Below are 57,671 nucleotides of genomic sequence, written 5' to 3'. Positions count from 1 at the left end.
TCAAGGATATTGTTGACGAAGCTAAACTGACAGCGACCAAAGAGGCTAAAAAGATCGTTATCCAGACTATACAACGTACTGCTACGGAAAGCGCCATCGAGAATACCGTATCCATATTCAATATAGAGAACGACGAGATCAAGGGCCGTATCATCGGTCGTGAAGGACGTAATATCCGCGCATTGGAAGCGGCAACCGGCATAGAAATCATCGTGGATGACACTCCTGAAGCGATCATACTTTCAGGCTTCGACCCTGTACGCCGCGAGATAGCCCGCCTGGCTATGCATCGTTTGGTGACAGACGGCCGCATCCACCCTGCCCGAATCGAGGAAGTAGTTGCCAAAACCAAAAAGCAGATAGAAGAAGAGATAGTTGAAATTGGCGAACGCACGGTTATTGATTTAGGTATCCACGGGTTACATCCGGAATTGATCAGGATGGTGGGCCGTATGCGTTACCGCTCATCTTACGGGCAAAACCTATTGCAGCACTCGCGCGAAGTAGCCAATTTCTGCGCTACCATGGCCGCTGAACTGGGCTTGAATGTGAAGATGGCTAAACGTGCCGGTTTACTGCACGATATTGGCAAAGTACCGGATGACAACCCCGAACTGCCGCACGCAATATTGGGCATGCAATTGGCCGAGAAATATAAAGAACATCCCGAAGTCTGCAACGCTATAGGCGCCCACCATGATGAGATCGAAATGACCTCGATGTTGTCGCCGATCATTCAGGCTTGCGACGCCATATCCGGTGCACGCCCCGGTGCACGCCGCGAGGTGGTAGAAAGCTATATCAAACGTTTGAAAGAGCTGGAGAGCCTTGCGCTGTCTTATCCTGGCGTCGAAAAAACATTCGCTATACAGGCCGGACGCGAACTGCGCGTTGTAGTGGAAAGCGAAAAAATAACAGACGCCCAGTCGGAAGTGTTGGCAGCTGATATATCAAATCGCATTCAAACGGAAATGACCTATCCGGGCCAGATCAAAGTTACCGTGATCAGGGAAACCCGGTCCGTGGCGTTTGCGAAATAAGGGTTCAATAAGGCCAATGTCATTTCGATTTGCAAAGTAGCGGGTCGAAATGGCATTTTTAATTTATATCAATTGGCAAACCGGAAGTTAAAAAAGGCTAATGCTACAGCGAAGGCAAATGTGCTTCAGCGCCCTATCGATGCCTTGTTCGATCAATACGCCGAAAATCATCAAAACCCAGCGAATAAACTCATCCACTGGATTTGCGTACCTGTTATCATATTTAGTTTATTCGGCCTTTTTTGGGCCATACCATTTCCGTATCTTAAATTTCTCGGCGTCTATAATGGCTATGTAAACTGGGCCTCGTTTCTGATGGCGGGGATGATCTTTTATTACTACAGGCTGTCGCCCAAGTTATCCTATATCATGCTTCTGGTCCTGTTTGTATTCAGTTACTTCGTAACCCTGTTAGCCGACTGGCAAAGTTCGGGTGGCGGCCCGGCTTTGTGGCTGGTAAGCACCATCCTTTTTGTGCTGGCATGGGTTGGGCAATTCATTGGGCATAAAATAGAAGGTAAAAGGCCTTCATTCCTGACGGATCTTAAATTTTTGCTTATCGGGCCTATATGGCTTTTGGCTATTGTACTCAGGAATTTTTCCATCAAATATTGATCGGGAAAGATCAAATGTTGTTAAGCACAATGATCTCGATAGCATCCGTCACATTTTTACATTTGTTGGCGGATGCTTTCAGTGAATACAGGATATCCCTGTGTTTGATAAGAGCAATAGGATCTTTCTCGCGGGCAAACAGGTCGGCCAGCGCATGGTAATATACAAGGTCCGCCTGATGTTCGTATTCCTTTACCCGCCGGCAAGAGGCCAGCATCGCGTCAGAATCATCGATCTTGGCGAGTGAGCAGATCAGGCTCTGCAGTTCGATGCAGGACCTTTTGATATAATCAATTATAGGGTGCATAGCCGGCAAAAATTTTTCGATATTGTACAGGTGCATCCTGCCGGCCGCTTCGTGCACATTGTCCGCAACGTCGTCAATTGCCGAGGCAAGAATATGGATATCCTTGCGGTTCATAGGCGTAAAGAATACCTTATCCAAACCAAGATACACCTTATGGGTAATATCGTCACCCGTTTCCTCCAGTACGTTGATCTGCCGGTAAAGCGGTTCGCGTTCTTCCACAGACGCGGTATCAACTACAGCGCTTAGCAGCTCTGCCATTTCCACTATATTTTTACCCGCCTGGTTGAACAGGCCATAAAATAGCTGGCGGTGTGAAAGGAAGTCGCTGAAAAGATTACGCATGGCCCCTGGAGTACGGGGCTAAAAGTACTGCCGCAATATTAAGCGGGTGTTAATAGCAATGGACACTATGTTAAATAATTGTTACTAATTGATTATTGTTAACGCAGATTTTGCAAAATTACTGTTACACATTTCTACAGACACAATTTAACACCATTTTTGCGCGTAAATGAGTCATTGAACAACAACAATGCAGAAGATTAAAACTTTCAGATTGATCATCTCCATTGCTGCCCTGGTTTTTGTGGCCAAGCCTTTTGCAGGCTTCGGTACACTTGGCAGGGAGTTCAAACCAATCGTATCGCATAACATACTGGTAAAAAGTTTCACCAAACGCAAGCCGGAAAGCCTGGAAGATGCCGATGAAAGACTACAGGCGATCCACATGGTGCTGACCAACCCGTTAATGCTTTTATTACCGGCGATTTCTTTTTTTCTATCCCTGTTGTTGCCATCTGTCGCTTGGGATAGGAGCCGGTTGACAGAACAGGCCGCCCGTTGCATGTTATTGCCGGCGCAGCCTGCTTATCTTCTTGCCGGTAAGCTTACTATTTGACTCAACCATGCAGCCAATATCAGGCTGCTCTGCGGATATCTCCCGCGAAGTTTTTTCTTCAGGATAACTAAATCACTTAAATAATAAAATGCTTAAACATATTAAAGGCCTGTCCTTGATGGTGTTATTCTCCGTTTTATCGGTAACACTCCAGGCACAGCAACCAGTAACCTTAAAACGATTGTTAGCCAGTGTCGATCATAACGCCCCGGCTTTATTAACCGATTCAACCGCTATACGCATCCGCCAGGCACAAGCAGCTGAAGTGCAGAATAAGTGGCTGCCAAATCTAAGGCTGAATTACCAGGCCGATATCGGAACCAATAATAATGTCGCCGGACCGTACTTTGGCTTTGGCATAGTTCCTTCCGACTCAAGAGGAGTGCGTACAAGCAGCAATACAACAGCAGTATCTGCAAACGTTGGAGTTGCTGCGCTCGATTGGGAAATATATAATTTCGGAGCCTACAGCGCTGCAAACCGTGTAGCACGTTCCAACATCAATGTAGAACAGAACAACTTTGCGCAGTCCAAATACCAGGTAGAAGCTTATGCTATTTATAATTACCTGCAACTGATAAGCCTGCAGGATTATCTACAGATACAGTCCCGGAATATCCGCCGTAACCAGGAGATATTGCAGTCTATAAGTTCGCTAACCAAAGCCGGTGTACGGCCCGGTGTAGATACCAGCATTGCCAACGCGGAGCTATCAAAAGCCAGGCTGAATTATATTGAGTTGAATGATCAGTTGCAGCGGACGCAACTACAATTGTCTGCTGTCAGCGGCATGCCTTACCAGTCAATAATAGCGGATACTTTAGCTGAAAGCCGTTTGATCAATGCGCCTTTCAGCAATTTTGATACGGATACCGCCGGGCACCCGATCATTAACTATTATCAATCCCTTTACCAGAATAGTAAGGAACAGGAAAACCTGGCCAAAAAGCAGTATAACCCTAAGATAATGCTTGAAGGTGCCGCCTGGGGACGCGGGTCGAGTCTCGATGCGAACGATCACTTTAACAGCCTCTCTTCAGGTTGGGGTTTTCAGCGCGATAATTACCTGGTTGGGGTTGGATTAACATATAATCTTTTTGATATACGCCGTCGTCAGTTAAAGCTAAACATCCAAAAAACCGAGACGGACTTTTACCGGAATAAACTGGAAGAGCAAAAGGCACAGCTTGCCGCCAACGCCAACCAGGCCAATGCCGCAATGCAGACCGCAAAACTCAGGCTACAGGAAATACCCAATCAGCTTAAAGCGGCAAATGACGGTTACCGGCAAAAATTATCACTATACAAAAGCGGGCTGACAGACATCATAGAACTGAATGCTGCTCTGAACATTCTTTACCGTGCCGAAACGGATTACGTGCAGGCAAAATATGCCTATACAAGCGCTTTGTTTAACGAGGCCATCACAGATAACAAAGTCGGCTCCATTTTAAACCTTTTAAAATAACAGAAATTATGTCAATGGTCACATCCGCACTGAAAAGGCCCATCACTGCTATAGTGATAACAGCCAGCCTTTTAATATTTGCAGTGCTTAGTGCAATCAATATCCCGACAGATATTTTCCCAAGGCTCAATCTGCCTACCATTTATGTCATTGAATCATATGGCGGTATGTCGCCGCAGCAAATGGAAGGCTTTTTTAGTACACGCATGCAGGATCAGTTTTTGTATGTAAATGGAGTTAAAACTATTACAAGTAAAAATATACAGGGGCTCACGATGCTGAAGCTCAGTTTTTATGAAAATACCGATATGGCGGAAGCTTCAGCCGAGGTGGCGTTACAGGTAAACCGCGCGATGAAGTTTTTTCCACCAGGTGCGCTCCCGCCGCAGGTAGTTCGTTTTGATGCATCTTCGCTCCCGGTTGGGCAATTGGTTTTATCCGCAAAAAACCGAAGCCTTAAACAAATATACGACCTGGCGGCTACCCGAGTACGACCTATGTTTGCAACGGTGCCGGGCTTGTCGGCCCCGCCGCCTTTTGGAGCTAATTCGCGCTCAATAACCATCAATGTCGACCCTAATAAACTCCGCAGTTACGGGTTAACGCCTGACGAAGTTGTTGGTTCACTTGCTAAATTTAATGTGATGTCGCCCTCGGGGAATTTAAGGCTTGATAACATCATGTTTGTTACTACGCTGAACTCGTTGGTGAAAGATGCGGATAATTTTGGCAACATTCCTATTAAGACAAGCGATGGAGTGCCTGTATTAATAAAAGACGTGGCAAGGGTAGCCGATGCTTCGGACGTTACTGTTGACTATGCTTTGATTAATGGCAAGCGTTCAATTTATATCCCTGTTGTGAAAACAGCTGACGCATCTACCTGGAGTGTTGTACAAACATTGAAAAAGAGGATACCCGAAATGCAAAGTTTGCTGCCCGATGATGTGCATATCTCGTATGAATTTGACCAGTCGGTGTTTGTGATCAACGCAGTAAAGAGTTTGCTTACCGAAGGCGGGCTGGGGGCGCTATTAACGGGATTGATGGTATTGCTTTTCCTGCGCGACCTGCGCAGCAGCCTCATCGTTGTTATCACCATTCCTGTTTCCATATTGATCGGCGTCCTGTTGCTAAGCCTTTTTGGCCAAACTATAAATATCATGACTCTTAGCGGCCTGGCGCTGGCTATTGGTATTCTCGTCGACCAGGCGACAGTTACTATCGAAAATATTCACCAGCACCTGGAGATGGGCAAGCCTAAGCGGCTGGCCATTTATGATGCCTGCGAAGAGATCGCGTTCCCTCTTCTATTAATATTGCTTTGTATCCTGGCAGTATTTGCGCCGTCGTTTATGATGAATGGCGTGCCGAAAGCTATGTTTCTTCCATTGTCTCTTTCTATAGGGCTTACCATGATTGTTTCTTACGTACTCGCCCAAACACTCGTGCCGATATTAAGTAACTGGATGATAAAAGCCGAACGTTATCAACATTATCATCATGGTAAGATACATGCCCATGCCGGTGAAGCTTTGGACCGGTCGCAGGAGGATCAGGTGAACTATCACCTGGAACATGAGAAAAGTGAACCGGAAAAGAACGATCTGTTTGAACGGGTAAAACTGGGTTTGATACGAATCCTGGAACGTTTGATGCCACGTAAACGGCTTATCGTACCAATTTATTTGATATTGACAGTTGCGTTGGCCGGTTTATGCTTTGTGAAGATAGGTAAGGATCTGATGCCAAAAGTAAATAACGGGCAATTCCAGATACGCATTAAAGAGCCGGATGGCACCCGTCTTGAACGTACCGAGGATGCGCTGAAGCAGGTGTTGCAGATTATTAATAAAACTGTTAAGGGCCACGTGGAGATCAGTTCGGCCTATGTGGGCCTTGTGCCCAGCAGTTATGGCACTAGTAATTTATATGTTTTTAACGCCGGCACTAACGAGGCGGTGCTCCAGGTTGGGCTTGACGAAGGATATAAAATGAATATGGATGAATTGAAAGATGCCTTGCGGAAAAACATTGCCTATGCCATGCCTGACCTGCGAATCACTTTCGAACCTATTGATATGACTGAAAAGATCATGAGCCAGGGAGCGTCTACACCTATAGAGATTAGGGTAGCAGGTAAGGATATGGACCAAATAGAGGCCTACGCCGACAGTATTGTGGCCAGGATGAAAAAGGTTAATTATCTGCGTGATGTCCAGATAGCTCAGCCACTAAAAATGCCTGTTGTATCCATTACGCTTGACCGGTTAAAGATGGCACAATTTGGTTTGAATGTCACTGACGTGGCGCGTTCTGTTACAGCGAGCACTTCTTCCAGCAGATTTACTGAGAAAAATCAATGGCTGGACGAAAAAGCAGCCTATACATACCAGGTGCAGGTGGAAATACCAGAGTACGTAATGAACACTATGGACGAGCTTAAAGAAATACCGTTGCTGAAAGGCAAAAGCTCACCAACCCTTGCGGATATCGCCGATTTTAAAGTGAATTATGCGCCCGGTGAATACGACCGCACCGGTCCCCGGCGATTTGTAACTGTCAGCGCCAATATATTTAAAAAAGACCTTGGCACTGCAACAGACGCGGTTCAGGCTATTATCAAATCAATGGGTGCACCTCCGAAGGGGATGGTGACCGATGTAAAAGGAACATCTAATTTGCTTATCGATACCCTAAGCAGCCTGCAAAATGGTTTGATGTTTGCCATCCTGGTAATATTCCTGCTGTTAGCAGCTAACTACCAATCGTTCAAACTATCGCTTACCGTGTTGTCAACCATTCCTGCCGTAATCCTGGGGTCGATGGTTGCCTTACTGGTTACGGGTTCAACACTCAACCTGCAATCGTACATGGGCATGATCATGAGCACAGGCGTATCTGTGGCCAACGCTATTCTTATCGTAACCAACGGCGAAAAATTGCGGCTCGAATTCCGTAATTCGACAAGGGCAGCTCTGACCAGCGCGGCTATCCGTTTAAGGCCAATATTAATGACCAGTATGGCGATGATAGCCGGTATGATCCCTATGGCGTCGGGTATGGGTGAAGCGGGTGAACAAAGCGCCCCGCTGGGCCGGGCGGTAATAGGAGGGCTGTTTGCCTCTACGTTGGCCGCACTCATTATCCTGCCATTGGTGTTTGCCTGGGTACAGGAAAAAACATCTTATGAATCGCCTGAACTAATGCCCGAAAACTTATCAGAAATTGAAACCTCAAATGCATAATATTAAAATGAAATACAAAATAATCACGATGGCAGCGGTTACCATGGCATTCGCAGCCTGTTCAAAGAATCAAAAGCCGATAGACCTCACTAACGAAAAGAAGCCGGAGGCCGACAAGTATCAAACAAGTATGGTATCGGAAAAGGCTCTTTCCAGTTCCGCCCGCTTGCCGGGGCAATTGAAACCCTTTAATGAGGTTAATATTTTTCCAAAAGTGAATGGGTTTGTAAAAACGCTATATGTTGACAGGGGTTCGGTAGTTAAAAAAGGACAATTGCTGGTTACACTGGAAGCACCCGAAATGGAATCGCAATTACAAGTCGCCAATTCCCGGTATTTGCAGGCGCAGGAAAATGCAGTTGCCAGCAAGGAGAAATACGAACGTCTGAAACAAGCCGCTGCAGTTCCGGGATCTGTGTCGCCGCTGGATATTGATAACGCCTTATCGCGGATGAAGGCAGACGATGCTATGGCAAATGCCGAACGCTCGAACGTGGCCGCAGTGCGTACTATGGGTGGTTACCTGAATATATATGCGCCGTTCGACGGAATGATCATAGAACGTAATGTATCGCCCGGCGCACTGGTTTCGCCCGGTAAACCGACCGACCAAGCCATGCTGGTTTTGCAGGATATTAATAAGCTGCGGCTTGTTGTATATATCCCCGAAGACTACGTAGACAAAGTCGACCTGGATGAACCGGTGAACTTTACCTTTAACGCAATGCCCGGGCAACAACACACGGCGAAGATAAGCCGCTCGGCCAACGCCTTAAGCACCATGCACCAGGAAGCGGTTGAAATAGATGTTCCCAACAAAAACGACATGCTTAAACCGGGTATGTATGCCGAAGTGCAAATACCTATGCGATCGGGCGCCAAATCCATACTGGTGCCAAATACCGCTATCGTCCGGTCCACCGAACGCCAGTACGTTATCACTGTCCATAATGGGAAGACAGCTTATGCCGACATCAAGGAAGGATTAACCACGCGCGACTCGACCGAGGTGTTTGGCGACCTTAAACCAGGGAGCTTTATTATTACCAATGCCAACGACGAAATTAAGCCAGGTGTCGCGATAGCCAGCCGCTAACTTTCCAATGTTAAGTAATTGTTACTTAACAGGGTTTACTAACAATTGTTATAAACTTTTGACTAATAGTATTTTATGTAACAATTAACTATAGGTTTAAAGCATTTTCCGTTTCATGTTGAGTCGGTTTTGTTGAATTTAATGTTGTCGTAATATTACTAAATGTTAATTCTCTCTTAACATTGAGGTAATACGCCGTACGCACTTTTGACCCGAAATTTAATTTAACCTCACCCAACATGAAACGAATCTTTACAAAAATTGCCGGGTCCGCGCTATTTATGTCCCTAATAATAGCAGGTTTTAATGGCAAAGCACAAACAACTTTGGCGTCAGCCGATACCAAATCGAAAGAAGCAAAACAGGAGACCGCAACAGAGGCTCCGGAAGTAAAAGCAACTCCTAAACCTGCTGAAGACACCTCATGGAAACCTGTACGCAGGTTATGGGGATACGCTTTTGGCGATTACTACTACAAAGGCCATTCTGATCCGTTAAACCGCGGTGGTTCCAATCAATACACCAATGTACCTGCAGACAGGAATGCATTCCAGTTCCGTCGTATTTACTTAGGGTATGACTATGATATCACCAAAAAATTCTCGGCTGAAGTATTGTTGGCAGCAGAAGATAACGCCGCAAACTTTGGTAATGCGCCGGCATCCGGCTCTGGCGACCAATTGGTGGATGGCAAATACTCTTTCTACATTAAATTGTTAGATCTTCGTATTAAAAACATCTGGAAAGGTACCGACCTGGTGATCGGTCAACAGGCAACACCTGCGTTCCCGCTGTTGTCAGAAAAAATATGGAGCTACCGTTCTATTGAAAGGACCGTTGCTGATATTCGCCGCACCCCATCTTATGACCTGGGCGCTGGTCTGCAAGGTGTTTTTGACCCCGCTACCAAAAATTTCGGTTACAATGTCCTGATCGCTAATGGTACCAGCGCAAAACCTGAGAATGATCAGTTCAAATGGTTTTATGGTGATATCTGGGGGAAATTCTTCGATCAGAAATTAACGATCGACATCTATGCCGATTATGAAAAATTAGGATTTAATACAGCTACCGGTCCTGAATATTCACGCAGCATGATCAAAGGGTACATTGCGTACACTACTTCAAAACTTACTGTAGGCGTTGAAGCCTTCACCAATTTCCTGAAAAATGGTGCTACTGCTACTGATGCAGGCGGTAACAAAACTGTTGTTGATCAGAGAGCAAATGCCATTTCATTATATGCACGCGGCCCTATCGTGAAAGACAAAGTAGGTTTCTTTGTTCGCTATGATAATTATAACCCTGATACCAAATATGATAATGTTGCCTATGTGACTTATGCAGGTCGTGTTGGGAACTATGATCCGAACACCAAAGAAAATTTCTTTACTGCAGGTTTGGATTTTACCCCTTACAAAAACGTACACTTTATGCCAAACATTTGGTATGATGGATACAAAAACCAGCAGGCTAACGTAACCGGTGCAGCAAAATATGGCTACGATCTGGCTTACAGGCTTACTGCCTATTTCACTTTCGGTAAATAATTGGAAGCAAACAATTCGAAAAACAATAAACAAATCAAATCATGAAAGTAATCAAAAGTTTGACCCTGGCAGTTGCAGTCCTTGCAGCTTCGACCCTATCAGTTAAGGCGCAGGATAACACACTATTAGGAGCGGGCAGTACATTTGTGTACCCCTTATTCTCCAAAATATTTTCAAAATACACTGCCTCTAAGGTAAATTACCAGTCTATAGGTTCAGGCGGCGGTATACTGCAGCTGACCAACAAAACAGTTGATTTTGGTGATTCCGACGCACCGCTGAATGCTGACCAAACTGCTAAAATGAGTGCGCCTGTACTGCACATCCCGATGACATCAGGTGCCGTAGTGGTTACTTATAACATACCGGGCGTTACAGCTCATTTAAACTTGAGTGGCAAGGATCTTGCTGACATTTTCCTGGGTAAAATTACTAACTGGAACAGCCCTGAAGTAAAGGATGCTAACCCTGGCGTGAAAATTCCTGACATGCCTATCGTAGTCATTCACCGTTCGGACGGTAGCGGTACATCTTTCATCTTTACCGACTTCCTTACTAAGGTAAACCCTGACTGGGCAAGTAAAGTGGGTAAGGCAAGCGCCGTTAACTGGCCGGCCGGTTTAGGTGCAAAAGGCAGCGAAGGTGTTGCAGGTTTGGTTAAACAAACTCCCGGAGGTATCACTTATGTTGAGTTAGCTTATGCTAAACAAAACAACATGACCTTCGCTAACATTCAAAACAAAAGCGGAAAGTATATTGCTCCAACTATCGAAGCAACAACTTTAGCAAGTAATGTTACTATTCCTGATGATTCGAAAGTATCGATCACCAATACCGACAACCCTAAAGGTTATCCTATTGCCAGCTTCACCTGGGCTTTGATCTATAAAGAGCAAAATTACGGCGGCCGTTCAAAAGCACGTGCTACTGAACTGTTGAAATTGCTTTGGTACAATGTTCACCAGGGCCAGGCCGAATGCGCTCCGTTAAACTACGCACCACTTTCAAAATCGGCTGTAAAGGCTGCTGAAAAGATATTAAAGTCGGCTACTTACGACGGCAAGGCAATATTGTAAGCTAATAGCTTAAAAAATCAAGAGCGGAAAGCCGAAAGCATGAATAATATCATCGCTTTTAGCTTTCTGCTTTTAACTTTGTTCAAAACAGGTGAACTAAACCCGGTAATTAGTGGAAAACAAAAGATTAAACCTCTCCAACGCCCAGCTTAAATGGGAAACTACATTTAAGCGAATATTGAAAGTGATGAGCGCCATCCTTGTACTCATCGTGATCGGCGTGCTTATAACACTTATTTTCAAATCCTGGCCCACAATTAAAACTCTTGGGATCGGATTTTTGTGGGGGAAAGTTTGGGACCCGGTTGGAAATATCTACGGGGCATACCCCTTTTTAATAGGCACCCTGCTGACATCGTTCATAGCCCTTATTATTTCAGTGCCGTTCTCTTATGCAATAGCCATCTATTTGGGTGAGTACAATCCCAAAGGCTGGCTTTCTAACCTGCTTAAGAATACGGTAGAACTGATCGCTGCCGTACCATCCATCATTTATGGTTTCTGGGGGTTGTTTGTTTTGGTACCAATTATCCGGATTTTCGAGATCAAATGGCATATTGCGCCTTACGGCATTGGTATTTTTACATCCTCACTTATCCTTGCGGTAATGATCATTCCCTATGCAGCATCGTTAGGTATAACACTTATCCGGATGGTGCCTTCGCCGCTCAAAGAGGGCGCTTATGCTTTAGGAGCTACACGGTATGAGGTGATAAGGAGTGTGATTATGCCATATACCCGTACCGGGTTGTTTGCCGGTGTTTTACTTTCATTGGGCAGGGCCCTGGGCGAAACAATGGCGGTTACCATGCTTATCGGTAATACGAGCGCTTTGGGCCACTCTTTTAAAGAGATACTTTTCGGCCCCGGCAATACAATGGCAAGTGTTATCGCCAATGAGTTTACCGAAGCTGACCATACAGAGTACCTGTCCGCATTAATAGAGTTAGGCCTGGTGTTGTTCCTTGTTACAGTGGTGATCAACCTGATCGGAAAACGTATCATTACACGATTTACTCAAAATTAATTATGGAAGCGAGAATCGGATTAAGAAATACAAAAAGCCTGCTCTTTAAAGGCGTGATCACTTTATTTGCGTTCCTGATCACGGTGCCCCTGATAGTCATACTCTTGTTTATCATTAAACAGGGTATAACGCAGGTTAACTGGCACTTTCTAACCCATGTTCCGGCGCCTGTCGGCGAACCCGGGGGTGGTATAGCAAACGCCTTTGTCGGCAGCTTTTTAATGGTTGTTATGGCGGCTGTTATAGCAATACCTATAGGGATACTGGCGGGCATCTATCTTGCTGAGAACCGTAAAAGCAAGCTTGCCTATTATAGTGGATTATGCGTGGATATATTACAGGGTGTGCCCTCAATCGTTGTGGGTATAGTAGTATATTTCTGGGTTGTAAAACCCCTCGGGACATTTTCTGCTATTTCGGGCAGTGTTGCCCTGTCAATTATGATGCTGCCGATCGTTATCCGGTCGACAGAAGAAACACTTAAACTTTTACCCGACTCGTTAAAAGAAGCTGCTTTGTCGCTCGGGGTCCCGTATCACCGGGTAATATTGAAAGTAGTAGTACCCTGCGGTTTTTCGGGCATTATCTCAGGCGTCATGTTATCAGTTGCACGCGTCGTTGGCGAAACCGCGCCGCTGTTATTTACCGCGTTTGGTAACCCGTATTTATCTACCGCGGTCACCAAGCCAATGGAGAGCTTGCCCCACGTTATATTTACTTATGCTACCAGTCCATACGACGACTGGCATAACCTGGCCTGGGGAGCGTCATTTATTCTGTTAGTATTCGTATTAGTCTTAAACATAATCACAAAAGTAACCACCAGGAAATGGAAAGTACAATTGTAAGCGCAGAGAATATAAATGCTTATTATGGCGATAGTCACGCTATAAAAAACGTGAGTATCAAAATAAACAGGAACGAGGTCGTGGCTATGATGGGTCCTTCCGGCTGCGGCAAAACCACCTTTTTGCGCTGCATCAACCGCATGCATGAATTGATCCCTAACGCACGTGCCGAAGGGGTGATGAAGCTTGACGGCGAAGATGTTTATAAAATGAATGTTATTTATGTTCGTTACAAAATAGGTATGGTTTTTCAACGGCCGAACCCATTCCCGAACCTGAGTATATATGAAAATGTTATAGCCGGGTATTTGTTAAATGGTATCAAGCTGTCAAAGGCAGACAAGGATGTGATCGTTGAAAAATCGCTTACCAGTGCTGCTTTGTGGAAAGAAGTTAAGGATTCGCTGCATAAAAAAGGCACCTTTCTTTCGGGAGGCCAGCAGCAACGTTTATGTATAGCGCGAGCCATAGCTATGCAGCCCGAAGTGATCCTTTTTGACGAACCAACTTCGGCACTCGACCCGATATCGACTTCAAGTGTCGAACAGCTGTTTCACGAGCTAAAGGCAAACTATACGCTGATCATCGTAACGCACAATATGCAGCAGGCCGCACGTGTAAGCGACCGTACCGCATTCTTTTACCTGGGCGAGTTGGTGGAGTTTGACGATACCAAGATCATGTTCACCAACCCGAAGGATCAGCGTACACAGAATTATATAACCGGCAGGTTCAGTTAGGCCGGTCTTCTAACCTTTGATTTTTAACCTTTGAATTAGAAAGATATGACACCAATAGAAACCGAAATAACATCACTTAAAAAAGAGCTGAGTAATATGTGGCTGCTTGTTCAATCGCAACTGAGCAAGGCCCGGGAGTCGATGGTAAACTTTGATAAGGACCTGGCCCGCGAGGTTTTGGTAAAGGAAAAACGCGTAAACTCGTTCGAGCTGAAAATAGACCGCGATTGTGAAAACATTTTTGCCCTGCATTGCCCGGTTGCAATCGACCTGCGCTTTTTGCTTGCGGCGCTTAAGATCAATACAAACCTGGAGCGCATAGGTGACATTGCCGCCGGCGTAGCTAAATATGTGATCGAGTCGCCGGTAAATTTCAACAAACAGGCCCTGGAAAGTACCTCGATCATTCATATGTACGACGAGGCTATCAATATAGTTATAGATACACGTACGGCGTTTGAGAACGAAGACACCGCAATGGCACGCAGTATTTTTAAACGCGACGAAACGCTTGATGCTGTAAACAGAAATGCCACCAACACCATTGGCGACCTGGTAAAGGCTGATATTTCAGGCTTGAATGAATATCTGTTCATGCTTTCAATTATACGGAAACTGGAACGTATCGGCGATCAGTCGAAAAACATCGCGGAAGAGATCATATTTTATGTAGAGGCTAAAATATTAAAGCATTCAGGTGCAAAAAATAAATAGTTTGAATAAACAATTTAATTGGTTTGATTGAAAAGCGGTGGCAACGCCGCTTTTTCTTTTTCGAAGATTTTCCTCTAAAGATTTTTACCCAGTTTGTCCAAAATGTCCTGCGGGACTTTTTGCAGGTCCAGCACCAGGAAGCCGTCCAGGCAGTCGGCAAATTTGGGGTCGATATTAAAACAAATGATCTTGGCATTAAGGGCAATATATTGCCGCAGCAATACAGGTACTTTCATGCTTTGGGTCTCAATATCCGATATCATATTATCCAAACCCTTAAAGCTGTCTTCACCGGCCATCAGCACATCGGTGTCGATGCTGGCAAAATCGACCTTGAATTTCTTCCTCGGCCGTACAAATTGAGCCATCTCATGATCGAAATGATTGCGGTTGATGTAATCTACAATCAGCGATTTGGAGAATTTTGAAAAAGTGTTGCTAATACTAACCGGGCCAATCAGGTAACGGTAGCGCGGATTATCGATAAGATATTTCAATATACCCTTCCAAAGCAGGAACAGCGGCAGGGGCTTTTGCTGGTATTCCTTGCGGATGAACGAGCGGCCAAGTTCAAGGCTTTTTCGTAGCACGGGCATAAATTGTTCCTTTATCTTGAATAGCTCCGTCACATAAAAGCCCTTTTTACCAAAACTGTAAAATATCTCATCGCCAAGGCCGATGCGATAGGCCCCGACGATGCGTTTCGCTTCTGTATCCCATATAAAAAGGTGATGGTAATAAATATCGTACTCGTCCAGGTCGACGCTTTTATTAGTGCCTTCCCCAATTTCCCTGAAGGTAAGCTCGCGCAATCGGCCTATTTCCCTGATAATATTTGGAATGAATGAGGTGGGGGTGATGAATACCTCGTAGTTTTTTTCGACCCAAACCCGGTAACTGTCCCGTAATGGTTCAACCTCTTTTTCAAGTATTTCAACCGCGATCTCGGGCACGATGTCTTCCGGCTGCTTTTTGATCTTGAAAAGGTTTCGCGGATTGAATATCTTCTTTTCACCGTCAAGGCCGGTGCCAAGGGCATAGGTCTTTGCGCGCAGGAAATTGAGAAGCTCGGTGGATGTGTACTTGTCAGATAGTTCTTCAATGTTGATCGCCTTCCCGATACGCAACTTAATGGTATGTCCATGTTTGTTAAACAGTTCTGACGGTAGCTTCGCAGTACGCAGGCTTGGGTGGATCATACTCAGCAAATTGAAAAGCAAGCCATTGTTACCATGAAAATAGATGGGTACCACAGGCACTTTAGCCTTAGCAATAATCTTGCCCACCACCGGGTGCCACATGCGGTCGGTAACCTGCTGCTTATCCACCTTGAATGTTGATACTTCGCCTGCCGGGAAGATTCCGATCGGCGTACCGCCGGCCAGCAACTCAAGCGTGTTTTTTAATCCGCTAATGCTGGATGAATGTTCTATATTCTCAAACGGGTTTACCGCTACAAAATAATCGCTGAGGTTAGGTATCTTTTTGAGCAGGAAATTGGCCATTATTTTAGAATCTGGCCGGGCCATGCATAGTATTTTCAATAACACCATCCCTTCGATACCGCCATAGGGATGATTTGCTATTGCTATAAAACTGCCGGTAGCAGGTATGTTTTTTAATTCACGCTCATCAAATTCTATCTCAACGCCGCAGCCTTTGAGAATTGCGTCCACAAATTCGGGGCCCTCGGCAGGTTGGGCCTGGGCAAACAGCTTGTTTACCTGGTTTATTTTCATCACCTCCATAAGCAAAGCGGCCAGGCCGGGCATTTTTAACTTATCCAGCTTAGTGGCCTTTGCAAATTCTTCGGTGGTTATTATCTTCATTTATCTTTATAGGGGGTAAAACCGGTTTAACGAATAAATATCCTAAAATTTATATTAATTTACTGTTAAATAAACTTAGCGTTGATAACACGTATTAAAAATTACTTGTCAGTGTCGAAAAAGGAATGGAACGGCATGGTTGTGCTGGTGATCCTGATCGCCCTTATCCTTGCAACCCCTTTCGTTCTGCAATCTTTTCGCAAAGATAACGCAATAGATGGGAAGGAGTTTGATAAAGCTGTTGCCACCCTCGAAAAAGCAAGGATAGCTATTGGCGATAACAAGATCAAAGCGTATAAAAAAGCAGCACCGGGAACCGTTATCGAATTAAATGCCGCCGATACCACAAAACTGACGCAGCTTAACGGCATAGGCGCTTCTTTTGCACGGCGAATCGTAGCTTACCGTGAGCGTTTGGGTGGCTTTGACAATAAGGAGCAATTGAAAGAGGTATTTGGGGTCGATTCTGAAAAATATGCAGGATTCCAGGCACAGGTAACGGTTGATGCCTCACTTATCAAAAAGATACGGATCAATAAGATTACTTTTGACGGGCTTAAATGGTTCCCATATCTCAGTTTTAAGCAGATGAATGCCATTATCCAGTTTCGGGAACAGCACGGCGAATACCAGTCGATAGATGATATGCGCAACGTTGCCATTTTGAACGACGAAATTTTGAAGAAAATAAAACCTTATATCAGTTTTAAATGATAGAACAGCAGATAAAAGCGGCAATACGCGACATACCCGATTTCCCAAAGCCCGGTATCGTTTTTAAGGATATTACCCCCATACTGAAAGATCCGCTTTTATGCGAAAAGATAGTCGATGCTTTTGCGGAAAAATTAAGCACTACGCCCATAGATGTTATTGCCGGCGTGGAAAGTCGCGGCTTTTTGTTCGGCCTTTCACTTGCCTGTAAGTTGGGCGTCCCGTTTATACCGGTACGTAAAGCAGGGAAACTGCCTTATACCATTAAACAAAGAGCTTATAAATTGGAGTACGGCACCGCTATTATCGAGATGCATATCGATGCATTCGAGCCCGGGCAGCATGTCCTGATACATGACGACCTGCTCGCAACAGGCGGCACAGTCACCGCGGCAAGCGAACTTATACACGAAATGGGCGGCATAGTTTCGGGTTTCGCGTTCGTAGTGGGTTTGGGTTTTTTAAACGGAAAAGAAAGAATAGCGCCGATCTCTGACAACATTATTGTACTGGCAGATTATTGACTCTGCCCCTTTGAAAAAAATTGTCTTAATTTTCATTAAGTCAAAAGGTTATATATAAATTTATGTAGAATAAAATTGGCGTCCGCCGTTACGGCGACCGCTTGAAAGCAACATCTCTGTCACCTAAATTAAACGTTATGAAAACGAATGATCAATCCGGGTTAAATGAGCGTCGTAGTTTTTTGAAGCAATTTGCTACCGGCGCAGCTGTATTAGGAACCGGCATTCTTGCCAATCCGCTTGCTGCTTCGGCGGCAGAGCTTTCTCACAGCAGTAATTCTGATGCTGATGAATGGTTCGGTAAAATAAAGGGTAAACACAGGATAGTGTTTGACGCCACGCAGCCGAATGGAATAATGCCATTTGCATGGCCCAAAATATTCCTGGTTACCAATGGCGCAACAGGAACGCCTGAAAGTGATTGCAGTGTGGTGGTTATCCTGCGGCACAACGCAATACCTTATGCTATGGGGAATGACCTTTGGGCAAAATATAAGTTTGGTGAGATGTTTAAGATAGATGATGAGGCAACCAAGAAACCGCTAACAGCCAACCCATTTTGGCAGCCGAAACCAGGCACATTCAAAGTACCGGGAGTTGGACCGGTGGAGATAGGTATAAATGAATTGCAGGCCAGCGGCGTAATGTTTTGCGCGTGCGACATGGCCCTTACGGTTTATAGCGCAGTTGCCGCTATGAGCTCGAAGCAAGATCCTGCTGAGGTTAAAAAAGAATGGCTTGCAGGCCTCTTACCCGGAATACAGCCCATGCCATCGGGCGTTTGGGCCGTCGGACGCGCCCAGGAACATGGTTGTACCTATTGCTTCGCCGGGTAAATAGCGAATTGAAATTACCGGAAACTTTTAAGAAATGACATGTTTATTCTTTTGGGTTTCCGGTTTTTTGTCTTTATTGCTCTTATATGCCGTCAGGATCAAATTTGAAAACAGCAGTTATAGCAGGAACTCTTTTGTTGAGTTTCGCTGCCTGCCGGCATACTGAAAGTATCGGAAACAAAAGAGTATCGTCTTCGCAGGATAAACCACAGTGGATGGTACCCGATACTACAGAACTTCCGGATAATGAGGAGTCAAGGCTGATCAAATACGGGCGTGCGCTCGTGGTAAACACGTCGTATTATTTTGGTCCAAAAGGAGTGATAGCACACAAAAGTAACGGCTTGAACTGTCAGAATTGCCATCTTAGCGCGGGGTCAAAACCGTTTGGCAACAATTTCTCGCTGGTAGCGGTGGGTTATCCAAGGTATAAAGAAAGAAGCGGAACGGTAGAAACCATTGTAAAGAAGGTGGAAGACTGTTTTGAGCGCAGCCTGGATGGGCAAAAGATCGACAGTAACAGTGCCGAAATGAAGGCTTTTGTGGCTTACCTTAAATGGATAGGGAAGAATGTAAAGAAAGGAACTAAGCCAGCAGGGTCGGGTATAGATGAACCGGTATTTTTAGATCGTGGCGCTGATACTGTAAAAGGGAAACTGGTTTATATTTCCAAATGTCGACGGTGCCATGGAGCCGATGGGCAAGGTAAATTAAATACAGCCGGTAACGCTTACGTTTACCCCGCCCTTTGGGGTAAGCATAGTTATAACATAGGCGCAAGTATCTACCGCCTTTCAAAATTCGCCGGTTATGTAAGAGATAATATGCCTTTTGGTGCTGATCATAAGAAAAGGCAGCTTACCGATGCGGAGGCCTGGGACGTTGCCGCCTTCGTTAATTCGCAACCCCGCCCTGTTAAAAATGTAAGCGACGACTGGCCGAAACTTGCTACCAAGCCTTATGATTATCCCTTTGGGCCTTACGCCGATCACCTTTTTTCAGAAAGCCAGCATAAATACGGCCCGTTCGCACCTGTCAAAAAGTATTACGCATTATTAACAATAAAGCAATAAAGTAATATCTACTGAACCACTTTGGTAATGCTTTGCGTGGTATGCGCGCTAAAATACCCCAGTGTCGTCGGGGTAATATTGGTAGGCGGATTTGCGGGTGCTACCTGCCCGCCGGGGTTATTTGCCTGTTGCTGCGCCAGTGTAAACCAATACAGGTATACAGGTCTGTCGATACACTGCATTTCCACTTTCACGGTATCGCCCGGGAAAACATCAATGTCATTTTCCTGCAGATCGAGATCGGCATATTTGCCGTTTATAAATTGATCGTCGAATGCAAATATGGCTTTAACCTGTACGCCGTTCACATACATCGCCACGCGATATTGATTGGCAATATCCGGAGGGTCCTGGAAATGGATGGCCGCCATTTTCTTATTGTTCTTCTTATCAAAGATATTCTCCTTAAATGTTATCGAGTCCAGGTTGACGAGTTGCGGCATTGTTGATCTGGCGGTATAAGTTTTTCCGGATGTATTGACCGTTAACGTATAAGTTCGGCCTGCGATGCCGTTTACCGGTGCTACCGAATAGGTGCCTGCCGTGTCTTCTGTCAACTGGTATTGATGGCCTGTATCGTCCGTAATGGAAACCGAGGCCCCTGTTACGGCCGGGTAAATGTTTGTATTGGTAAAAGGTACATTGCGGCTAAGTTTTACATATTGACGGCCCTGTTGATCGGTAATGTTCGCCTCGATCACCAGTTCACCTGTTTTATTACCAAGGTCAAGATTGATCACCTTTTTGCACGATGCAGCGCTCATTAGAGTAATGATCAGGAAGAAACAATATCTGGTGCAGCTTTTCATACTCCTAATTCAAAATTTAAAGTTCCAGGTAACCGATGGTATCCTTGTCGCAAAAATGCTGGTCTCTTCCGCTTCCGTCGTGTTAGGTATCTTTTTGCTATCCTGGAAAGTAATAATATAAGGATTGCGGTGCGCGTACAGATTATATATGCCAAATGTCCAGCTTGAATGATACTTTTTGTGCGGCTTCCCCTCAAGTGTGGCCCCAATATCAAGCCGGTTGTTGGAAGGCATACGGTAACCGTTCCGTTCCGAATAGGAAAACGTCGTCAGCCCGCCGATGTTATACTTCCCCGTAGGGAAGGTGACGGCATTCCCGGTACCGTAAACAAAATCGGCAGAAAACGACCACCGTTTATTGAATTTATAAATCCCAACTACCGACAGATCGTGCGTGCGGTCCTGCGTTGCCGGAAAGTAGCGCCCATTATTAATAGCAGCAAACTTTTCTTCTGTCCGCGATAAGGTATAACCTATCCAGCCATTAAAGCGGCCATATTTCTTTTTTAAGAATAACTCGATACCATACGCCCGGCCCGACCCATATACAAGTTGCGATTCCACATCCTGGTTTACAAGCAATTGGGCGCCATCGCGGTAATCTATCTGGTTTTGAAGCCATTTGTAATAGATCTCAGCCGAAAATTCATAAGTATTATCCTTGAAGTTACGGAACCATCCTGTCGAAACCTGGTCGGCAATTTCCGGCTTGATATTATTGCTGCTCATTACATACAGGTCGGTAGGCGTGTTGCTGGTGGAATTACTGAGCAGGTGGATATTTTGGGTATTTCGGTTATAGGAGAATTTGAGTGAGTTCTGCTCGTCCAGCATATAACTTGCCGACAGCCGCGGCTCAAGATTAATATAGCTTTTTACCAGCGCACCAGAAGCATATCTTGCCGAGTCGGTAACGTGGCCTGCTGCATCGTAAGTTTTAAAAGTGCCAGGCCCTTGAAGGAACAAGCCGCTTAAACGCAGGCCATATAATAAAGTGAACCTGTTGCCGGCTTTCCATTCATCACTTACGTAAAGAGCATTTTCATAGCCGTACCTCTTTTCGGTGCTTACATCGTTAAAGCTGGAGGATTGCGAAGCAGTAATATCGCCGGGCGATATATCGTGGTGCAGGATATTAAAACCAAATTTAAGCGTATGGTTATCGCCCATGGAATAGGAGAGGTCTTCCTTCAGGTTAACATCCGTTATTTGCGAGGTTGCTTTGAACTCGTTGTCGCTCAGGAAGCTCTGTATCACATAATTATAATTGCTGAAAACCAGCGAAGTGTTTGAGAACAGGCGATCGTTAAAAAGATGGTTAAAGCGTATGGTGCCCGTTGAATTTCCCCAGTTGGTGCCGAACGTGTTTTTTAATGCCAATACATCTTTCCCGAAATACCCGGAAATGTAAATAACGTTCTTATCATCAAAATGGTAATTGGCTTTGGCATTCAGGTCGTAAAAATAAATAGAGCTTCCGCTGATGGTTGAATCAGACGAGGCCCGCAAAAAGAAGTCGATATACGTGCGCCTGGCACTTACCATAAACGAGCCTTTATCTTTTACGATCGGACCTTCAACCTTAATACGTGATGAAATAAGCCCAAGGCCACCCTGAACGGTGTAGTCCTTGTTGTTACCCTCGTTCATTTTAATATCCAGTACCGATGATAAACGGCCGCCAAATTCGGCGGGCATGCCACCTTTATATAAAGTAACATCTTTCACCGCATCGGAGTTGAAGGTGGAAAAGAAGCCGAAGAAATGCGAAGCATTGTATACCGTTGCCTCGTCCAGCAATATCAGGTTTTGATCGGAACCGCCACCGCGAACATAAAAGCCTGTGTTGCCTTCAACGGTAGTCTTTACGCCCGGCAATAGCGAGAGTGTTTTTAAAAGATCTTTTTCGCCAAGCAATACCGGTACCTGGTTTATCTGCGCCATATCCAGTTTTTCTGTACCCATTTGCGGCGAGGCTATATTATCATTATTGGGCCTGTCGGCGCGGATGACCACTTCCTGCAAACTGTTGTTTAATGGGAGCGATATGTTAATATTCTGATTTTGATGCAGCGATACCTTCTTTTCGATGGCCTGGTATCCCGTGTAAGTAAATAATAAGGTATATTCACCTTCTGGAGCATAAATGGAATAAAAGCCATAACCGTTGGTGATGGTCCCGCTTTGCGGAAGTTCTTTTATCCGGATAGTAGCGCCTATGAGTTGCTCGCCGGTTGACGCGTCTTTTATGGTACCGCTTATGGTGTAGTTTTTTTGGCCGAAACAGGATAGCGTAAGTAGCAAAAAGAAGATGGAAAGTAGCGTTTTAGCCATCCGGCATATATTTTGGGCAAAAGTAATTCTTATACCGATAGTAACGCTGAAAATTTGATAAAAGGATAAAATGAAATAAATTTTACTATGCATGCATAGTAATTGATTTTAATTAAATTGCGCCCATCAATATAAACTTTATGACAAATAGCGCCGAAAGCTTTAACGGTTTTGATTTTTCTGTGTCTGAAGACCAGCAAATGGTTGGCCGAATGGCTCGCGACTTCGCCGAAAAGCACATCAAACCCCATATAATGGAGTGGGATGAGGAACAGCATTTCCCGCTGGAAATATTTAAGCAATTGGGCAAACTGGGCATGATGAGCGTGGTAGTGCCAACAGAATATGGCGGCTCGGGATTTGGATACCTTGAATATGTTACCGTGATACAGGAGATATCGAAAGTTTGCGGATCAATAGGGTTATCTTTAGCTGCACACAATTCATTGTGTACAGGGCATATCCTGGCTTTTGGAAATGAGGAGCAAAAGAAAAAATGGCTGCCCAAACTGGCGACTGTCGAATACCTGGGCGCCTGGGGACTCACCGAAGCCAATACCGGCTCAGATGCTATGCGTATGGGCACTACCGCGGTTTTAGATGGTGACCACTATATCATAAACGGTGCAAAGAACTGGATAACCCACGGTAAGTCCGGCGATATAGCAGTGGTAATGGTTCGGACAGGGGAGATAGGCGATTCGAAGGGTATATCGACTTTGGTAGTGGAACGCGGTACTCCCGGTTTTGCTGCCGGCAAAAAGGAGAATAAGCTGGGCATGCGTGCATCTGAAACCGCCGAAATGATATTTGATAACTGTAGGGTGCCCAAAGAAAACCTCTTAGGTAACGAAGGCGAAGGCTTTAAACAAGCCATGAAGGTACTGGATGGAGGCCGTATATCTATTGCGGCTTTGTCATTGGGTATTGCCAAAGGGGCCTATGAAGCGGCGCTCGCTTATTCCAAAGAACGTCACCAGTTTGGTCAGCCGATATCAAATTTCCAGGGGATATCCTTCAAGCTGGCCGATATGGCCACTGAAATTGAAGCCGCCGAAATGCTGCTGATGCAGGCCGCCGATCTTAAGAACCGCCACCAGCCCGTAACTAAACAGGCAGCTATGGCCAAATATTATGCATCTGAAGTAGCCGTCAGGGTTGCTAATGATGCCGTTCAGATATTCGGCGGGTATGGTTATACCAAAGATTTCCCGGTGGAGAAATTCTACCGCGATGCTAAGCTATGCACGATAGGCGAGGGGACATCAGAGATACAGAAGATCGTTATTGGTAGGGAGGCGTTGAGAGGGAATTGATTATGAAGGCAACCTTTATAGTTCTGACTGCTATTTTGCTGCATCAAACCCATAGCGATTTGATCAATTCGGTATGGGCCCAGAAAATAACCGCAAGCGCTAATAATACACTAACATTTAACCCAATGGACTTGTTTTAGAATATGATTGCGAATTAAATTATACCTTTCACTCTTCATATAAACTTTCCGGCGATACTATAATAATACGCGGTAAGGACGATTCTCATTCGGAGGACAATGGGAAAATCGACTATTCTTGGGTAACTACATATTTGGTAAAAAACAATGCTTTATATATTATTAAAAACCAAGTGTTTGAACGGGGAAAATGGAAAGAATATGGCTCCGGTAGTCATAAGTTCCCCAACTACAAAATGGTAAAGCCTGCCCATAATTAACTAATTTCCAATCAGTACTTGCATTTTCAATACAAATCCCTACCTTTGTCGTCCCATGAAAGGAGGTATACAGGGAATATGATCATTATCAACGTAAAAGAAGGCGAATCATTAGACAAAGCGCTGAAACGCTTCAAGAAGAAATTCGAAAAAACAGGTGTTTTGAGAGAGCTTCGCAGTCGCCAGGCATTCGAAAAAAAATCAGTAACCCGTCGCCACGTGGTGAAACATGCCATCTATAAACAGACTTTGAACCAGGACACTGTTTAATTCTGACTTAAAAAGAATTTAACATTTTCTTTGAATATATACTAAAACTATTTGTACATTCATTATTCCGTTTGTGCAAGTAGTTTTATGTTTTTAGAGCGGTTCATACAATATATTCAATACGAAAAAAGGTACTCGCCCCACACGGTTTCCGCTTACCAGTCAGACCTCGATCAGTTTTTCAAATTCCTTAATTATCCCGAAGAAATTATAGGTCATCCCTCAGAGATTACTTATCACAATATCCGCAATTGGATGGTGCATTTGATGGAGGATCATACCACGCGTTCTGTCAATCGTAAACTGGCCACGCTTCGCAAATATTTCAAATTCCTGCTGCGCGAAGGATTGATCGAAAGTAATCCTGCTTCCAAACTACAATCGCCCAAAACGGTAAAGCATCTGCCCATAGTGGTTGAGGATGAAAAACTGAGCGCCATGCTGAACGACGCGAAGACTTTCGGCGATGATTTTGAAGGCGTCCGCGATAAGCTGATCGTCGAGATTCTGTTCGGTACCGGCATCCGTTTGGCCGAATTAGTGGGTCTTAAAGAAGAAGATATCGATTTTCACAACGCTACCATCAAGGTTTTGGGTAAGCGCAATAAGGAACGTATCATCCCTATCAATCACGAACTGAAGCAGTTGCTGCTGCGATACAACGACTTAAAGAAAAGTGAAAATTTTCATAACAATTCTTTAACGTTGATCGTTACAAATAAGGGAACTGAGGCTTATCCAAAGTTCATCTATTTAATAGTGCAAAGGTATCTCTCCTACATATCAACCCAGGATAAAAAAAGTCCGCATGTGTTGCGGCACACCTTTGCAACAAGCCTTTTAAACCGCGGTGCCGACCTGAATGCCATCAAAGAGCTTTTGGGCCATGCTAATTTAAGCGCCACGCAGGTTTATACCCACAATTCCGTTGAGCGATTAAAGTCTATTTATAAACAAGCCCATCCAAAGGCATAACCAAGGAGGAAAAATGAAAATTACAGTGCAGTCTATCCGTTTCGATGCAGACAAAAAGTTGTTAGATTTTATTCAGAAAAAAACCAACAAGCTCGATCAGTTTTACGACAGGATCATTAGCGGCGAGGTTTATTTAAAATTGGAAAATGTAGAAGACGTAGCAAATAAGATAACGGAAATAAAACTGTCGTTACCGGGTGTACAATTATTCGCAAAAGAGCAATGTAAGACGTTTGAAGAGGGTACCGACCTGGCGGTTGAGTGCCTGCGCAAGCAAATTGAAAAGCATAAACAAAAGAAGGCAGTAGTTGCCGAAACTTCGAAAAAAGCGGCTTTATTGGCCGAAAACGAAGAATATTGATAAATCGAATTAGTGAAAATCGCGAAAATCGGCGGGGCAAACACCCCGCCGATTTTTTTTGTAAAAATAATTTTGTCCGGCTGTAAAAATGTGTAAATTTGCAGTCCCTTTCGGAAAGGTATATAAACCTGAAATTTTTAACAAAAAGGGTGGTTCTTTAAAATAAAATTTTTAAGCCTGTAATTTAAGCCTGTGGTATTCAGTAATTTTTGAAATCACCTGGCAGAAATAAAAGCGACAAATCTCTGTAGCTAAGCTAACGGACTTGGTAAAACAGGTTAAAAGAATAAGCAAAAGCAGACGAAATACGCCTCCTTAGCTCAGCTGGTAGAGCGACTGACTTGTAATCAGTAGGTCATTGGTTCGATCCCGATAGGAGGCTCTGTTTGATTTTAGAATAGAGAGTTACGATTTACGATTGCATTTCATTCGTAAATCCGAAATCGTAAATCTGAAATGAACAACGGGGGGATACCAGAGCGGTCAAATGGGACGGACTGTAAATCCGTTGCGCGAGCTACGAAGGTTCGAATCCTTCTCCCCCCACAGGGTTTAATTGTTGAAGGTCTGAATTATTGAAGGAATGTTTAAATAGATCAATTCAATAATTCACTAAATCGAATCCTTCGATAATTGAAAAGCGGAAGTAGCTCAGTTGGTAGAGCGATAGCCTTCCAAGCTATAGGTCGCGAGTTCGAACCTCGTCTTCCGCTCAGTTACAGTTGGCAGTGGCAGGGTTACAGTGGCAGTTATAAACTGGTAGCTGCAAACTCAAAACTGCAGACTTAAAAATAAGCCGACGTAGCTCAGGGGTAGAGCACTTCCTTGGTAAGGAAGAGGTCATGGGTTCAAATCCCATTGTTGGCTCTGCGTTAGTAATAAACGACTATTAAAAATAAAATTAACCTACAAAAATTTTTATAAATCATGGCAAAAGAAAAATTTGACCGCAGTAAGCCGCACTTAAACATCGGTACTATAGGTCACGTTGACCACGGTAAAACAACCCTTACCGCAGCTATTACCAAGGTATTGGCTGATAAAGGTTTATCTGAGGCTCGTTCTTTCGATTCAATCGACTCAGCTCCTGAAGAAAAAGAGCGCGGTATCACCATTAATACTGCACACGTTGAGTACTCAACTGCAAACCGTCACTATGCACACGTTGACTGCCCGGGACACGCTGACTATGTGAAAAACATGGTTACCGGTGCTGCGCAGATGGACGGCGCTATCATTGTGGTGGCTGCTACCGATGGTCCTATGCCTCAAACCCGCGAACACATCCTGTTGGCACGTCAGGTAGGTGTACCTGCACTTGTTGTTTTCATGAACAAGGTTGACATGGTTGATGATCCGGAATTGTTAGAATTAGTTGAGATGGAAGTTCGTGAATTGTTATCATTCTACGAATTCCCTGGCGATGATATCCCTGTAATTCAAGGTTCGGCCCTTGGTGGTTTGAACGGCGATCCTAAATGGATTGAAAAGATCATGGAGTTGATGGATGCTGTAGATAGCTACATCCCTATCCCTCCGCGTCTGACCGATCTGCCATTCCTTATGCCTGTTGAAGACGTATTCTCGATCACTGGTCGTGGTACTGTTGCAACCGGTCGTATCGAGCGTGGTGTGATCAACTCTGGTGATGCTGTTGACATCCTGGGTATGGGCGCTGAAAACTTAAAATCAACTGTAACTGGTGTTGAGATGTTCCGCAAGATCCTTGATCGTGGCGAAGCTGGTGATAACGTAGGTTTATTGTTGCGTGGTATTGAGAAAACTGATATCCGTCGTGGTATGGTTATCTGCAAACCAGGTTCAGTAACTCCTCACACCGATTTCAAAGCCGAAGTTTACGTATTGTCAAAAGCTGAAGGTGGCCGTCACACTCCATTCTTCAACAAATACCGCCCGCAATTCTATTTCCGTACTACTGACGTGACCGGCGAGATCGGTTTGGAGCCAGGAGTAGAAATGGTTATGCCTGGTGATAACGTTACCATCACTGTAAAACTGATCAACGCTATCGCTATGGAAAAAGGCTTACGTTTCGCTATCCGTGAAGGTGGTCGTACCGTAGGTGCTGGCCAGGTAACCGAGATCCTAAAATAAACTGCCTTTATCCCCCGAAAAGAGGAATCGGGTTAGGTTAATTTCTTTGCGAAGTACTTAGCTTTTTAGCTAAGTACTTTGTTTACGAAAAGGGAAACTCTAATAATTAAATATAAAAACGGGCATAGTTCAATGGTAGAATAGAGGTCTCCAAAACCTTTGATCAGGGTTCGAATCCTTGTGCCCGTGCATAATAAAGAAACAAAAATGTCTGGAGTAGCAGAATATATTAAAGAGTCGTACATCGAGTTAACCCAAAAGGTTACCTGGCCAACTTGGCGCGAATTGATGAACAGCGCTATTGTTGTATTAATAGCTGCAATTATTATTGCAATGCTGATTTTTGGTATGGACCAGCTGATACATTTTGTACTGAATAAGTTTTATAATTCATTAACCTGATATTGACGAGATGAGCGAACAATTAAAATGGTATGTAGTACGCGCCATCAGCGGCAAAGAAAAAAAGGTAAAACAATATATTGATGCTGAAATCAGCCGCCTGGGGATCACTCATCTTGTTCCGCAGGTATTGATACCTACCGAGAAATATTACCAGATGCGCGACGGCAAGAAGATTGCCAAGGAGCGCAACTTTTTCCCTGGTTATGTTTTGATGGAGGCAGCGCTCGACGGCGAATTAGAGCATATCATTAAAAATATAAACAGCGTGATAGGTTTCCTCGGCGATAAAGCCGGTAATGCCATCCCGCTTCGCCAGTCGGAAGTTAACCGTATACTGGGCAAGGTTGACGAAATGAGCAGCCAGGGCGAAACGATGAATGTTCCGTATTACGTTGGCGAAAACGTTAAAGTAATGGACGGGCCTTTCAATGGTTTCAGCGGTGTGATAGAAGAAGTTAACGAAGAAAAAAAGAAACTGAAAGTAATGGTAAAGATATTCGGGCGCCGTACGCCGCTTGAATTGAATTACATGCAGGTAGAGAAAGAGTGATTTGTTAACCGGCGATTAGTGATTGGGAATCATTAGCCGCAGTAAACGATCAATTGAAAATATTACATACGAGCATTGAAAGATGAAAGGGGTCAACCAGTCTCCGGTAGTCAATCACAACTCACAAGATCTTAAATGTTACATAGCTTCCACTTACTAACATTGAGTAATTAACAAAAGTAAATTAAAATGGCAAAAGAAGTCGGTGCGTTAGTAAAACTACAAGTAAAAGGCGGCGCTGCAAATCCATCTCCACCAATTGGCCCTGCACTGGGTGCAAAAGGTGTAAACATTATGGAGTTTTGCAAGCAGTTTAATGCACGTACCCAGGATAAACCTGGCAAAGTGTTACCTGTGGTTATTACTGTGTACGTCGACAAATCTTTCGATTTTATCATCAAGACCCCTCCTGTAGCTATCCAGTTAATGGAAGTATCGGGCATTAAAAGTGGGTCGGCCGAGCCAAACCGTAAAAAGGTAGCCAGTGTGAACTGGAGCCAGGTTGAAACTATAGCCAAGGATAAAATGACCGATTTGAACGCGTTTACAGTAGAATCAGCCATGAAAATGGTGGCAGGTACTGCCCGCAGTATGGGAATAACCGTATCAGGTACGGCTCCCTGGAACAATTAATTTATACAAATCAGTTTAAGACAGTGGCAAGATTAACAAAAAATCAAAAAACGGCACTCTCCAAAATTGAGGCTAACAAGGCATACTCGCTGCAGGATGCATCATCGCTGGTAAAGGATATTACCACTACCAAATTTGATGCTTCAGTAGATATCGACGTTCGTCTTGGTGTCGACCCGCGTAAAGCCAATCAAATGGTTCGCGGTATCGCAACATTGCCTCATGGAACCGGCAAAACTGTACGTGTACTGGTGCTTTGTACTCCTGACAAGGAACAAGAAGCTAAAGACGCAGGTGCAGATTTCGTTGGTTTGGATGATTACATTGCCAAGATTGAGGGTGGATGGACTGATGTTGATATTATCATTACTATGCCTAGTGTTATGGCTAAAGTAGGTCGTTTGGGTCGTATTCTCGGTCCGCGTAACCTTATGCCTAACCCTAAATCGGGTACTGTAACCCCAGAAGTGGGTAAAGCAGTTACCGATGTAAAAGGTGGTAAGATCGACTTCAAGGTTGATAAAACCGGTATCATTCATGCTTCAATAGGAAAAGTATCTTTCCCTGCTGATAAAATTTACGAGAATGCTTTGGAAGTATTGCAAACCATCTCGAAATTAAAACCGTCGGCAGCTAAAGGAACATACTTCAGGAGTATACATCTCTCTTCAACTATGTCGCCAGGAATCGAAATTGAAACTAAAACAGTAGCGGGGATCTAATCATGAATAAAGAAGAAAAACACGACCTTGTTCTTGCCCTTACTGAACAGATTAAGGAGTACGGTAATTTTTATATCACCGATACCGCTAATCTGACGGTTGCAAAAGTAAACGCTATCCGTCGTAAATGTTTCGAAAGCGATATCACCATGCAGGTAGCTAAAAACACGCTCATCAAAAAGGCGATGGAGGCTTCTGAGGGCGATTTCAGCCCGATATTCGATGTGCTTAAGGGTTCGTCAACTATCCTTTTCACCAAGTCAGCAACTGCTCCGGCAAAGCTGATCAAACAGTTAAGGAAAACAGGTGAAAAACCAATTTTAAAAGCAGCTTACATCGATTCGGCGATATTTATCGGCGACAATCAGTTGGATACCCTTATCAATTTGAAATCGAAGGAACAACTGATCGGAGAGATCATTGGATTACTGCAATCACCAGCTAAAAACGTTATTTCAGGCCTGCAATCAGGCGGAAATAAACTGGCAGGAATTGTTAAAACATTACAAGAAAGAGGCTAACGAACGCCTGGAAAAGTTCGCAATTTGACAAAACGTATTTAAAGAAAAAGTAAAAATAAAATGGCAGATTTAAAATCATTTGCTGAACAGTTGGTAAACTTGACAGTAAAAGAAGTTAACGAATTAGCTCAGATATTGAAAGACGAGTATGGCATCGAGCCTGCTGCTGCAGCCGTTGCTGTTGCTGCTGCTCCTGCTGCAGGCGGTGGCGATGACGCTCCTGCTGCTGAAGCTGCTCAAACTGCTTTCGATGTAATCCTGAAAGAAGCCGGTGGCGCTAAATTACAGGTAGTTAAATTAGTGAAGGACCTTACCGGTCTTGGCTTGAAAGAGGCTAAAGATCTTGTTGACGGTGCACCAAAAGAAGTTAAAACTGGTGTAACTAAAGAAGAAGCTGAATCTCTGAAAAAACAATTGGAAGAAGCCGGAGCTGTAGTTGAAGTTAAATAACTTCGACCGGCCATAATAACATAAGACTCCGACCTGTATTTGGTCGGGGTCTATTGTCGTTTATAATACTTAGATATGAGTTATCAAACCTCTCATATCGAACATCTACCAGGAAAAAGTTTGTTACTATACTAAAATCAAAGTCCCTTGGCAAACAAAATTAATCAAAGAGTAAACTTTGCAACCAGCCGTAAGGTATTGGATTATCCGGATTTCCTGGATGTTCAGTTGCAATCTTTCCAGGAATTTTTTCAGTTGGAAACCACCTCAGACAACCGTCATAAAGAAGGGCTGTTTAAAGTGTTTGCCGAAAATTTTCCAATCTCAGACTCAAGAAATATCTTCGTATTAGAGTTTCTTGACTACTTTATTGACCCGCCACGTTACGATATACGCGAGTGTATTGAGCGCGGCCTTACTTACAGTGTTCCGCTGAAAGCCAAGCTTCGTTTATCATGTAACGACGCTGAGCACGAGGATTTCGAAACTATCGTACAGGACGTGTACCTGGGAACTATCCCGTACATGACCCCTAAAGGTACTTTCGTTATCAACGGCGCCGAGCGTGTGATTGTATCGCAATTGCACCGTTCGCCCGGGGTGTTCTTTGGCCAGAGCCGCCACACTAACGGTACCAAATTGTATTCGGCCCGTGTTATCCCGTTCAAGGGTTCATGGATCGAGTTTGCTACAGACGTTAACAACGTGATGTATGCCTACATTGACCGTAAAAAGAAATTCCCGGTAACTACGCTGCTTCGTGCCATTGGTTACGACTCTGATAAAGATATATTGGAGCTGTTCGAGCTGGCCGACGAAGTAAAAGTTAGCAAATCAGGCCTCAAGAAATATATCGGCCGCAAGCTTGCTGCAAGAGTTCTCAAGAAATGGGTTGAAGACTTCGTGGATGAAGATACAGGTGAAGTTGTGTCCATCGACCGTAACGAGATCATCCTTGAGCGTGAAACCGTTCTGGAAGATGACCACATCGATATGATCATCGACGCAGGTGTGAAAACTATCATCCTTAATAAGGAGGACAGTGCATCCAGCGGTGACTATACCATTATATATAATACCTTACAAAAAGATACTTCCAACTCGGAGAAAGAAGCGGTTGAGCACATCTACCGCCAGTTGCGTAACGCTGAACCACCTGATGAAGAAACAGCTCGTGGTATTATCGATCGCTTGTTCTTCTCTGATAAGAGATATGACCTCGGCGATGTGGGTCGTTACCGCATCAACCGCAAACTGAAACTTGATACTTCGGACGAAACCAAGGTATTAACAAGGCAGGACATCATTGCCATTGTTAAATACCTGATCAAACTGATCAACTCAAAAGCCGAGGTGGATGATATTGACCACTTGTCAAACCGTCGTGTTCGTACGGTGGGCGAGCAGTTGTATGCACAGTTTGGTGTAGGGTTGGCACGTATGGCACGTACCATCCGCGAGCGTATGAACATTCGTGACAACGAGGTGTTCACACCAACCGACCTGATCAACGCGCGTACATTATCGTCTGTAATCAACTCGTTCTTTGGTACCAACCAGCTTTCGCAGTTCATGGACCAAACCAACCCATTGGCAGAGATCACGCACAAGCGTCGTCTTTCGGCCCTTGGCCCGGGTGGTCTGTCGCGTGAGCGTGCCGGTTTCGAGGTTCGTGACGTACACTACACCCACTACGGTCGTTTGTGTACCATCGAAACCCCGGAAGGCCCGAACATCGGTCTGATATCATCGCTTTGCGTTCACGCCAAGATCAACAACTTAGGTTTTATTGAAACCCCTTATAAACGTGTTGAAAATGGTGTGGTAGCAGTTGATGAACCGGTTGTTTACCTGTCTGCAGAAGATGAAGACGGTAAAACCATTGGCCAGGCTAATGCTGTTTACAACGATAAAGGCATATTTGATACTCCGCGTGTAAAAGCACGTTTCGAAGGTGACTTCCCTGTAATTGAGCCTGAAAGACTTGATTATATGGATATTGCTCCAAACCAGATCACCTCGATCGCAGCTTCATTAATTCCGTTCCTGGAACATGATGACGCTAACCGTGCACTGATGGGTTCGAACATGCAACGCCAGGCCGTACCGCTTCTGCGCCCCGAGGCGCCGATTGTAGGTACAGGTTTGGAAGGCCGTGTAGCAAAAGACTCTCGTACCCTAATCAACGCCGAAGGCGATGGTGTGGTTGAGTACGTTGATGCTAACGAGATCCGTATCAAATACGACCGCGACGAAACCGACCGTTTGATCTCATTCGACGGCGACAGTCAAAGCTACATCTTAACTAAGTTTAAGAAAACCAACCAAAGCACCACCATCAACCTAAAGCCTATTGTTAAGAAAGGCCAGCGGGTTGAAAAAGGACAGGTACTTTGCGAAGGATATGCAACACAGGATGGCGAGCTTGCCCTTGGCCGTAACCTGAAAGTGGCTTTCATGCCATGGCAGGGTTATAACTTCGAGGATGCTATCGTAATTTCCGAGCGTGTCGTATCACAGGATATATTCACTTCGCTTCACGTTGAAGAGTTCGAGCTTGAAGTTCGTGACACCAAACGTGGTGAGGAGGAATTGACACCGGATATCCCGAACGTATCGGAAGAAGCCACCAAAGACCTTGACGAAGACGGCATCATCCGTGTTGGCGCCGAGGTTAAGGAAGGCGACATCCTGATCGGTAAGATCACGCCAAAAGGCGAATCTGATCCTTCACCGGAAGAGAAATTGCTGCGTGCGATATTTGGTGATAAAGCAGGCGACGTAAAAGACGCTTCGCTGAAAACCCCGCCGTCGATTGCCGGTGTAGTAATTGACACCAAATTGTTCTCTCGTGCCAAGAAAACTTCAAAAGCCGAAGAAAAGGCACAGTTGGAGAAACTGGATACCAAACATGAAAAAGCAATTAAAGATCTGAAGAATATCCTGATCGAAAAATTGTTCGAGATCGTGAATGGTAAGACATCACAAGGTGTGTACAACGTTTACAAGGAGCTGCTGGTACCTAAGGGCGTTAAATTCACCCAAAAAATACTGGTTGAGCTGAACTACGAAAATGTTAACCCAACCAAGTGGACAACTGATGATGATAAGAACGACCTGATCAAGATCCTGCTTCATAACTACGGAATAAAGGTTAATGAAGAATTGGGTGCTTACCGTCGCGATAAATTCGCCATCAGCGTGGGTGACGAACTTCCATCGGGTATTGTACAAATGGCCAAAGTTTACATCGCTAAAAAGCGTAAGCTGAAAGTGGGTGATAAAATGGCCGGACGTCACGGTAACAAGGGTATTGTTGCCCGTATCGTGCGCGACGAGGACATGCCATTCCTGGAAGACGGAACGCCTGTTGATATTGTGCTTAACCCGCTGGGTGTACCATCGCGTATGAACCTGGGCCAGATATACGAAACTGTATTGGGCTGGGCAGGTAAAGAGCTTGGTGTGAAATTCGCTACTCCAATTTTCGATGGTGCGAGCCATAGCGAAGTTGAGGAATGGGTTGCCAAAGCAGGCTTGCCTGAATCAGGTCGTACTTACCTGTACAATGGTTTAACGGGCGAGCGTTTTGACCAGCAAACCACAGTAGGTATTATCTACATGCTGAAACTTGGCCACATGGTTGACGATAAGATGCACGCACGTTCGATCGGGCCATACTCACTGATAACACAACAACCATTGGGTGGTAAAGCCCAGTTCGGTGGTCAGCGTTTTGGTGAAATGGAGGTTTGGGCGCTCGAAGCATTCGGTGCATCCAACATACTGCAGGAAATATTGACCGTGAAATCGGATGATGTTATCGGCCGTGCCAAAACTTATGAGGCTATTGTTAAAGGTGAGAACCTGCCAACGCCGTCAGTTCCTGAATCATTCAATGTATTGGTTCATGAGTTAAGAGGTTTAGGTTTGGATATCACTTTAGAATAATTATTGAATTATTGAGGGATTGAATTATTGATTAATTCAAACCCCCTTCAAAAATCAATAATCATTCCTTCAATCATTAAAACAAAGGAGACTATGTCTTACAAAAAGGATAATAAAATCAAAAGTAACTTTACCACCATTACCATCAGCCTGGCTTCGCCTGAATCCATACTGGAGCGTTCGAGCGGTGAAGTTTTAAAACCAGAAACCATTAACTACAGGACTTACAAGCCTGAGCGTGACGGTTTATTCTGTGAGCGTATTTTTGGTCCGGTTAAGGATTACGAGTGCCATTGCGGTAAGTACAAACGTATCCGTTACAAGGGTATCGTGTGCGACCGTTGCGGTGTGGAAGTGACCGAAAAGAAAGTTCGCCGCGAGCGCATGGGACACATCAACCTGGTGGTTCCGGTTGCTCATATCTGGTATTTCCGTTCGTTGCCGAACAAGATAGGTTACCTGCTGGGATTACCAACCAAAAAACTCGATCTGATCATTTATTATGAAAGATATGTAGTTATCCAGCCGGGTATTAAGGAGGCTGACGGGATTTCGAAAATGGACTTCCTGACGGAAGAAGAATACCTTGACGTTTTGGATACACTTCCAAAAGAAAACCAGTACCTGGATGACAAGGACCCTCAAAAGTTTGTTGCCAAGATGGGTGCCGAGGCTTTGGAAGAATTGTTGAGGCGTTTAGACCTTGATCAGCAATCTTATGATCTGCGTCACCAGGCTGCTAACGAAACTTCACAGCAACGTAAAAATGAAGCTTTAAAACGCCTCCAGGTAGTTGAAGCTTTCCGTGACGCGAAAACACGTGTGGAGAATAATCCTGAGTGGATGATCGTTAAGATCGTTCCGGTTATCCCGCCTGAACTGCGTCCATTGGTGCCACTGGAAGGCGGCCGTTTCGCCACTTCCGATTTGAACGACTTGTACCGCCGTGTTATCATCCGTAACAACCGTTTGAAAAGGTTGATCGAGATCAAAGCGCCTGAAGTGATCCTGCGTAACGAAAAACGTATGCTGCAGGAAGCCGTGGATTCGCTTTTTGATAACTCACGTAAAGTGAACGCGGTGAAAACCGAAGGTAACCGTGCTTTGAAATCACTTTCGGACATTCTGAAAGGTAAACAAGGCCGTTTCCGTCAAAACTTATTAGGTAAACGTGTCGATTACTCGGCCCGTTCGGTAATTGTTGTAGGTCCAAACCTGAAATTACACGAATGCGGTTTACCAAAAGATATGGCTGCCGAGCTATTCAAACCGTTCATCATCCGTAAGATGATCGAGCGCGGTGTTGTAAAAACTGTAAAATCGGCTAAAAAGATCGTTGACCGTAAGGACCCGTTGGTTTGGGATATTTTGGAAAACGTATTGAAGGGTCACCCTGTATTGCTAAACCGTGCGCCTACACTGCACAGGTTGGGTATCCAGGCTTTCCAGCCGAAACTGGTTGAAGGTAAAGCTATCCAGCTACACCCGTTAACCTGTACCGCGTTCAACGCCGACTTTGACGGTGACCAGATGGCTGTGCACGTACCACTTGGCAATGCCGCTATTTTGGAAGCCCAGATATTGATGCTGGCATCGCACAACATCCTTAACCCTGCCAACGGGACACCTATTACTGTACCATCGCAGGACATGGTACTTGGTTTGTACTACATAACCAAAGGCCGTAAAACAGATGCTACCCGCACCATTAAGGGAGAAGGCTTGTCATTCTATTCTGCAGAAGAGGTTATTATTGCCTACAACGAGAAGAAGCTTGACCTGCATGCCTTTATCAAAGTTAAAGCAACTGTTAAAGAAAAAGACGGAAGTCTGGTTAATAAACTGATCGACACTACAGTTGGCCGCGTGTTATTTAACCAGCATGTTCCGGTTGAAGTGGGTTATATCAATGAACTGCTTACAAAAAAATCATTGCGTGATATTATTGGTGAGGTAGTGAAGGTAACGGGTATGGCGCGCGCTGCCCAATTCCTGGATGACATTAAGGAATTAGGGTTCCAGATGGCATTCCAGGGCGGTTTGTCGTTTAACCTGAAAGATATCAATATCCCTGCCGAGAAAGTTACACTTATCGAACAAGCTTCTAAACAAGTAGAAGAGGTAATGGGTAACTATAATATGGGTTTCATTACCAATAACGAACGTTACAACCAGATCATCGATATCTGGACGCGTATCAACAACCGTTTGACTGCAAACGTGATGGAGATATTGTCGACAGATAACCAGGGCTTCAACTCTGTATATATGATGCTTGACTCAGGCGCGCGTGGTTCGAAAGAACAGATACGCCAGCTTGCAGGTATGCGTGGTTTGATGGCCAAGCCGCAGAAATCTGGCTCAGGTGGTGAAATTATCGAGAACCCGATCCTTTCGAACTTTAAGGAAGGTTTGTCAGTGTTGGAATACTTCATTTCAACCCACGGTGCACGTAAAGGTTTGGCTGATACGGCTTTGAAAACTGCTGATGCCGGTTACCTGACCCGTCGTTTACATGACGTGGCGCAGGATATGATCGTTGGTGAAACCGATTGCGGTACTTTGAGAGGTATCTTTACCACTGCATTGAAAGACAACGAAGATATTGTTGAACCATTGTTCGACCGTATCCTTGGACGTACTTCATTGCATGATGTTCATGACCCAATCACTAATGAATTGTTAGTATCTGCCGGACAGGACATCGACGAAGATATCGCTAAGAATATAGAAAATTCGCCGCTTGAAGGTATCGAGATACGTTCGGTATTAACGTGTGAAAGCAAGCGCGGCGTGTGCGCATTGTGCTATGGCCGTAACCTTGCCAGCGGTAAACGCGTGCAAATGGGTGAGGCTGTAGGTGTAATTGCAGCACAGTCTATCGGTGAGCCTGGAACACAGTTAACACTGCGTACATTCCACGTGGGTGGTACAGCATCTAACATCGCCGCTGAATCGCAGATCAATGCTCGTTTCGAAGGTGTTATCGAGTTCGAAAACGTACGTACCGTACCTTTCGAAACTGAAGAAGGACCGGTTGAAGTGGTATTGGGCCGTTCCGGCGAGTTCCGAATACTTGAGCAGGGCAGCAATAAAGTGATCATGACCAATAACATTCCATATGGCTCATACCTGTATGTGAAGGATGGCAGCAAGATCACCAAAGGCGATCGTATTTGTTCATGGGATCCATACAACGCCGTGATCATTTCTGAATTTGCAGGTGTTGCACAGTTCGACGCTGTATTGGAAGGCATTACTTTCCGCGAAGAATCGGACGAGCAGACAGGTCACCGCGAAAAAGTGATCATTGATACCCGCGATAAAACAAAGAACCCTGTTATCCAGGTAGCCGATAATAAAGGCAACCTGATAAAAGGTTATAACATCCCTGTGGGTGCGCACATTGCGGTAGACGAAGGTGAAAAGATCCGGACCGGCCAGGTTATTGCGAAAATACCTCGTTCGACCGGCAAGACCCGTGACATCACCGGTGGTTTGCCACGTGTAACTGAATTATTCGAAGCACGTAACCCATCGAATCCTGCGGTAGTAACCGAGATTGACGGGGTGGTAACTTTAGGTGGTGTAAAACGCGGTAACCGTGAGATCACCATTGAGTCGAAAGACGGGCAGATCAAGAAATACCTTGTTCCGCTGTCAAAACACATCCTGGTTCAGGATAACGACTTTATAAAAGCGGGCATGCCGTTGTCAGATGGCTCTATATCTCCTGCCGATATCCTGGCTATCAAAGGCCCGGCTGCGGTGCAGGAATACCTGGTGAATGGTATACAGGAAGTTTACCGTTTGCAGGGTGTGAAGATCAACGACAAGCACTTTGAAGTTATCGTACACCAGATGATGCAGAAAGTACAGATCGAGGATGCCGGCGACACCCGTTTCCTTGAAAAAGAAGCTGTTGACGGTTGGGATTTCATGATGGAAAATGACGACATCTACGATAAGAAAGTTGTTGTTGAGCCCGGTGATTCAACCACGTTGAAAGCAGGCCAGATCGTTTCAGTTAGAAGGCTCCGCGATGAGAATTCGGTATTGAAGCGTAAGGACATGAAACTCGTTGAAGTGCGTGATGCTATCGCCGCTACATCAAGCCCGCTGCTACAAGGTATTACCCGTGCATCGTTAGGCACCAAGTCGTTCATCTCTGCAGCATCCTTCCAGGAAACTACCAAAGTACTGAACGAGGCAGCTATTGCAGGTAAAAAGGACAACATGCTTGGCCTGAAGGAAAACGTGATCGTTGGTCACCTTATCCCATCCGGAACAGGTTTGCGTGTGTACGAAAATATCCGCGTAGGTTCGCAGGAAGAATTTGACCGCCTGATGGCTTCAAAAACTGAAGAAGTTGAAGCGTAAGCGACAGTCCTGATACATAAAAGCCGCCTGTTTTCAATAACAGGCGGCTTTTTTATTATAATAGTAAAACCACCGCCTAAGGCGGTAGGTAAGGTGTGAAGGCTAGGCCAGAAACCGCTATCTTAGTATTTGTGACGAAATACAGGAAATTATCTCATAGCTTTTACTATTGTGTTTACCATGTTGTGTGGACGCCGAAATATCGCTTCAGGGTATTAACAGATGTGGTGGCCGATACATTGGAGAATAAGATTCGAGCAATATGCGGATGGAAAGAAGTGGAGATATTGGAGATGAATATTCAAGCCGATCATGTTCACATGGTTTGTAGCATCCCGCCAAAGATGAGTGTGAGTGATTTCATGGGGATATTAAAAGGTAAAACAGCACTAATGATGTTCAGTAATTATCCGAGTTTGCGCAAGAAGCCATATTGGGGTAATCATTTTTGGAGTAGAGGTTATTTTGTAAGTACGGTAGGTGTAGATGAAGAACGGATAAAGAACTATGTAAAATATCAGGAAACAGAAGAGCGGAAAGAAGACGGAACAACTGACCTGAAATTGTTTTGACGACCATCCCCTTTAGGGGTTAGGATAAAGCCCCCACCTTAGGTGGGGGTTGTTTACGCATGATGCTTTAAATCAAACGTGGCAATAAAGTATATACTTACATATTATCCACGATCTTATTCCTGACGGCATACAGTACCAAACCTATCCTGCTTTTTATATTAAGTTTTTCAAATAACTGATCTCGGTAAGAGTCCACGGTACGTAAGCTTGCATTCATTTTTTCCGCTATCTCTTTATAGGTTAATTCAGAACAAGCCAACTTTAAGAATTCGATCTCCCGCGGTTTTAAGCTGTCAGTTTCATTATCCGTACCTTTTGCCGGTTTATTTCCCATATTAATAAGAAAATCGGTAATGTAATCAGGGTAGTAGTAACCTCCCTTGCTCACGATATCCAGGGATTCTTTAAACTCAGTTAACTCCGCGTCCTTATGCAAATAACCTTTGACTCCATTTTTTGCCATATTTAAAACGGTACCCTCGCTGTGGTTCATTGACAATGCGATAACCGATATCTCCGGAAAGTTCTCTCTAAGCCATACTACCGTGGAAGCACCATCCATTATAGGCATAAATTGGTCCATCACCACAATGCGCGGCCTGTTAAGCTGCATTTTAAGCTTATGGATAAAATCGAGCCCGTCAGACGCGGTAAACAACACGGAATACCCGCGGAATCTATTGATCATCACCTCAAGGCTACGGCTAAATAATTTATGATCATCAACAATGGCAACAGTTACGGATCCCATATGAATTATAATTTTTGGACATGACTAATAATTAATTCTATTTTGCACCCTTCGTGCGGCTTACTAACAATAGTCAGTTTCCCTTTCAATAATTTTGCTCTTCTCCGCATGCTATCTAACCCCAGGCCTTTCCCTTGGCCCTCGTCTGAGAACCCTATCCCGTCATCTACTATTGTTAGCTTAAAATGCTTTTTATCGCTGATCATCTGAACAAAAATGTTTTTGGCATTAGCATGTTTAAGAATATTACTAATTGCTTCCTGGAAAATCCGGTAAATTAACAGTTGATATTCCGGATTTATAGTATCGGTAGTTTCACTGACATCTAATGAAGCTACCAACTGATCGCTTATGTTTAGTCTTTCAACGTCTTTTTTTATCGTGTCAGAGAGACTGCCTTTCAGAAGTTTGCCATGATATAACCCATGTGTAAATTGACGCAGGTCGTCCATCACTTCACTTACAAGCTCTTTGGTGTCGTCAATCTGACTATTCATGTTCAAATTCAGCTTGATCACAGAAAGCGCCTGGCCTATATGATCGTGTATTTCCCTGCTTATGTGCTGGCGTTCCTTTTCGGCAATAAGTTCTTTTTCAAATTGTAATTTTTGCCTGTTCAGCTTATTGACGTAATAATATCTTAAAACACCAACTACAATGAACAGAAACCCAATCGTTTCTAATGACTCGAACCACCATGTTTGCCACCAAGGCTGACGAATAGTAAAATTCATAATAAACGGACGACTCGATAAGCCCGATTGCGGTTTAATAGCAGATGCCTCAAACTGATAATCTCCGGGCATTAAAGATGCAAAATGGAAATTACGTTCACCCGGGCGAGCGTAGAGCCATTTTGTCGAGTCGTTATTCTCCAACCGGTATTTGATGACGATGTCTTTTGCGTCAAACAGATAGGGAGTCCCCAGGGATAGTTGTATATCATTCCGAAAATAGGGGAGTTTTAAATTGTTTACTGTCGACGTGTCCTTGTGGTTAATGAATAACGAATTCAGATAAATGCCAATGGTGTCTCCTTTTTTCTGCACAGGCGTAATTTTATAAAGCCCGTTTAACACTGTAAAGTAGCAGTTGTTATTAAGTTCGTCAGCGTTTGTTAGAAAGACATTATTTGTGGTAGGAAACGGATATTTGTAAGTTAATTTAAAAGTTTCCAGACTAAAGATTTGGATTGATCCACTTGTATAGACCCACAGATTTTTATTGATAACTTTAATGTTTACGATGTCATTTGACAATAGACCATCATCTGAAGTAAGGCTTTTTACATTATTTCCATCGATGATCTTGATCCCGTTGTTAAAGGTTCCGACAATTACCAGATTGGCGTATGTCGTTAAACAGGAAGCGTACATTGGCAGATTGTTGAGATAGAATGGACTAATGCCTGAATTGTTTATTCTGTACAAGCCATCTTTAGTAGAAACCCATATTGTTTGACTTGCAGACGAATAGCAAATAGCCCGGCTTCGTTTTGTAAAGGACAAAAACCTGGCGTTATTACCAAACATGGTGTATTTTTTATCAGCAAGTCCTTTGAATTTTTTTTTAAATATGTCAAAAGTGAGTTGGTCGTCTTTGTCGGGGAGAACAATCATATTATTAGAAGATGCCATAAGTAGCGCACCGTCAATTTGTTCTGCTTGTTTAAGCGATGTGACCAGGTCAATTGACTTTAAGCAATGACCTTTGAGCCGGAAGATATAAGTATATACCGGCGATCCGATCAGAATACGTTCATTGTTTAGTAATTTAAGGTAAGTTATTCCTCCGTCACTTGCCGGTAACGTGGTCAGAAGCGTTGACCGGTTAGTGATCGTGTTATAGGAAATGAGCATACCGCTCTGTGTCCCCAGAAACAGATTCTCCCCTTTTTTTACCATGCATTTGATCAAATCGTCTTTGCCCAAATGCAGCATACAGTCGCTTTGTAATGTATCTGACCGTAATGAATCTGTTAGCAGACCATGTTGCAGGCTCCCGTACCAATAATGTCCTTCCTTATCAGCGGCTATACAACTAATATTGTATCCTTTTATCAATTTGCTTTTGCTATCGTTCGGAAGGCTTGAGTTGATCGAGTTGATCCAGTATTTGTTGTTAACGATAGAAACCGTGTTTATGAAGCTGTCAAATCGCTTCGCTTCACACACTTTTACAGTATCACTGCTAACCCAAAGCTTATAAAATGTATTCGAGGGGTTTCGGAACATTAGGCTTGTATCCTTATAGGAAGAGCGGCTGAGTGTCAAACTATTAGAAATTTGACCATCATCGCCTTTCAAAACGGCTGTTTTCAAGCCCACGTGAGGCTGGTAAATAAACCAATAGCCGCTGCCATAAAGGAGCACTTTGTCTTTTAGGATGCACAATGACGATGTAGATCTGTTGGGTGCGCCAATGCAATTTTCATAATGACATTGAAGCGTGTTAATATCGCAAATGAACAGGCCTTTCTTTGAGGTAGCGATAAGGAGGTTATCCAGCAGTCCCATCCTTGGAAAAACTCTTTCTGCTTCACTTTTATAGGCTTTCAGCAATGTCATATGACCATTCTCGATATAAAATATCTGCCCTGTGAAATTAATGAACCATATGCGGCCAAGTTTATCTTCCAATAAATTCGTTGTAGCAAGCGACGCCTGTTGTGGATTTGAAAAATTGGTGAAACTTATGCCATCGTATTTTGAAATACCCGCATCGTGAGCGATCCATAAAAATCCTTTGCTGTCGGTAAGCAGATCGTAAACTTCAGTAGACCTCAGACCTGTTATCTGTTTTAATGCAGTGGCCTGTGCGGAACATTTGTTGGTATAAACCAGCGCAAGAAGACTTAACGATAGAAATTTGAAAAAATTAATCATAGACAATTTGAGACGCTCATTCAATGCACTGTTTCCATAATTTCGTTTCTGATCGTAATGCTTCTAAAATACGTATTAAAAATATTTTTCATCGGGAAATTCGCTTTTTGATTGTGTGTGGGCTGTTATGGCAGGCAAAATGCCAGCTTAAGCCGCAAATAAGGGCGGTATTTTCAATCATTCTATTTTCTATATAAAAGCTTTGCACATGGAAAGATTCCGGGTTTTTTGAATATTTTTGTAAAGCCTTCTGTCAAAATGGAAGGCTTTACTATTTTCGTGCTATGGAAGAACAAAATGAAAATCAGTTGAATATCGAACTTTCTGAAGAAATAGCAGAAGGTATTTATTCCAACCTGGCGATTATCACCCACTCTAATTCGGAATTTGTGCTTGATTTTATACGCGTGATGCCGGGTGTACCAAAAGCTAAAGTAAAATCGAGGATAGTTTTAACGCCGGAACATGCTAAACGCCTTTTAACGGCAATTCAGGACAACATTGAGAAGTTTGAAGCCGTAAACGGACGCATTAAGATACAGGCCGAACCAACAGGCTTCCCAATGAATTTTGGCGGAACGATGGGGCAGGCTTAATTATGGTCAATCTCAATGATCGGAATTCGGATCATTTTTAAACAATTGGTTGCTAATAAAGTTTAGGACTTAGAATTTAACATCTAATAATGGAAAAAAACGCTAAAATATACATTGCAGGACACCGTGGAATGGTTGGTTCGGCCATCTACCGCAAATTACAAAAAGAGGGATATACCAATATCGTTACCCGTACATCGGCCGATCTTGACTTACGGATGCAGGCTGATGTAGCCGATTTTTTTGCAAATGAAAAACCTGACTATGTGTTTTTAGCTGCCGCCAAGGTGGGCGGGATTGTGGCCAATAACACGTATCGGGCGGAGTTTTTGTATGAGAACCTGCAGATACAAAACAATATTATCCACTCATCTTACTTAAACAACGTAAAAAAGCTGATGTTCCTGGGGTCGAGTTGCATTTATCCCAAGATGGCCCCTCAACCCTTGAAGGAAGATTACCTGTTAACGGGGCCGTTGGAGCAAACTAACGAACCTTACGCTATTGCAAAAATAGCCGGCATCAAAATGTGTGACGCTTACCGGGCACAATATGGTTGCAATTACATTTCGGTAATGCCAACCAACCTGTATGGGTATAACGATAATTATCATCCTGAAAATTCGCATGTATTACCAGCGTTGATACGCCGTTTCCATGAGGCGAAGGTTCAAAACCTGCCGGATGTGACAATTTGGGGAACGGGTTCGCCAAAGCGCGAATTTCTGTTTGCCGATGATTTGGCCGAGGCATGCTTTTACCTGATGCAGAATTACGATGAAGAGGGGCTGGTAAACATAGGCACCGGGGAGGATATTTCTATAAAGGACCTGGCGCTTATGATCAAAGATATTGTGGGCTACCAGGGCGAGATCAAATTTGATACGTCAAGACCTGATGGCACCCCGCGCAAGTTGATGGATGTGACAAAATTGCACAGCAAAGGATGGAAACATACCATAGAGTTGCCTGAAGGAATAAAAATGGCTTATGACGATTTCCTGTCGCATAAGGCCAAAGGGGTTTAAAATACCAACTATGAACGTAACGGCGACACCGCTTGAGGGTTGTCTCATCATTGAACCGAGAGTTTTTGGGGATGAGCGTGGCTATTTTTTTGAAAGTTTTAACCAACAGAAATTTAACGAATTTACGGGCCAGGATACCGTATTTATACAAGATAATCAATCATATTCTACCAAAGGGGTATTGCGGGGCCTTCATTTCCAGCGCGGTAGTTCGGCACAAGCTAAACTGGTACGGGTTGTAAAAGGCGAAGTACTTGACGTTGCAGTTGACTTAAGAAAAGGTTCCAAAACCTACGGACAGCATTTTGACATCAGGCTTTCGGATAAAAATAATTTACAATTACTTATACCACGCGGCTTTGCGCACGGTTTCGTCGTATTAAGTGACGACGCTATATTCCAATATAAGTGTGATAACTATTACGATAGGTCAGCTGAAGGCGGGTTGCATTATGCCGATCCGGCTTTTGCAATTGATTGGATCCTGCCGCATGAGCAATTAATTGTATCGCAAAAAGATATTGAATTGCCTAACTTAACCGACGCCGGTGATACCGGCTTTTAAAGCCATATAGTAATGAGTAACATTGTGGTTTTCGGCGCATCCGGACAATTGGGTCAATGCCTGAAAAAGGTCGCTGAAAACAGAGGGTTGGCCGGAATATTCTTTCCACCAGAAAGCGAAGCAGATATATTGAGCAATGAGGCGCTAGAGAAAGTTTTTAAAGCTCATAAACCAGGCTGGTGTATCAATTGTGCGGCATATACAGCTGTGGATAAAGCCGAAGATGATATTGACTCTGCGCGGGTTGTAAACAAAACAGGAGCAGAGAATATCGCCAGGCTTTGCAAAGAATACCAATCGGTATTAATTCATACTTCGACAGATTTTGTTTTTAAAGGAGATAAGGCCCTGCCATTGACGGAAGAGGATATTGCTGAACCCATTAATGTGTATGGCGTCACCAAGTTGGAGGGAGAAGAAGCGGTAGCCGCTATTTTAAATGAATTTTATACCATACGCACCAGCTGGCTCTATTCAGAATATGGGAATAATTTTGTTAAGACGATGCTGCGGCTTGGTGCCGGGCGTGATGAACTGAAGATAGTCGCCGACCAGGTAGGAACTCCAACTTATGGCATGGACTTGGCCGACTGTATTTTACACATAATAGCAAGTGGTAAGACAGCCTATGGCACTTATCATTACAGTAACGAAGGTGTAGCATCATGGTACGACTTTGCAAAGGCCATTTTTGATATATCGGCGACGAGGGTAAAAATATTGCCCATAAAAACTGCGGAATATCCTGTAAAGGCTGCTCGGCCAGCTTATTCGGTAATGGATAAATCGAAAATAAAGCAAACATTTGATGTCGAAATTCCATATTGGCGCGATAGTTTGATAACTTGTATTAATAATCTTTTGACCTTATGAAAGGCATCATATTAGCGGGCGGTTCGGGTACCCGGCTTTTCCCGATCACCAAAGCCATCAGCAAACAGCTGATGCCGATTTATGATAAACCCATGATCTATTACCCGCTGTCAGTATTGATGATGGCGGATATCCGTGAAATACTGATCATTACCACACCAGAGGATAGCGAGAGCTTTAAACGTTTGTTAGGCGACGGGCACGATCTGGGCTGCCGGTTTGAATATGCGGTACAGGCTGTTCCAAATGGCCTGGCGCAGGCCTTCGTGATAGGCGAAGAATTTGTAGGCGATGATAAAGTGGCGTTGATTCTGGGTGATAATATCTTTTATGGTACCGGGTTTGGCGAACTGATCCAAGGATTTAATGATGTGGACGGGGCGGCGATATTTGCTTATAAGGTTTCGGACCCTGAGCGTTACGGCGTTGTTGAATTTGACAGCGAGTTTACCGCGTTGTCCATCGAAGAAAAACCTGTAAAACCCAAGTCATCGTACGCTGTACCGGGGCTTTATTTTTATGATAACGAGGTAGTGCATATCGCCCAAAATATAAAACCATCGCCTCGCGGAGAGTTTGAAATAACTGATGTTAACAAAGCTTATCTTGAGAAAAAGAGGTTGCATGTAGGTGTGATGGACAGGGGTACAGCCTGGCTTGATACAGGCACCTTCGATTCATTAAGCGATGCGACCGAGTTTGTGCGTGTGATAGAAAAACGCCAGGCGACCAAGATAGGCTGTATTGAAGAGGTTGCGTTCCGGCACGGTTTTATCGATGCACGACAATTAAGCGTACTGGCCGAAAAATATGTAAAAAGCGGGTACGGCATGTACCTGAAAAGCTTGCTGCAATAAATAAAACCTGGCCTTAAAGTTCCGAAAGGTATTCCAGCGCATTTTCAGACAGCCCGGCACTGCCGGCCTGTAGCCATTTGATATCCTGATCTTTGCGAAACCAGGTGAGTTGCCGCTTGGCAAAGCGGCGGGTGTTTTGTTTGATGAGGGATATAGCCGATTCAAGATCAGTTTTGCCGTCAAAGTAGTTGAATAATTCGCTGTATCCAACCGTATTCAAAGCATTCAGGTGCCGGTAAGGCAGCAGAGCCTTTGCTTCCTCAATCAACCCTTGTTTTACCATGTCATCAACGCGTTGATTTATCCGTTGATATAATAGTTCCCTGGGAAAATCAATCCCTATTTTGATACTCTTGAAGGGCCTCTCATCTACTACAGATTTGTGATAAGCGGAAAAAGGCACACCGGTACTTTCAAACACCTCAAGCGCCCTGATGATCCGTTGCGGATTGTTAATATCCACACGTTCAAAGTATACAGGGTCGGCTTGTTTCAGCCTTTCCTGCAAATAAGCAATACCCCGGTCTTCAAAATCTTTGTTGAGTTTGGTCCTCAGCTCGGCCGAAGCAGAAGGCAATTCATCAAATCCCTCGCAAATAGCACGGATATACAAGCCCGAGCCGCCAACCATAACGGCGGTATCATGCCTTTTAAATATGGTTTCAAGCAATTCAAGCCCTTGCTTTTCAAAATCACCTACCGAGAAGTTTTCGGCAATGGAATGAGAATCGACAAAATAGTGTTTAGCCTGATCTAGTTCTTCGGGTGTAGGTTTGGCAGTACCAATGGACATTTCCCTGTAAAACTGGCGTGAGTCGGCCGAAATTATTTCCGTCTGTAATTTTTTTGCAACCTCAATAGCGAGCGCTGTTTTACCAGATGCTGTCGGGCCGACGATAACTAGAAGGGTTTTTAGGGTGCTCATAATTCATTAAATGCGTTTTATGAACCATGAACTATTGACCATGATCTAATCAATAATCATCGTGATGAGCAGCTGGCCCCTCATCTTCAAAACCTTCATTGTCAGAAAATTCGCTGCCAAACTCATCTTCTTCCTCATCATCGGCCGCAGCTATTGGTTCATCATGCTCTTCAAGCCCTTCTGAATCGGCAACTTCGGTAAACCCTTCCTCTTCAGCGTCCTCCTCCGAGAATTCCATCTCATTCAAAAAGTCAAACTCGTCAGTTGCCGGCGGTAAAACGGCCGGGTTAAATACATTGCCAAATTGCTTAGGGGCTTCACCAACTGATTTCACTATCGATGGATATTGCGTACCGGGATTTTCATCCAATATGATCTTTAATAATTCGACATGAAAATCAAACGGGCGGTCGAAATTGAAGGTGTAATAAAATTTTTGGTGCGGGTCATCAATACGATTGCTCAGTTTCACTTTGTCCATCAGTACTACGCCACGGTCTATCCTGCGCTGATTAGGCATAAAAGTGATCTCTTCGCCTTTGATCCATTGATCGTTGCTTATATAGAAAGAAGAAGGATACTCGCAGTTATAGCCGGTAGACTGATGAATTGCCCGGTGAAGATCTTCAAATGTTTGATTGGATTTGACATCGATCTCGCGCATTACATCGTCGTAATCTTCAAAAGTAACCCTGAACCTGTATAGTGCCATTTGTATTGGTAGTATTGTTTTGCAAAAATATGTTTTAAATTTTAAATATTAGTCGCCACAACTTTTAAGCCAATTTCTTCACCCTTGCGGATAGTAAATTCAACCGCTGCTTCGCGCGAGTTAGGTATTTCACCCTCCAGGATAGCCTCGCGTATCTGATTTTTAATAATTCCGACCTCACGGCCCTCTTTGATACCGAAAATCGACATAATATCGGTACCTGAAACCGGGGGTTGCCAGTTGCGAATCTTATCGCGCTGCTCGACATCCTTTAATTTTTGCTGAACCAGCTCGAAATTATTCCTGTACTTTTTTACTTTGTATTCATTTTTTGTAGTAATGTCTGCTTTACACAACAACATCAACGCCTCAATGTCATCGCCGGCATCAAAAAGCAATCTTCGCACGGCTGAATCCGTAACCACTTCCTGCGCCAGAACGATGGGCCGCAAATGCAACTGCACCATTTTTTGAACGAACTTCATTTTTTCGTTCAACGGTAATTTTAGCTCCGCGAATATTTTTGGCACCATGCGTGCACCTTTGTCCTCGTGGCCGTGGAATGTCCAGCCGTGCCCGGGCTCGAATCGTTTGGTGTGAGGCTTGGCAATGTCGTGCAAAATAGTCGCCCAGCGCAACCACAGATCGTTCGTGGTTTCGCATATATTATCCAAAACCTGCAGTGTATGGTAAAAATTATCCTTGTGACCCTTTCCGTCTATGTATTCTACGCCATAAAGATTAGCCATCAGCGGGAATATTTTCTTTAACAACCCGGTATCGAATAAATATTTAAAACCTATAGATGGCTTTGGTGAGAGGATGATCTTATTCAGTTCCTCGGTTATTCTCTCCTGCGATATGATGGAAATACGTTCCACATTGGATTTGATCGCTTCAAGCGCAACCGGGTCGATGGTGAAATCAAGTTGTGAAGCGAAGCGTATGGCGCGGAGCATGCGCAGCGGGTCGTCTGAAAAAGTTTCGACCGGATTCAGTGGCGTCCGGATCAGCTTACGCTGCATATCTTCTACACCATCAAATGGGTCCAGTAATTCACCTAACTGGTCCGGGTGCAAGGCTATAGCCAGGGCGTTTATAGTAAAGTCGCGGCGCTTCTGATCATCTTCCAGCGTGCCGTTTTCAACTATGGGCTTGCGAGAGTCGGACCGGTACGATTCCTTTCGGGCCCCGACAAATTCCACCTCTACATCTTTATATTTTAGCATGGCAGTTCCAAAATTTTTGAATACCGCCAGTTTTACGTGCAGTTTTTTTGCAACCCGCTCTGCAAATTCGATACCATTACCCATTACCACGATATCAACATCCTTGGACGGTCGATGCAAAAGCAGGTCCCTTACAAAACCGCCTATGGCATATGCGTGAACGTTTTGTTCGGCAGCGGTTTGCGTTACAATACCAAATAAAGGATGCTGCAGGTGTTGTTTCATCAGGCTACAAAAATCGTAATTAGTATGGCTAAAACCATAAATAAATTAGCGCCGGATAAATTCGAAGCGCCCATCAGGTTGCAAACGCATGATAGTGGAAGGCTTTTTCAGTTCGGTATTGTGCTGCTCCAGGTCCACTACATAATCTACGCCATCGATGATCCCGGGGTCCACCTGGTTGAAATTCTGAGGAGAAGGCCTGCCGCTGATATTGGCCGACGTGGACACCAATGGCTTGCGTAATCTTTGTATCAATTGCTGACAGAAATCGTGCCTGGCAACGCGTATGGCAACACTGCCGTCCTCGTTGATGATGGCCGGAGAGATGTTTTTGGCGCCCGGCATAACCAGCGTTAACGGGTTTTCGGCAAATTCTATTAATTCATAAGCTATTGGAGGCACCTCTTTAATATAGCTTTCCAACCGGTTTTCTGTGTCAAGGAGGATGATCATGCTCTTAGCTTCGTCGCGCTGTTTAAGCTGATATATTCTTTTTATGGCATCGGTATTAGTAGCATCGCAGCCGATACCCCAAATAGTGTCGGTGGGGTACAGGATTATACCGCCGTCCTGCACAATTTTCAGTGCTTTGGCAACCTCGTCTCTAAGCATTTTGAAGTATATTTTTATATATGTCGAACATTTGGCCGGCCAGCGTTTTATCATCGAAATTCGCTGAATATTCCCTGCCTCTGGTAATCATTTTCTGACGCAATTCTTCGTCGCCTAATACAAGGTTCAACTTTTCGGTTAGCATGTTTACATCATCAGGGGGGGCATATTGCGTGTACGTTCCGCCTGCTTCTTCCAGGCACGAACCGGTAGCAGCAACAACGGGAACACCGGAACAAAGAGCTTCAAGCACAGGTATTCCAAACCCTTCGTAGCGCGACGGATAAACAAAAGCTTTGGCCGATTGGTAAAGAGCCGGGAGTTCAGAAAAGCTTACTGAATCCAGGAATATGACACGGCTTTCTATCTGATGCAGATCGATAGCTTGTTTAACATGGTTCATGTAAGGCGTTTGCCTGCCTACAACAACCAATTTGATACCGCTATTTAGTTTGGGCAGGGCATTGATCAACTGGACGAGGTTCTTGCGCTCTTCAATAGTACCCACGTTGAGGATAAACTCGCCGGGCAGATCATGCCTTTTTAGAACAATTTGTTTTTCCTGTTCACTACATTCTTTTCTGAAAACCGGGTCACAACCCTGGTACACTACAGCAATTTTTTCAGGCGGAATATTTAGTAGTTCCACCAAGTCCTGTTTAGTGCGTTTGCTTATCGCCACTACCTTATCTGCTACCCGGCAGGCGTGCTTCAATTTTGAACCATAGATCAATCTGTTGATGACTCCGAAATATTGCGGGAACCGCATGAATATCAAATCGTGCACGGTTACAACTGACCGAATACCTTTTTTATCAATGCCCCGGGGCAGTTCATGACTGAGGCCATGGTAAAGATCTATCTGATCGCGCTTCAGGTCTTTTACAACACCGGCGCTGCGCCATAGCGAGGTGAAGAATTTGGAACGCGGAACAACGGCCACTACATTCTGAAAACTTGATGGAAAACTAAGCCCGTTTTCGTGCCTTACCTTTGGGGTATATAAGAAATAAGTATTTTGTGGACAATACGAAGCCATTGACCGGATAAGCCAGCGACTATAGTTGCCTAACCCGGTCCGGTTTAAAAAAGCGCGTTTGGCATCGTACCCGATTCGCATTTATACCGCTACGTTATTTTCCCTCAAAGCATCGTTGAGTGAGGTTTTTTTGTCTGTCGACTCCTTGCGTTTGCCTATGATGAGTGCGCATGGTACCTGGTAATCGCCTGCTGGAAATGTTTTGGTGTAGGAGCCTGGTATAACAACAGACCTTTCAGGAACTATTCCTTTATATTCGACCGGGCGGTCGCCGGTAACGTCTATGATCTTGGTTGATGCGGTCAAAACCACGTTCGCACCCAAAACCACTTCTTTTTCAAGGTGCACACCTTCAACAACAATGGCCCTCGAACCCAGGAAACAATTATCTTCGATAATAACCGGCGAAGCCTGTACCGGTTCCAGTACGCCACCGATGCCGACACCACCGCTCAAGTGGCAATGTTTTCCCACCTGTGCGCAGGAACCCACCGTAGCCCAGGTATCAACCATGGTACCTTCATCTACATAGGCCCCGATATTAACATATGACGGCATCATGATAACGCCCTTGGCCAGGTAAGCGCCGTAACGCGCAACCGCATGAGGAACTACACGAACCCCGGTTTTTTTATAGTCCGTTTTTAATTTCATTTTATCATGGAAAACGAAGGGGCCCACTGATATCTCTTCCATATTGCGTATAGGAAAATAAAGTATTACAGCCTTTTTTATCCATTCATGTGTATGCCAGCGGTGTGCAATTGGTTCAGCTACCCGCATTTCGCCTTTATCAAGACTTTGTATCACTGTTTCAATAGCAGTTGTATAATCACGATTTGCCAGCAGGTTGCGGTCTTCCCAGGCCTCTTCGACCAATTTTTTTAGATTTTGCATCGGTAAAATTAAACTTTTGACAAATTAAAGGATTTTGGTGCAGATTTGTTTATGCAATATTTGCTTAAGTTTAATACCTGTAATACTTATAAAACGTTATATCGATTATGCCGGAAAAGGAAAAATTGAGAATAGATAAATATTTATGGGCAATAAGAATATTTAAAACAAGAACACTTGCGACCGAGGCATGTAAAGCAGGACGGGTAAAGCTGGACGGGCAGAATATAAAGCCGTCGCACGAGGTAAAGATAGGCGAGGTGTACCAGGTGTCTAAAGGAATTGAAAGGAAAGTAATAAGGGTTACAGGCTTGCTCGAAAATAGGATGGATGCAAAAAGTGTGGCCAATTTTTTTGCTGATGAAACGCCGGTGGAGCATACCGCTCAATTCAAATCCATGTTCCACGCGCCGCTGCTAAAACGCGACCGCGGTACCGGCAGACCAACCAAGCGTGACAGGAGAGATATAGACGAGCTGAAGAGCGGATTTTTTGAAAAAGGGGAGTAGATCTGTTTTATCAATTCCAGCTTTAAATTATTGAAAATAAAAGTTTTAAATCATGATCAACAAGCGATATGACGATGCCGGAGCAGGAATATTATACATCCGCCGCACACAACTCAATTCGTTTTTATTAATAAAAAAATATATTTTTGCCGCGAACGCCTCATGAAGAAAACTTTTACCATCCCCAATTATACATCATGAAAAAAAATATTTGCAGGAGTATATTGTGGTTTTTTGTACCTATCGTGCTTCTTAACTCCTGTGCTAATCAGAAAAAATTCATTTATTTTCAAAACACGGCCAACTGGCCCGATACCATAAATATATCGAAAGCTTATATACCCAAAATACAATCGGGCGACATTTTGGCCATACCGGTTAACTCATTAAGTTCGGCAGCAAGTAGTTTTTTCAACCCTTTTTCAGGAAGCTCAGGTACTGGTATTGCAGCACCGGATGCAAATAATAATGGAAACGCTTCTGTAGGAGTACCGCAAACATCGTTAACGCAAAGTGCCTCAACAGGCTACCTGGTTGATGCCAACGGTGAAATTGAAATGCCGCTCCTTGGCTCGGTAAAAGTTGCGGGGTTAACAACGACGGAGGCAAAGGATACTATCAAAAACAAATTAAGATTTTGGTTAAAAGAGCCGACCGTAAATGTCAGGTTTGTAAATTATAAAATTTCTGTAATGGGTGAAGTTATGCACCCATCGGTATACATAATTCCGAATGAGAGGGTAACCCTGCCCGAAGCCATAACCATGGCGGGCGATCTGACGCCCTTCGCGCGATACGACAATATACTTGTTATCCGCAATGATGACGGCAAGAAAGAATTTGGAAGAGTTAACCTAAACAGCAGGGAGGTATTCACATCGCCCTATTATTACCTCCATTCGGGCGACCTTATCTACGTGGAACAAGGAAGAGTTAAGGCACTGCAAAATGACCCGGTAATAAGATATCTGCCGGTTGCTTTAAGTACCCTGGCTGCAATTGCACTGCTTGTTTACAGATCAAAGTAACCTATCAATTAAAGATCATTTTTGACTATTTTTAATCAATGGATAATAACGATATTAAGGGATATAGTGCGGTAACAGACGAGGACGATCGGTCCGATTTTGGCGAACTCGTGATGAAATATCTGCATTACTGGAAATGGTATGCAGTATCTATTATTTTAGCCGTAGCCCTTGCTTTTACCTATATTAAGGTAACCACCCCCCTTTTTCAGATAGAGACGGACCTTTTAATTAAACAGGATAAAGATAATGCTACGCAAGGTGCAGGAGATGATATCCTGAAAAGCATGGACCTTTTTACCTCGGACAAGATCATTGACAATGAGGTTCAGATATTAAAGTCGTACACTTTAATGGAAAAGGTGATCAAGGCTCTGGGCCTGGAAGTTTCATACTACGGTGTAGGCAGCGTTAGAAAGTACCCGATCTATAATGATCATTTACCTTTTGAGATAAGGCTTATAAAATCGAACGACCAGAGCTATAAGGATCTTATTTCTATTAAGGTGCGTGATAAACAAACCGTTGAAATAAACGGGAAAAAGTCCCCTATAAATACACCGGTTCAAACTGAATTCGGATTACTGGAAGTAACCTGTAAGCGGTTTGATGATAAGGTATTGAACCAGGACTTTTACGTAGGTTTTAATAAACTCACAGATCTGTATCAAAATTATAGCAATGTTTTGAATATCAACCCTGTAAGCAAAGAAGGGACCGTGCTGATCATTACTTTTCAGGACGCGGTGCCTCAACGGGGCAAGGACATTCTAAACAGGCTGGTTTATGAATATAATAATGCAGCAATAGAAGATAAAAACAAGGTTACATCAAGCACTTTGTCGTTCATTAATGAACGTTTGAAAAGTTTATCTGAAGAGCTGGGTGTAGCAGAGCGAAATGTTGAGAGCTACAAGTCTGCCAATAGAATAACGGATATAAGTGCGCAGTCGCAGGTGTTTATGCAAAGTGTGCAGCAAAATGATGCCGATCTGAGTAAGGTAAACATCCAGCTAAGCGTGTTGAAGAACCTGGAGACCTACGTGCAAAATGAACAGGGGAAATTGCCTTCGATGCTTGGTATAGACGACCCAACGTTGCTTGCTTTGGTAAGCCAGTTGGGTGAAGCCGAATTGAGGAAGGCGAGTCTGCTTCAAACAATCCCTGAGACCAACCCAATAGTAAATTCAATCAACGACCAGATAAAAGCGCTGAAATCAGCTATAACACAATCTATACAGAATCTTAAATCGGGATTGTTAGTAACACAGCAACAACTGCAGGATAAGAACAGCACATTCGAATCGGTAATACAAAAAGTGCCTTCGAAAGAGCGCGGCTTGCTCGACGTTATGCGTCAGCAGGATATTAAAAACACGCTGTTTAACTTTTTGCTGCAAAAGCGTGAGGAGCAAGCTATGTCGCTGGCCTCTAACCTGGCCGACAGCAGGACCATTGACGTTGCGCGTAGCAGCGACATACCGGTAAAACCGGTGATCCCATTGGTTTTGGGTCTTTTTGTGTTCCTGGGCTTAGCGGTTCCTACCGGGGTCATATATATCAGGGACATGCTTAATAACAAAATAAAGAAGCGGTCGGATATAGAAAAATTTACCCGTATACCCATACTTGCCGAAATTGCCCAGTCGGATGAGTCTACCCCATTAATTGCAGTTGAAAAGCCGCGTTCGATGGTTGCTGAACAGATAAGAGCATTGCGCACAAACCTGCAATTTATCAGCGCCGACCAAACCAGCAAAGTGCTGTTGTTTACATCAGGGATAAGTGGCGAGGGCAAATCCTTTGTATCACTTAACCTGGGTGGCAGTTTGGCTATGTCAGGTAGGAAAGTGGTTATCCTGGAACTGGATCTTCGAAAGCCCAAATTACACCAGGCTTTAGGGGTTACAAATAACCAGGGCCTGTCGAACTACCTGGTATCCAACATGTCGTATAAGGATATTATAGCACCTATACCGCAGCAATCCAATTATTTCATTATTACATGCGGGCAGATACCCCCTAACCCTGCTGAATTGCTTACCAATGGCCGGATCGAAGTCCTGATAAATGAGCTTAAAAAGGAGTTTGATTATATAATAATGGATGCGCCGCCGGTTGGTCTTGTAACGGATGCGCAGATACTTGGGAAATTTGCCAATGCAACATTGTTTATGCTGCGGCATAATTATACGCTTAAAAAGCAGGTTTTCATGCTTGACGAGCTGTATAAAAGCAACAAATTGCCTCATCTCAACATTGTATTCAATTCTATCGATTATTCCTCGAGTTATGGTTATGGATATGGCTACGGCTATGGCTACGGCTATGGCGGCGGTTACTACCAGGAAGAAGAGAAAAAGACCTCGTGGTTTGCACGACTTTTCGGAAAAAAATAATCAGTCGGGTATGGCCGGTGGCAATTGCATTAACTATTAACATTTCAGTATAAATTAATGATCGATATTCACAATCCCAAAGAAGTTAAAATTGCTATTATTGGATTGGGCTATGTGGGCCTGCCACTTGCCATTGAGTTTGCGAAGCAGTATGATGTGCTTGGTTTT

At 44.1% G+C, this 57,671-nt stretch carries 51 protein-coding genes and 5 tRNA genes (2 of these 56 cut by a window edge); 44 read left to right on the top strand and 12 right to left on the bottom strand.

What is annotated here, in order from left to right; translation table 11 throughout:
- Positions 1-1,040, top strand: partial view of a ribonuclease Y gene (gene rny, locus FRZ54_RS22050; RefSeq protein WP_147033968.1) — the 3' portion only. Its footprint begins 526 nt before the window's first position; only the last 1,040 of its 1,566 coding nucleotides appear in the window; the start codon falls outside the window, past its left edge; its stop codon occupies positions 1,038-1,040.
- 72 nt (positions 1,041-1,112) lie between these two features.
- A complete protein-coding gene (locus FRZ54_RS22045; RefSeq protein ID WP_228462567.1) occupies positions 1,113-1,655 on the top strand; it encodes an Mpo1 family 2-hydroxy fatty acid dioxygenase in 543 nt (180 codons plus the stop codon).
- Between the two features lie 10 nt (positions 1,656-1,665).
- On the opposite strand, the gene FRZ54_RS22040 is transcribed toward FRZ54_RS22045, so the two are convergent.
- Positions 1,666-2,307 (bottom strand): DUF47 domain-containing protein, encoded by a 642-nt coding sequence (locus tag FRZ54_RS22040; RefSeq protein ID WP_147033967.1) that lies wholly within the window; start codon positions 2,305-2,307, stop codon positions 1,666-1,668.
- A gap of 190 nt (positions 2,308-2,497) precedes the next feature.
- Between FRZ54_RS22040 and FRZ54_RS22035 the strand changes: the two genes are divergently transcribed.
- The 10 genes from FRZ54_RS22035 to phoU all read left to right on the top strand — a co-directional run bounded on the left by FRZ54_RS22035 (position 2,498) and on the right by phoU (position 14,630).
- Entirely contained in the window at positions 2,498-2,863 is a 366-nt protein-coding gene (locus FRZ54_RS22035; RefSeq protein ID WP_147033966.1) for a hypothetical protein, read from the top strand.
- 88 nt (positions 2,864-2,951) lie between these two features.
- The gene (locus FRZ54_RS22030; RefSeq protein WP_147033965.1) at positions 2,952-4,331 is read left to right on the top strand and encodes a TolC family protein; all 1,380 of its coding nucleotides are present in this window, start codon (positions 2,952-2,954) and stop codon (positions 4,329-4,331) included.
- 14 nt (positions 4,332-4,345) lie between these two features.
- Complete coding sequence (locus FRZ54_RS22025; protein WP_317131597.1) at positions 4,346-7,579, top strand: efflux RND transporter permease subunit; 3,234 nt, start codon at positions 4,346-4,348, stop codon at positions 7,577-7,579.
- Between the two features lie 7 nt (positions 7,580-7,586).
- Entirely contained in the window at positions 7,587-8,675 is a 1,089-nt protein-coding gene (locus FRZ54_RS22020) for an efflux RND transporter periplasmic adaptor subunit (RefSeq protein ID WP_228462566.1), read from the top strand.
- A gap of 239 nt (positions 8,676-8,914) precedes the next feature.
- Positions 8,915-10,225: a hypothetical protein gene (locus FRZ54_RS22015; protein ID WP_147033962.1), complete on the top strand. Its 1,311-nt coding sequence runs from the start codon at positions 8,915-8,917 to the stop codon at positions 10,223-10,225.
- Between the two features lie 41 nt (positions 10,226-10,266).
- Positions 10,267-11,301, top strand: coding sequence for a phosphate ABC transporter substrate-binding protein PstS (gene pstS, locus FRZ54_RS22010; protein WP_147033961.1), 1,035 nt, complete (start codon positions 10,267-10,269; stop codon positions 11,299-11,301).
- 112 nt (positions 11,302-11,413) lie between these two features.
- Positions 11,414-12,328, top strand: coding sequence for a phosphate ABC transporter permease subunit PstC (pstC, locus tag FRZ54_RS22005; RefSeq protein WP_228462565.1), 915 nt, complete (start codon positions 11,414-11,416; stop codon positions 12,326-12,328).
- 2 nt (positions 12,329-12,330) lie between these two features.
- Positions 12,331-13,176, top strand: a complete 846-nt coding sequence (gene pstA, locus FRZ54_RS22000) for a phosphate ABC transporter permease PstA (RefSeq protein ID WP_147033960.1) — start codon at positions 12,331-12,333, stop codon at positions 13,174-13,176.
- Positions 13,158-13,916: a phosphate ABC transporter ATP-binding protein PstB gene (gene pstB / locus FRZ54_RS21995; protein ID WP_147033959.1), complete on the top strand. Its 759-nt coding sequence runs from the start codon at positions 13,158-13,160 to the stop codon at positions 13,914-13,916. Before pstA ends, pstB begins: the two co-directional genes overlap by 19 nt.
- Before the next feature lie 45 nt (positions 13,917-13,961).
- The gene (gene phoU, locus FRZ54_RS21990) at positions 13,962-14,630 is read left to right on the top strand and encodes a phosphate signaling complex protein PhoU (protein ID WP_147033958.1); all 669 of its coding nucleotides are present in this window, start codon (positions 13,962-13,964) and stop codon (positions 14,628-14,630) included.
- 74 nt (positions 14,631-14,704) lie between these two features.
- On the opposite strand, the gene FRZ54_RS21985 is transcribed toward phoU, so the two are convergent.
- Positions 14,705-16,459 (bottom strand): GNAT family N-acyltransferase, encoded by a 1,755-nt coding sequence (locus tag FRZ54_RS21985; RefSeq protein ID WP_147033957.1) that lies wholly within the window; start codon positions 16,457-16,459, stop codon positions 14,705-14,707.
- A 111-nt stretch (positions 16,460-16,570) separates the two neighbouring features.
- Here FRZ54_RS21985 and FRZ54_RS21980 point away from each other — a divergent pair, with 111 nt between their 5' ends.
- From FRZ54_RS21980 to FRZ54_RS21965, 4 genes are all read left to right on the top strand, one after another.
- Positions 16,571-17,173 carry a ComEA family DNA-binding protein gene (locus tag FRZ54_RS21980; protein WP_147033956.1) on the top strand — a complete coding sequence of 201 codons (603 nt, stop codon included), beginning with the start codon at positions 16,571-16,573 and terminating at the stop codon, positions 17,171-17,173.
- On the top strand, positions 17,170-17,697 hold the full coding sequence (locus tag FRZ54_RS21975; RefSeq protein WP_147033955.1) for an adenine phosphoribosyltransferase: 528 nt from the start codon (positions 17,170-17,172) through the stop codon (positions 17,695-17,697). Before FRZ54_RS21980 ends, FRZ54_RS21975 begins: the two co-directional genes overlap by 4 nt.
- Positions 17,698-17,834: 137 nt before the next feature.
- The gene (locus FRZ54_RS21970; RefSeq protein WP_147033954.1) at positions 17,835-18,533 is read left to right on the top strand and encodes a twin-arginine translocation signal domain-containing protein; all 699 of its coding nucleotides are present in this window, start codon (positions 17,835-17,837) and stop codon (positions 18,531-18,533) included.
- Between the two features lie 104 nt (positions 18,534-18,637).
- Positions 18,638-19,606, top strand: coding sequence for a c-type cytochrome (locus FRZ54_RS21965; protein ID WP_228462564.1), 969 nt, complete (start codon positions 18,638-18,640; stop codon positions 19,604-19,606).
- Positions 19,607-19,614: 8 nt separating this feature from the next.
- On the opposite strand, the gene FRZ54_RS21960 is transcribed toward FRZ54_RS21965, so the two are convergent.
- The gene (locus FRZ54_RS21960; RefSeq protein ID WP_147033952.1) at positions 19,615-20,415 is read right to left on the bottom strand and encodes a DUF4249 domain-containing protein; all 801 of its coding nucleotides are present in this window, start codon (positions 20,413-20,415) and stop codon (positions 19,615-19,617) included.
- Between the two features lie 9 nt (positions 20,416-20,424).
- Complete coding sequence (locus FRZ54_RS21955) at positions 20,425-22,749, bottom strand: TonB-dependent receptor (RefSeq protein ID WP_147033951.1); 2,325 nt, start codon at positions 22,747-22,749, stop codon at positions 20,425-20,427.
- A 140-nt stretch (positions 22,750-22,889) separates the two neighbouring features.
- On the opposite strand from FRZ54_RS21955, the gene FRZ54_RS21950 reads away from it, so the two are divergent.
- From FRZ54_RS21950 to tnpA, 19 genes are all read left to right on the top strand, one after another.
- Positions 22,890-24,065, top strand: coding sequence for an acyl-CoA dehydrogenase family protein (locus FRZ54_RS21950; RefSeq protein ID WP_147033950.1), 1,176 nt, complete (start codon positions 22,890-22,892; stop codon positions 24,063-24,065).
- A 478-nt stretch (positions 24,066-24,543) separates the two neighbouring features.
- Entirely contained in the window at positions 24,544-24,735 is a 192-nt protein-coding gene (rpsU, locus tag FRZ54_RS21945) for a 30S ribosomal protein S21 (RefSeq protein WP_107827313.1), read from the top strand.
- Between the two features lie 87 nt (positions 24,736-24,822).
- The gene (locus tag FRZ54_RS21940; RefSeq protein WP_147033949.1) at positions 24,823-25,710 is read left to right on the top strand and encodes a tyrosine-type recombinase/integrase; all 888 of its coding nucleotides are present in this window, start codon (positions 24,823-24,825) and stop codon (positions 25,708-25,710) included.
- Positions 25,711-25,723: 13 nt separating this feature from the next.
- Complete coding sequence (hpf, locus tag FRZ54_RS21935) at positions 25,724-26,071, top strand: ribosome hibernation-promoting factor, HPF/YfiA family (protein WP_147033948.1); 348 nt, start codon at positions 25,724-25,726, stop codon at positions 26,069-26,071.
- Positions 26,072-26,380: 309 nt separating this feature from the next.
- A tRNA-Thr gene (locus FRZ54_RS21930) sits at positions 26,381-26,453 on the top strand.
- An 83-nt stretch (positions 26,454-26,536) separates the two neighbouring features.
- Positions 26,537-26,617: transfer RNA gene (locus tag FRZ54_RS21925), tRNA-Tyr, on the top strand.
- A gap of 94 nt (positions 26,618-26,711) precedes the next feature.
- Positions 26,712-26,784, top strand: a tRNA-Gly gene (locus FRZ54_RS21920).
- Positions 26,785-26,866: 82 nt separating this feature from the next.
- A tRNA-Thr gene (locus FRZ54_RS21915) sits at positions 26,867-26,938 on the top strand.
- Between the two features lie 60 nt (positions 26,939-26,998).
- The gene (gene tuf, locus FRZ54_RS21910; protein WP_147033947.1) at positions 26,999-28,186 is read left to right on the top strand and encodes an elongation factor Tu; all 1,188 of its coding nucleotides are present in this window, start codon (positions 26,999-27,001) and stop codon (positions 28,184-28,186) included.
- A 118-nt stretch (positions 28,187-28,304) separates the two neighbouring features.
- Positions 28,305-28,375: transfer RNA gene (locus FRZ54_RS21905), tRNA-Trp, on the top strand.
- An 18-nt stretch (positions 28,376-28,393) separates the two neighbouring features.
- Positions 28,394-28,588, top strand: coding sequence for a preprotein translocase subunit SecE (secE, locus tag FRZ54_RS21900; protein WP_147033946.1), 195 nt, complete (start codon positions 28,394-28,396; stop codon positions 28,586-28,588).
- Between the two features lie 10 nt (positions 28,589-28,598).
- Entirely contained in the window at positions 28,599-29,141 is a 543-nt protein-coding gene (gene nusG, locus FRZ54_RS21895; protein WP_147033945.1) for a transcription termination/antitermination protein NusG, read from the top strand.
- 189 nt (positions 29,142-29,330) lie between these two features.
- The gene (gene rplK / locus FRZ54_RS21890) at positions 29,331-29,774 is read left to right on the top strand and encodes a 50S ribosomal protein L11 (protein WP_147033944.1); all 444 of its coding nucleotides are present in this window, start codon (positions 29,331-29,333) and stop codon (positions 29,772-29,774) included.
- A gap of 23 nt (positions 29,775-29,797) precedes the next feature.
- On the top strand, positions 29,798-30,496 hold the full coding sequence (gene rplA, locus FRZ54_RS21885) for a 50S ribosomal protein L1 (protein ID WP_147033943.1): 699 nt from the start codon (positions 29,798-29,800) through the stop codon (positions 30,494-30,496).
- Positions 30,497-30,498: 2 nt separating this feature from the next.
- Positions 30,499-31,017: a 50S ribosomal protein L10 gene (gene rplJ, locus FRZ54_RS21880; RefSeq protein WP_147033942.1), complete on the top strand. Its 519-nt coding sequence runs from the start codon at positions 30,499-30,501 to the stop codon at positions 31,015-31,017.
- A gap of 60 nt (positions 31,018-31,077) precedes the next feature.
- A complete protein-coding gene (rplL, locus tag FRZ54_RS21875; RefSeq protein ID WP_147033941.1) occupies positions 31,078-31,467 on the top strand; it encodes a 50S ribosomal protein L7/L12 in 390 nt (129 codons plus the stop codon).
- Positions 31,468-31,614: 147 nt separating this feature from the next.
- Positions 31,615-35,418, top strand: coding sequence for a DNA-directed RNA polymerase subunit beta (rpoB, locus tag FRZ54_RS21870; RefSeq protein ID WP_147033940.1), 3,804 nt, complete (start codon positions 31,615-31,617; stop codon positions 35,416-35,418).
- Between the two features lie 93 nt (positions 35,419-35,511).
- Complete coding sequence (gene rpoC, locus FRZ54_RS21865) at positions 35,512-39,798, top strand: DNA-directed RNA polymerase subunit beta' (RefSeq protein ID WP_147033939.1); 4,287 nt, start codon at positions 35,512-35,514, stop codon at positions 39,796-39,798.
- A gap of 131 nt (positions 39,799-39,929) precedes the next feature.
- Positions 39,930-40,370 carry an IS200/IS605 family transposase gene (tnpA, locus tag FRZ54_RS21860; protein WP_147032444.1) on the top strand — a complete coding sequence of 147 codons (441 nt, stop codon included), beginning with the start codon at positions 39,930-39,932 and terminating at the stop codon, positions 40,368-40,370.
- Positions 40,371-40,467: 97 nt separating this feature from the next.
- On the opposite strand, the gene FRZ54_RS21855 is transcribed toward tnpA, so the two are convergent.
- Both FRZ54_RS21855 and FRZ54_RS21850 read right to left on the bottom strand, forming a co-directional pair.
- Entirely contained in the window at positions 40,468-41,124 is a 657-nt protein-coding gene (locus tag FRZ54_RS21855) for a response regulator (protein ID WP_147033938.1), read from the bottom strand.
- Between the two features lie 5 nt (positions 41,125-41,129).
- Entirely contained in the window at positions 41,130-44,009 is a 2,880-nt protein-coding gene (locus tag FRZ54_RS21850; RefSeq protein WP_147033937.1) for a sensor histidine kinase, read from the bottom strand.
- A 284-nt stretch (positions 44,010-44,293) separates the two neighbouring features.
- On the opposite strand from FRZ54_RS21850, the gene FRZ54_RS21845 reads away from it, so the two are divergent.
- The 5 genes from FRZ54_RS21845 (at position 44,294) to rfbA (ending at position 47,928) form a co-directional block, all read left to right on the top strand.
- Positions 44,294-44,605, top strand: a complete 312-nt coding sequence (locus FRZ54_RS21845) for a DUF3467 domain-containing protein (RefSeq protein ID WP_147033936.1) — start codon at positions 44,294-44,296, stop codon at positions 44,603-44,605.
- Positions 44,606-44,694: 89 nt separating this feature from the next.
- The gene (fcl, locus tag FRZ54_RS21840) at positions 44,695-45,633 is read left to right on the top strand and encodes a GDP-L-fucose synthase (RefSeq protein ID WP_147033935.1); all 939 of its coding nucleotides are present in this window, start codon (positions 44,695-44,697) and stop codon (positions 45,631-45,633) included.
- A 10-nt stretch (positions 45,634-45,643) separates the two neighbouring features.
- Complete coding sequence (gene rfbC / locus FRZ54_RS21835) at positions 45,644-46,198, top strand: dTDP-4-dehydrorhamnose 3,5-epimerase (protein ID WP_147033934.1); 555 nt, start codon at positions 45,644-45,646, stop codon at positions 46,196-46,198.
- Positions 46,199-46,210: 12 nt separating this feature from the next.
- Entirely contained in the window at positions 46,211-47,071 is an 861-nt protein-coding gene (rfbD, locus tag FRZ54_RS21830) for a dTDP-4-dehydrorhamnose reductase (RefSeq protein ID WP_147033933.1), read from the top strand.
- Positions 47,068-47,928 (top strand): glucose-1-phosphate thymidylyltransferase RfbA, encoded by an 861-nt coding sequence (gene rfbA / locus FRZ54_RS21825; protein WP_147033932.1) that lies wholly within the window; start codon positions 47,068-47,070, stop codon positions 47,926-47,928. Before rfbD ends, rfbA begins: the two co-directional genes overlap by 4 nt.
- A gap of 13 nt (positions 47,929-47,941) precedes the next feature.
- Here the strand turns inward: rfbA and miaA are convergent, their stop codons facing one another.
- From miaA to FRZ54_RS21795, 6 genes are read right to left on the bottom strand one after another with little or no spacing between them, the layout of a single operon-like run.
- Positions 47,942-48,853, bottom strand: a complete 912-nt coding sequence (miaA, locus tag FRZ54_RS21820) for a tRNA (adenosine(37)-N6)-dimethylallyltransferase MiaA (RefSeq protein WP_147033931.1) — start codon at positions 48,851-48,853, stop codon at positions 47,942-47,944.
- Between the two features lie 49 nt (positions 48,854-48,902).
- On the bottom strand, positions 48,903-49,565 hold the full coding sequence (locus FRZ54_RS21815; RefSeq protein WP_147033930.1) for an IS1096 element passenger TnpR family protein: 663 nt from the start codon (positions 49,563-49,565) through the stop codon (positions 48,903-48,905).
- 41 nt (positions 49,566-49,606) lie between these two features.
- The gene (locus FRZ54_RS21810; protein ID WP_147033929.1) at positions 49,607-51,019 is read right to left on the bottom strand and encodes a CCA tRNA nucleotidyltransferase; all 1,413 of its coding nucleotides are present in this window, start codon (positions 51,017-51,019) and stop codon (positions 49,607-49,609) included.
- A 45-nt stretch (positions 51,020-51,064) separates the two neighbouring features.
- A complete protein-coding gene (locus FRZ54_RS21805) occupies positions 51,065-51,631 on the bottom strand; it encodes an L-threonylcarbamoyladenylate synthase (RefSeq protein ID WP_147033928.1) in 567 nt (188 codons plus the stop codon).
- The gene (locus FRZ54_RS21800; RefSeq protein ID WP_147033927.1) at positions 51,624-52,751 is read right to left on the bottom strand and encodes a glycosyltransferase family 4 protein; all 1,128 of its coding nucleotides are present in this window, start codon (positions 52,749-52,751) and stop codon (positions 51,624-51,626) included. Before FRZ54_RS21800 ends, FRZ54_RS21805 begins: the two co-directional genes overlap by 8 nt.
- A complete protein-coding gene (locus FRZ54_RS21795) occupies positions 52,752-53,567 on the bottom strand; it encodes a 2,3,4,5-tetrahydropyridine-2,6-dicarboxylate N-succinyltransferase (protein ID WP_147033926.1) in 816 nt (271 codons plus the stop codon).
- A 107-nt stretch (positions 53,568-53,674) separates the two neighbouring features.
- On the opposite strand from FRZ54_RS21795, the gene FRZ54_RS21790 reads away from it, so the two are divergent.
- From FRZ54_RS21790 to FRZ54_RS21775, 4 genes are all read left to right on the top strand, one after another.
- A complete protein-coding gene (locus FRZ54_RS21790) occupies positions 53,675-54,076 on the top strand; it encodes an RNA-binding S4 domain-containing protein (RefSeq protein ID WP_147033925.1) in 402 nt (133 codons plus the stop codon).
- 197 nt (positions 54,077-54,273) lie between these two features.
- Positions 54,274-55,104, top strand: coding sequence for a polysaccharide biosynthesis/export family protein (locus FRZ54_RS21785; RefSeq protein ID WP_147033924.1), 831 nt, complete (start codon positions 54,274-54,276; stop codon positions 55,102-55,104).
- A 38-nt stretch (positions 55,105-55,142) separates the two neighbouring features.
- Positions 55,143-57,503, top strand: coding sequence for a GumC family protein (locus tag FRZ54_RS21780; RefSeq protein WP_147033923.1), 2,361 nt, complete (start codon positions 55,143-55,145; stop codon positions 57,501-57,503).
- Between the two features lie 57 nt (positions 57,504-57,560).
- Positions 57,561-57,671 carry the 5' end (the start) of a nucleotide sugar dehydrogenase gene (locus tag FRZ54_RS21775; protein ID WP_147033922.1) on the top strand. Its footprint extends 1,197 nt past the window's final position, so 111 of the gene's 1,308 nt are visible here — the first part of the coding sequence; the start codon lies at positions 57,561-57,563; the stop codon falls past the right edge of the window.

Source organism: Mucilaginibacter ginsenosidivorans (genome assembly GCF_007971025.1).
GTDB classification, from domain to species: domain Bacteria; phylum Bacteroidota; class Bacteroidia; order Sphingobacteriales; family Sphingobacteriaceae; genus Mucilaginibacter; species Mucilaginibacter ginsenosidivorans.
The sequence above is the reverse complement of the archived record's forward strand: the minus strand, read 5'-3'. Positions and strand labels throughout refer to the sequence as shown.

What these genes read in the sequence shown, in the direction of transcription:
- FRZ54_RS22040 (WP_147033967.1), bottom strand. Translation starts at nt 2,307, where the DNA reads ATGCGTAATCTTTTCAGCGACTTCCTTTCACACCGCCAGCTATTTTAT.
- FRZ54_RS21940 (WP_147033949.1), top strand. Translation starts at nt 24,823, where the DNA reads ATGTTTTTAGAGCGGTTCATACAATATATTCAATACGAAAAAAGGTAC.
- FRZ54_RS21960 (WP_147033952.1), bottom strand. Translation starts at nt 20,415, where the DNA reads ATGAAAAGCTGCACCAGATATTGTTTCTTCCTGATCATTACTCTAATG.
- FRZ54_RS21970 (WP_147033954.1), top strand. Translation starts at nt 17,835, where the DNA reads ATGAAAACGAATGATCAATCCGGGTTAAATGAGCGTCGTAGTTTTTTG.
- FRZ54_RS22025 (WP_317131597.1), top strand. Translation starts at nt 4,346, where the DNA reads ATGGTCACATCCGCACTGAAAAGGCCCATCACTGCTATAGTGATAACA.
- rplL (WP_147033941.1), top strand. Translation starts at nt 31,078, where the DNA reads ATGGCAGATTTAAAATCATTTGCTGAACAGTTGGTAAACTTGACAGTA.
- FRZ54_RS21780 (WP_147033923.1), top strand. Translation starts at nt 55,143, where the DNA reads ATGGATAATAACGATATTAAGGGATATAGTGCGGTAACAGACGAGGAC.
- rpoC (WP_147033939.1), top strand. Translation starts at nt 35,512, where the DNA reads ATGTCTTACAAAAAGGATAATAAAATCAAAAGTAACTTTACCACCATT.
- FRZ54_RS21985 (WP_147033957.1), bottom strand. Translation starts at nt 16,459, where the DNA reads ATGAAGATAATAACCACCGAAGAATTTGCAAAGGCCACTAAGCTGGAT.
- pstB (WP_147033959.1), top strand. Translation starts at nt 13,158, where the DNA reads ATGGAAAGTACAATTGTAAGCGCAGAGAATATAAATGCTTATTATGGC.
- FRZ54_RS21955 (WP_147033951.1), bottom strand. Translation starts at nt 22,749, where the DNA reads ATGGCTAAAACGCTACTTTCCATCTTCTTTTTGCTACTTACGCTATCC.
- FRZ54_RS22015 (WP_147033962.1), top strand. Translation starts at nt 8,915, where the DNA reads ATGAAACGAATCTTTACAAAAATTGCCGGGTCCGCGCTATTTATGTCC.
- miaA (WP_147033931.1), bottom strand. Translation starts at nt 48,853, where the DNA reads ATGAGCACCCTAAAAACCCTTCTAGTTATCGTCGGCCCGACAGCATCT.
- FRZ54_RS22030 (WP_147033965.1), top strand. Translation starts at nt 2,952, where the DNA reads ATGCTTAAACATATTAAAGGCCTGTCCTTGATGGTGTTATTCTCCGTT.
- FRZ54_RS21815 (WP_147033930.1), bottom strand. Translation starts at nt 49,565, where the DNA reads ATGGCACTATACAGGTTCAGGGTTACTTTTGAAGATTACGACGATGTA.
- FRZ54_RS21790 (WP_147033925.1), top strand. Translation starts at nt 53,675, where the DNA reads ATGCCGGAAAAGGAAAAATTGAGAATAGATAAATATTTATGGGCAATA.
- FRZ54_RS21805 (WP_147033928.1), bottom strand. Translation starts at nt 51,631, where the DNA reads ATGCTTAGAGACGAGGTTGCCAAAGCACTGAAAATTGTGCAGGACGGC.
- nusG (WP_147033945.1), top strand. Translation starts at nt 28,599, where the DNA reads ATGAGCGAACAATTAAAATGGTATGTAGTACGCGCCATCAGCGGCAAA.
- tuf (WP_147033947.1), top strand. Translation starts at nt 26,999, where the DNA reads ATGGCAAAAGAAAAATTTGACCGCAGTAAGCCGCACTTAAACATCGGT.
- FRZ54_RS21975 (WP_147033955.1), top strand. Translation starts at nt 17,170, where the DNA reads ATGATAGAACAGCAGATAAAAGCGGCAATACGCGACATACCCGATTTC.
- secE (WP_147033946.1), top strand. Translation starts at nt 28,394, where the DNA reads ATGTCTGGAGTAGCAGAATATATTAAAGAGTCGTACATCGAGTTAACC.
- rpsU (WP_107827313.1), top strand. Translation starts at nt 24,544, where the DNA reads ATGATCATTATCAACGTAAAAGAAGGCGAATCATTAGACAAAGCGCTG.
- rfbA (WP_147033932.1), top strand. Translation starts at nt 47,068, where the DNA reads ATGAAAGGCATCATATTAGCGGGCGGTTCGGGTACCCGGCTTTTCCCG.
- pstS (WP_147033961.1), top strand. Translation starts at nt 10,267, where the DNA reads ATGAAAGTAATCAAAAGTTTGACCCTGGCAGTTGCAGTCCTTGCAGCT.
- FRZ54_RS21785 (WP_147033924.1), top strand. Translation starts at nt 54,274, where the DNA reads ATGAAAAAAAATATTTGCAGGAGTATATTGTGGTTTTTTGTACCTATC.
- FRZ54_RS21845 (WP_147033936.1), top strand. Translation starts at nt 44,294, where the DNA reads ATGGAAGAACAAAATGAAAATCAGTTGAATATCGAACTTTCTGAAGAA.
- fcl (WP_147033935.1), top strand. Translation starts at nt 44,695, where the DNA reads ATGGAAAAAAACGCTAAAATATACATTGCAGGACACCGTGGAATGGTT.
- rfbD (WP_147033933.1), top strand. Translation starts at nt 46,211, where the DNA reads ATGAGTAACATTGTGGTTTTCGGCGCATCCGGACAATTGGGTCAATGC.
- phoU (WP_147033958.1), top strand. Translation starts at nt 13,962, where the DNA reads ATGACACCAATAGAAACCGAAATAACATCACTTAAAAAAGAGCTGAGT.
- FRZ54_RS21950 (WP_147033950.1), top strand. Translation starts at nt 22,890, where the DNA reads ATGACAAATAGCGCCGAAAGCTTTAACGGTTTTGATTTTTCTGTGTCT.
- hpf (WP_147033948.1), top strand. Translation starts at nt 25,724, where the DNA reads ATGAAAATTACAGTGCAGTCTATCCGTTTCGATGCAGACAAAAAGTTG.
- FRZ54_RS21800 (WP_147033927.1), bottom strand. Translation starts at nt 52,751, where the DNA reads ATGCGAATCGGGTACGATGCCAAACGCGCTTTTTTAAACCGGACCGGG.
- FRZ54_RS22020 (WP_228462566.1), top strand. Translation starts at nt 7,587, where the DNA reads ATGAAATACAAAATAATCACGATGGCAGCGGTTACCATGGCATTCGCA.
- FRZ54_RS21810 (WP_147033929.1), bottom strand. Translation starts at nt 51,019, where the DNA reads ATGAAACAACACCTGCAGCATCCTTTATTTGGTATTGTAACGCAAACC.
- rfbC (WP_147033934.1), top strand. Translation starts at nt 45,644, where the DNA reads ATGAACGTAACGGCGACACCGCTTGAGGGTTGTCTCATCATTGAACCG.
- rplJ (WP_147033942.1), top strand. Translation starts at nt 30,499, where the DNA reads ATGAATAAAGAAGAAAAACACGACCTTGTTCTTGCCCTTACTGAACAG.
- FRZ54_RS21795 (WP_147033926.1), bottom strand. Translation starts at nt 53,567, where the DNA reads ATGCAAAATCTAAAAAAATTGGTCGAAGAGGCCTGGGAAGACCGCAAC.
- FRZ54_RS21855 (WP_147033938.1), bottom strand. Translation starts at nt 41,124, where the DNA reads ATGGGATCCGTAACTGTTGCCATTGTTGATGATCATAAATTATTTAGC.
- pstA (WP_147033960.1), top strand. Translation starts at nt 12,331, where the DNA reads ATGGAAGCGAGAATCGGATTAAGAAATACAAAAAGCCTGCTCTTTAAA.
- FRZ54_RS22035 (WP_147033966.1), top strand. Translation starts at nt 2,498, where the DNA reads ATGCAGAAGATTAAAACTTTCAGATTGATCATCTCCATTGCTGCCCTG.
- FRZ54_RS21850 (WP_147033937.1), bottom strand. Translation starts at nt 44,009, where the DNA reads ATGATTAATTTTTTCAAATTTCTATCGTTAAGTCTTCTTGCGCTGGTT.
- rplK (WP_147033944.1), top strand. Translation starts at nt 29,331, where the DNA reads ATGGCAAAAGAAGTCGGTGCGTTAGTAAAACTACAAGTAAAAGGCGGC.